The following is a 56558-nucleotide window of genomic DNA, read 5'->3' as shown; positions in this document are numbered from 1 at the left end:
GCGCATCATCGGCGCGGACGGCCGCGAGCTCAACACCTTGTTCGCGCGCGACTTCACCGACGCGGAAATCGAAGGACGGCTGCAGGCGCGCGAATACGCGCGATTCTTCCACGACAACCTGGTCGGCTGCGAAAATGCGTTCCTCAACGACACCGGCGTCCAGGTCGGCGTGCGGCAGACCCGGCAGGTCTCCGGCGTCACCCGGCTGATGAATGCCGACGTCGTGCAAGGCAGCAAATTCGCCGATGGCATCGCGGTGTCGCCGTGGCCGATCGAGCTGCACAGCGGCGCCAAGCCCAAGGTCGAATGGCTGCTCAATGATTACTACGAAGTGCCGTATGGCTGCTTCGTCCCCGAACGCGGCGAAGGGCTGCTGGTCGCCGGACGTTGTCTGTCCGCGGAGCACGAGGCGGTCGCTTCCGCCCGCGTCACCGCGCAGTGCTTCGCCTACGGCCACGCCATCGGCCACGCCGCCGTGATGGCGATCCGCAACAACCTCGCGCCTCGCCAGATCGACGGCCGCGACGTCCGCGCCGCGGTGAATGCCGACGGCGCGCGCATCGGCCAATAGGACGCCTCAGCATGATCAAGTACCAGTTACAGGACGCGGTGGCGGTGGTGACCATCGACCGGCCGCAACGCCGCAACGCGCTCGGCTCCGACCTGATCGCCGAACTCGGCGCCGCCCTGGCGTCGGCCGAACACGACGACGCAGTACGCGCGATCGTGTTGACCGGGGCCGCGCCGGCGTTCTGCGCCGGCAGCGACCTCAAGGAACTGGCCGGGCTGTCGATCGGCGAGATGTGCCATCACGAAGCGGTCACGGCTTCGTTCGCCCGCTCGATCGGCTACCGCGCAAAGCCGGTGATCGCCGCGGTGGAAGGCTACGCGCTCGGCGGCGGCTTCATCCTCGCTGCGTGCTGCGACATCGTGGTCAGCGCCTCCAACGCGCGCTGGCATCTGCCGGAAGCGCCGAACGGCTGGCTGCCGCCGTGGGGCCTTGCCGCGCTGGTGGCGCGGGTCGGGCCGGTGCGGGCGCGGCGGCTGACCTGGGGCGCCAAGCCGATCGACGCGGTCGAAGCCGAACGGATCGGCCTCGTCGACGATCTCGTCGAGCCCGGCGCGGCGCTGGCGCATGCGATGGAGGTCGCCAATCAGCTCGCGGCGGTGCCGCCGGAGGCGGTCGCGTCGACCAAGCGCTATTTCGAGCCCTTCATCATGGCCGACGCCGAACGTCTCGACGAAGCGGCCTCGCGCGAATTCGCATCGAACTGCGAGTCGCCTAGTTCGAAAACCACCTTCGCGCGTTTCACGGTGAAGTCATGAGCAAGATCGTCGATGCCGCAACCGCGGTGGCGTCCATTCGCAACGGCTCGACGCTCGGCTGCGTCGGCGTGATCGGCTGGGTGACGCCCGATGCGCTGTTGAAGGCGCTCGGCGATCGCTTCCGCAACGAGGCCGGCCCACGCGATCTCACCTTCTATTTTCCGGTCGGCACCGGCGATGCGCAAGGCATCAAGGGGATGGATCACGTCGCCCAGGAAGGGCTGATGAAGCGGATCGTCGGTGGCTCCTACATCAACCCGGTCGATCCGGTCACCGGCAAGCGTCCGGAGCTGATGCGGCTGATCCGCGAGAACAAGGTCGAAGCCTATTCCTGGCCGATCGGCGCGACGATGCATTGGCTGCGCGAAGTGGCGCGCCGCAGCCCGGGCTACATGACCCGCGTCGGGCTCGATACTTACATCGATCCGAAGAACGGCGGCGGCAAATTCACCGAGTGTGCCGAGGACGACCTGGTCAAGCGCATCGCGTTCGAAGGCGAGGACTATCTGTTCTATCCGGCCTGGAAGCTCGACACCGTGTTCATCTGCGCGTCGTCGTCCGACCAATACGGCAACCTGTCGTTCGAAAGCGACGCGCTGGTGTCCTCGAATATTGCGCTGGCGCTGGCGGCGAAGGGCAGCGGCGGACGGGTGATCGCGCAGGTTCGCCGCGAGGTGGCCCACGGCACGCGGCCGGCGAGCGAGGTGCGGATTCCCGGGATGTTCGTCGATGCCGTGGTGGTCGATCCGCAGATGATGATGACCACCGACGTGGCGTTTGATCCGGCGTATTTCAGCGGCGTGCGGCGGCCGTTGTCGCAGCTGCCGCCGGTGCCGATGTCGGCCGACAAGGTGGTGGCGATGCGCGCCGCGCAGGAAGTGCGGCAGCGCGAATTGTCGATCTTCGGCTTCGGCGCGGCCGCGGATATTCCGCTGGTGATGGCCGAGCAGGGCAAGTTCATCGACGGCGGGCTGCAGGACTACTGGTTCACTACCGAGCACGGCTCCTACGGCGGCATTGTAATGCCGGGCTGGCAGTTCTCCGCCAACCTCAACCCGGACGCGATCCTCGACGGCATCTATCAGTTCGACGCCATCGACGGCGGGCTGTGCGAATTCGCGGCACTCGCCTTTGCGCAATTCGATTCCCACTGCACGGTGAACGTCTCGAAATTCGGCGTCGCCAATCCGGGCGCCGGCGGCTTCATCGACATCGCCGAGAACGCCAAGCGGCTGGTGTTCACCGGGACGTTCACGACCGGCGGGCTGGAGGTCGAGTTTGACGACGGCAAGCTGCGCATCGTCAAAGAGGGCAAGGTGCGCAAGTTCGTTCCCAACGTCGAGCACATCACCTATTCGGTGGCATCCGGCATCGGCCGCGGCCAGACCGCCAAGGTGGTGACTGAGCGCGCGGTGTTCGAGGTTGCCGCCGAGGGGCTGATCCTCACCGAAGTGGCGCCCGGCATCGATGTGCGGCGCGACGTGCTCGGCCAGATGGAATTCGCGCCGTTGCGGATTGCCGATCAGTTGCGGGAGATGGACGCGGCGTTGTTCGCAAGCCCGGAGCTGCAGGCGAAAGCCGGCTGAGCCGCGCTCAGCGTCGGCGCCCGGTCAGCGGGCGCCGACGCTGAGATTGAAGATGTTGCGGGTGTACTTCTCGATCTGATCCAGCAGCGCGTTGGCTTTGTCGACTGCGAGATCTTCGTCCTGTTCGACCACGGCGCGGGCGCGATCGGCATGCAGTTTGCCCATCGCGCTGAGGTTCTGCAGATCCTTCTCGTAGCGGTAGTAGAACCGCCGCGACATCGCATGCAGCGGCGAGATCGCCTTGGCGGCGAACGGATTGCCCGCCGCCTTGGCGATCAGCCGGTTGGCGTTGAAGACTTCGCGCAGATACTTCTCCAGATTGCCCTTGACGCCGGCGCCGTCGATTTCGCGCGCCGCGGCGGCGAGCAGAACCTTGTCTGACGCGGTGATCCGCAGCGCGGCGCGTTTCGAGATGAACGCCTCGAGCTCGCGGCGAAACTCGATCACCAGCAACTGTTCGTGGACGTTGATTTCGGTGATCATCAGGCCGTGGCGCGGCAGGATGCTGACCAGATAGTCCGCCTGCAGTCGCTTCACGGCCTCGCGCACCGGCGTGCGGCCGATCCCGATGCGGTCGGCCAAACCCTCCTCGGACCAGTGGCTGCCGGGGGGCAATTGCAGGGTGACGATCATTTCCTCCAACTGCAAATGCGCCTGATCGGCCTGCGAGGCGGGGGGGAGGATGGGGCCGGATTTCTTCGCCATGCGCTGCTGATCGCCTTCAACGACTCACGCGCCGCGTCCCGACGCGTGCGCAGCAATATCATAATTCAACGGCCCGTCATTTAGCTCAAAGGCGCAAGCCGCATGGGTTGAGTGAATTTGCAGCGCCGCACAGAGAAATATTGACCGGCCATCTGTAGTATATTACTAGTACGTCACCTAAATAATACAAAAATCGCATCTGGGAGGAGCATATCGTGAAAATCTGGAAGAAGGCATGCGCAATTGCGGTTGTGGCCGGCGCCGCAGCGTTCGCCGGCCAGGCGGCCTCGGCGCAGGAGACGGTGAAAATCGGTCAGATCGAAGCGCTCACCGGCGCTACCGCGACCTATGGCTGGATGTCGGCGCAGGGCACCAAGGTCGCGGTCGAAGAGATCAACGCCAAGGGCGGCTTCAAGGTCGGCGACAAGACCTACAAGCTGCAATTGCTGCAGGTCGACACCCGCGGCGAGCCGCGCGAGGCGACCGTGCAGTTTCGCAAGATGATGGAAGAGAACGTCCACTTCGTGTTCGGGCCGTTTCTCACCAACGTGTTCAACGCCATCGAGCCGATCGCGAACCAGAACAACGGCAAGTTCCTGCTGTTCGCCGGCGCCACCTCGGCGCATCACGCGCTCGGCAAGCCGGACCACGACTACCTGATGCGCGCCTGGAACTGGGATGCCGGCCCGTCGGGCTTCGGCAAGCTGATGGTCGACTATCTGAAGAAGCTCAACACCAAGAAGGTGGCGATGCTGTTCCAGAACGACGCGTTCGGCAAGACCGCGGTGGACATCTACGCCGCGCTGTTCAAGGACGCCGGCATCGAGCTGCAGGTCGAATTGTTCGAGCCCGGCACCAAGGACTTCAGCGCGTCGTTGGCCAAGCTGGCCTCGGGCAAACCTGACTTCCTGTTCCCCGGCTATTCCGACGCGGTGCTGTACGACATCGTGCGGCAGTCCACCGAGTCGGGCTTCGGCAACCGCTTCTTCCTGGTGCGCGGCTCGATCGGCCCGGCGCTCAAGAACAAGGACTCGATCGTCGATTATATCGCCTATGTGCCGAAATATTTCGAGGATGCCGAGAAGAAGGAACCCAAGACCAAGGCGTTCGTCGAGAGCTACAAGGCGATCATGAAGCGCGACTTCCCCTACGATCAGGCGCCGCTGTGCTCGTCGGCCTGCTATGATCACGTCTACATGCTGGTCGAAGCGATGCAGAAGGCCGGCACCGTCAGCGACGTCGCCAAGATTCGCGCCACTCTGATGGACATGACCTACGACGGCATGTGGAAGATCAAATACGACAAGACCGGCGAAACGGTGTTCGGGTTCGACGTGGTTCATGTCCGCAAGGGCGGCGCGATCGAAGTCGTGCAGTTCGACCCGACCAAGTAGTCCGGTTCGGGCGGCGCTCCGGCTCGCCGGAGCGCCAGCTCGCGATCCATTCCCCTTTCGGCATTCATGCGCGGAGCGATCCCGCAACGGGTACATGCATCCATGCTACAGCTCATTCTCGGTCAGTTGCTCAACGGCATCATCGTTGGGTCGCTCTACGGCATCATCGCGTTGGGCGTGACGCTGACATTCGGCCTGACGGGCATCGTCAATTTCGCGCTCGGCGCGTTCATGATGCTCGGCGCCTACGGCACCTGGTATCTGTACGACGTCGCGCATCTGCCGTACCCGCTGGCGGTGGTCGGCGCGGTGCTCGGGGTCAGCGCGGTCGGCTATGTGTCCGACATGCTGCTGTTCCGCTTCACCCGCGGCAATCTGGTCAACGGCCTGTTGGTCTCGATCGGCCTGATCTCGGTGTTCGAAGCGCTGGTGCTGTCGGCCTTCACCACCACGCCGAAGGATCTGACTTACGTGCTGCCGGGCGCCTTTCAGGTCGCCGGGATGTTTCTGCCGAAGATCAAGCTGGTGGTCTGCGCGGTGTTCCTCGTCATCATCTTCGGCACCTATCTGGCGTTGACCCGCACCTGGCTCGGCCGCGCGGCGTTCGCCTATGCGCAGAACCCGGAAGCCGCGACGCTGATGGGAATTCGCACCGAGCGGCTGCAGACCATCGTGGTGGTGTATTCGACCGCGCTCGCCGGATTGGGCGGCGGGCTCTACGCCAGCATGTATTCGATCGAGCCGACCATCGGCACCGCCTACATCCTGAAGGCCGTCGAGGCCGCCATCTTGGCCGGCGTCGGCAGCGTGATCGGCGCGCTCGGCGGCGGCATCATCCTCGGCGTCAGCGAGAATATCGGCTCGGTGTTCTTCCCCTCCGCATTCCGCGACGCCTACGGGCTGGTGTTCCTGATCGGCATCCTTCTTGTGCGCCCGAGCGGGCTGTTTGGAGATCGGCTATGAGGTTCGCGATTCTCGGCGGTCTGTTGGTCGCGCTGGTGGCGCCGTGGTTCATCACCAGCGATTCGGTGCTGGCGATCGCGATCTACGGTTTCATGTCCGCAGCACTCGCCGTCAGCTTCAACCTGATCTTTGGCTTCACCGGGCAACTGTCGATGTTCCACGCCGCCTCGTTCGGGGTGTCGGCCTATGTGGTGACCATCCTGGTCACCAGCTACGGCTGGAATTTCTGGCTGGCGATTCCCTGCGCGCTGCTGCTGGTGGTGGTGCTCGCACTGTTCGTCGGCACCATCTGCTTCCGCTTCAAGCTGAAGGAGTTCTACTTCGCCGTCGTCACCATGGCGTTCTCCGAAGTGCTGCGGCTGATCACGCTGAACTGGAACAGCGTCACCAACGGCTCGCTCGGCATCACGGTGGTCGACAAGCCGTCGCTGTGGACGCCGTGGGGGTCGCTGACGTTCTCCAGCGGCATCTCCTGGTACTACGTCACGCTGGTGCTGCTGGTGGTGGTCTACATCGTGTGCCAGCGGGTGCTGGCGTCGTGGATCGGCCAATGCCTGGCGGCGATCCGGCTCAACGACCTGCTCGGCGAGACGCTCGGCATCGACGTCTTCAAGTACAAGCTGATCTCCTTTGCGATCGGCAGCGCGCTGGCGGGGCTGGTCGGCGCGTTCTATGGCTTCTATGCCGGCTTCGTGGAGCCGCATTACCTGTCGATCCCGCTCGGCCTCGACATCGTCGCGATGGTGCTGCTCGGCGGCGTCAATTCGCTGATCGGTCCGGTGATCGGCGCGCTGATGCTGACCGCATTGCCGCACGTCATCGAACTGAGCGCCGAATTCCGCATCGCGCTGTACGGCGCGATCCTCATCTTTGTGATCCTGGTCATGCCGAAGGGCATCATGGGTCTGATCACGAGCAGGAAAAATGCTGCTTAACATCAAGAACCTCACCAAGCGCTTCGGCGGGTTGACCGCCGTCTCCAAGGTCACGTTCGGCATCGAGCGCGGCGAGATCATCGGAATCTTCGGGCCGAACGGCTCCGGGAAGACGACGACGCTCAGCCTGATCGCCGGCATCCTGAAACCCAGCTCCGGCGAAATCATTTGGAAGGACCACGACATCTCGGCGCTGACCCCGTTCCAGGTGGCGCAGCAGGGGCTGGTGAAGACCTTCCAGAATCCGCAGCTGTTTCCGGAACTGACCGTCGCCGAGCACATGCGGATCGCCTGCCACCTGCACGTCAAGCGCGCGCTGGGCGTCGGGCGGCTGCGTACGCTGTTCGGCAAAAGCATGACCGGCGACCTGGAAAACACCCTGACCCGCAAGATCGACCAGATGCTGGAGCTGTGCCGGCTCTACAAGCACCGCAACGACGAGGCCGGCGCGCTGTCCTATGGCGGCGAGAAGATGCTCGGCGTGGCGATGGGGATGGTGTGCGACCCCGAACTGTTGCTGCTGGATGAGCCGGCGTCGGGTCTTGGCCACGACGAGATCAGCAATCTCGACGCGGTGCTACGCGATCTGCGAACCCACGGCGTCACGCTGTGCATCATCGATCACAAGGTCGGTTTCCTCGGGCGCTTGGCCGACCGCTCGATCGCGCTGCATCACGGCGCCATCATCGCCTCGGGAACCACCGCCGACGTGTTGGCCAACGACGCGGTGGTGACCGCCTATCTGGGCAAGAAGCATGCTTGATCTCGCAAATCTCAACGTCAGCTACGGCAAGCAGAAGGTGCTGCGCGACGTCACGCTCTCGCTGCAGGCCCGCGAAGTCGTGGCGCTGATCGGCTCCAACGCCGCCGGCAAGTCGACCGCGCTGCGAACCACCGCCGGCCTCAAGAAGGCGGAGTCCGGCACGATTAGCTTCGCCGGCAAGGACATCTCGGCGCTGTCCACGGTGGACCGCGTGCAGAGCGGCCTGGTGCTGGTGCCGGAGGGGCGGCAGATCTTCCCGCGGTTGAGCGTCGAGGAAAACCTGCTGATGGGCGCTTATCACCGCGCCGATCGCAACCATCTCGACGGCGACCTGGAACGGATCTTCGCGATGTTCGTCCGGCTCAAGGAGCGGCGCAATCAGCGCGCCGGCTCGATGTCCGGCGGCGAGCAGCAGATGCTGGCGATCGGCCGCGGCCTGATGTCACGACCCAAGGTGATGCTGCTCGACGAGCCGACGCTGGGACTGGCGCCGATCATCATCGAGGAGCTCGGCTCCATCGTCAGGGGCCTGGCACGCGAGGGGTTGGCGATCCTGCTCGCCGAACAGAACGCCATGATGGCGCTCGGCTGTGCCGACCGCGCCTACATCCTGCAATCCGGCGGCATCGTGATGTCGGGCGACGCCAAACAGCTCTCGGACACTCCCGAGGTCAAACAAATGTATCTGGGAACGTGAGGTCAAAAGCGATGCAAGCCGTCAAACACCAACGAACCGAAATGAACGGCGAACCGAACGTCGTCGGCGTCGAGATCCGCGACGGCGTCGCGGTGGTCACGCTGCTGCGCGCGGCGCGCCGCAACGCGATGGACCAGGCGTTGATCGACGGCGTCAAGGCTGCGCTGCTGCAGCTCGATCGCGATCCTGACGTTGGAGCGATCGTGCTGACCGGCGAAGCGCCGGGCTTCTGCGCGGGCAGCGACCTCAAATTCATCAGTCATCTCGATCTCGCGGCGATGGGGCGGTTCGAGCAGGAATGCGGCGATCTCGGGCGCCTGTTCGGCTTTCTCGATACCCCGGTGGTCGCGGCCGTCGAGACCTTTGCGGTGGGCGGCGGCTTCGCGCTGGCCGCTTGTTGCGACGTCGTAGTCGCCGGGCGCGGCTCGCAATGGAGCCTGCCGGAAGTGCCGCACGGCTGGCTGACGCCGTGGGGCGTCAAGGCGCTGGTGTCGCGGGTCGGCCCGGTCAAGGCGCGGCAGCTATGTTTTTGCCTCGAGACGCTCGACGGCGAAGCCGCCCGCCAGATCGGCGTGGTCGATCAGTGCTGCGACGACGGCATGGCGCTGGAAACCGCGCTCGGTATCGCCCGCAAGATCGCCGCCCTGCCACGGCCGGCGGTGAGCGCCACCAAGCGCTTCTTCTCGAGCTACCTGATGGCGGATGCCGAAGCGATGGATTTTGAAACCAACCGGCTGTTTCTCGACAATTGCCGCGAGCCCGCAGCCCAGCAAACCCTCGCCAAATATCGGCGCTGAAGCGCCGCAGAAGGATAGTCCAATGCTCCTCGACCTCAACGAAGACGAGACCATGCTGCGGGACGGACTGCAGAAGTTCGCCCAAGGCTCGTTGCGCCCGAAGATCAAGCCGTTCGCCGACGAGCACACATTCCCGACCGAACTGGTGAAGGAATTTCTCGCGCTGGGCTTCATGGGCACGGCTTACGATCCGGCCTATGGCGGAAGCGGCCTCGGCACGCGCGGGGCGGCGATCGTCGCCGAGCAACTGGCGCGGGTCGAGCCCGGCTTCGCCGCGATCTATCTGTGCAACAGCGCGCCGATGACGACGATCGCGCGCTACGGCTCGGACGAGATCAAGAGGAAGTGGCTGGAGCCGCTGTGCCGCGGCGACTTCATCGCCTCGTTCGGCGTCACCGAAACCAACGGCGGCTCCGACGTCGCCAGCGTCAAGATGCGCGCCATCGAGGATGGCGACAGCTACGTGCTGTCCGGCGCGAAAGTGTTCTCGACCAATGCCGGCACCCCGCTGCACGGCGTCTCCACCTTCGTCGCGGTGACCGATCCAGAGCTCGGACCGCGCGGGCTGTCGACCTTCGTGGTGCCGGTCGGCACGCCGGGCTTCACCGTCGGCAAGCCGGGGCGCAAGATCGGCTGGCGCATCGCCGACTCGGTCGAGCTGTTCCTCGACGACTGCCGCATTCCGAAGGCCAACATGATCGGCAACCGCGGCGATGGTCTGAAGCAGATCCTCACCACGCTCAGCATCGGACGTATCCTGGTGGCTGCGACGGCGCTAGGATTGGCGCGCAAGGCGATCGACCTGGCGAAATCCTATGGCGGCTCCCGCAAGGTGGGCGGCGTGCCGGTGTTCAATCATCAGGGACTGACCTTTCCGCTCGCCGACGCGCTGACCAACATTCACGCCGCCGAACTGATGGTGCGCAACGCGTCTTGCCTGGCGGATTCCGATCGTCCGTTCCGTCTGGAAACCTCGATGACCAAACTGTTCGCCACCGAGATGGCCGGCGAGGCTGCGGACATCGCGCTGCAGATCCACGGCGGCTATGGCGCGTTCGAAGAGTACGACGTCTCCAGCCTGCCGGGCGAAGCGCGGGTGCTGCGGATCCTCGAAGGCACCAGCGAAATCCAGCGTGTCGTGATCGGTCGCGAACTTTCCGCCTAGCGCGCTGCAGGCCCCGTCGGTACAGTCGGTTCCAACTGCAAATCAGCAATGGAGCACTGCACCGTTGGCAACGACGAAGGCGCCGAAACGCGTGAGCCGCGCAGCGGTCGACGACGCGGCGGGCGCGCCGCGCCGGCGCGAGGCGGTGAGGCGTGAGCACCCCGTCGAACTGACGCTGACCGACCGGGCCTATGCCGAGCTCGAGGAAATGATCGTCACGCTGAAGCTCGAGCCCGGCACCGTGCTGTCGGAAGCGGTGCTGGCGCAACGGCTGAAGATCGGCCGCACCCCGATCCGCGAGGCGCTGCAACGTCTGTCGCGCGACGGGCTGGTGAACATCCTGTCCCGCCGTGGCGTGCTGGTGTCGGAAATCAACCTGCATCGCCAGCTGCGGCTGCTCGAAGTGCGCCGCGAGCTCGAGCGGCTGATGGCGCGCGCCGCGGCCGAGCGCGCCAGCGACGACGAGCGCAAGCAGTTCGCCAAGATCGCCGAAGAGATGCAGCGTGCCGCGCTGCAGTCCGACGCCATGGCGTTCATGCGGCTCGATCAGGCGTTCAACGTGCTGGTGTCGTCGACCGCGCGTAACGAGTTCGCGACGCGTTCGATGGGACTGATGCACGGCCTGTCGCGCCGCTTCTGGTATCAGCATTATCGTGAGGCTGCCGATCTGCCGCTCGCGGCGCGGCTGCATGCGGAAGTCGCCGAAGCCATCGCCGACCGCGATAGGGATCGGGCGGCCGCGGCCTCCGACCGGCTGGTCGACTATATCGAGAGTTTTGCCCGCTCGACGCTTTGAAGCGTCGCTGCGCGCGCGCCGGGCGTTTCAGAACTCGATCACGGTGCGGATGGTCTTGCCGGCGCGCAGCAGATCGAAGCCGTCGTTAATGCGCTCCAGCGGCATGCGGTGGGTGATCAACTCGTCGAGCAGCAGGCGGCCGTCGAGATAGGCCTTGGCGAGCAGCGAAAAGTCCCGCCGCGGCCGCGCGCCGCCGTAGCTCGACCGCCGCAGACGCTTTTCGCCCATCAGCGATCCCCAACGGAAATGCACGTCGCGGGCGACGTCGATCTTGCCGAGCCAGATCACCTGGCCGCCGAGCCGCACCGCCTCGGTGGTCTGCTGGAACGCGGTGGGGTGGCCGGCGGATTCCAGCACCACGTCGACGCCGCGGCCGCGCGTCGCGGTGCGCGCTGTTTCGACCGGATCCGTGCTTGTTGCGTTGACGCATTGGGTGGCGCCGAGGCGCGCGGCGATCGCCAGCTTCGCATCATCGAGGTCGACCGCGATGATCTGTTCGGCGCCGGCGAGCCGTGCGCCCTGGACCGCCGCGAGGCCCACCGCGCCGCAGCCGAACACCATGACGGTGTCGCCGCGGCGGATATCGGCGACGTTCAGCGCGCCGCCGGCGCCGGTCATCACCCCGCATCCGATCAGGCAGGAGCGATCGAACGGAATCTGCTTCGGCACCACGATGGCCTGCTGCGCAGGAACCACGCAGCACTCGGCAAAGGCGCCGAGAAACATCAAATGGGTGAGGGGCGTGCCCGATGCCAGCGTCGCCTTCGAGGTGTTGTCGAAGTGCAGGCCGCGCGGCCCGGCGTCGAGATAGCCGTCGCACAGGATCGGCTGGTCGCGGTCGCATTGGAAGCAATGCCCGCAATGCGGATTCCAAGACAGCACGACGTGATCTCCGACCGCCAGGCCGGAAACGTCGGCGCCTTTTTCTTCGACGATCCCGGAGGCCTCGTGGCCGAGAATCATCGGCAACGGGTAGCGCAACGATCCGTCGATGACTTCCAGATCGGTGTGGCACAGGCTGGCGGCGCGGATCCGCACTCTGACGTCGTTGGGGCCGACCGCGGCGCCGACGACCTGTTCGATCGCCAACGGCGTGCCGACCCCGTGCAGCACCGCGGCGCGAAACTGTGGTCCCATCGATTGTTTCCAGTGCCGCCAAGCGGCGTCGGCTCAGGCGCCGAGCGCCTTGATCGAAGCGTCGATATCGTCGGAGGTGAGTTCCCAGACGTTGTCGAAATTGGCCACGATGTTCTTCATGAACGGGCGGTGCAGCGCCTTGGCCCGCTCGGCGTTGTGCAGATGGTCGTACAACAAGGCAAAGGCCAGCTGCGCCGGCTCCGGCCCCTCGTAGCTCCACTCGAAGCCGCGGTCGGTCAGCGCGAGCTGATCGTAATACGGCGACAGCGGCTTGCCGTCGGCCGCGACCGAAATTCCGTCGATGGTTCGATCGCCGATGTAATGCGTCATCTGCCGGCTCCCGATCACGACCGCGCCGGACGGTTGCGATCGCCCTTCTTCATCACCTCGGGGAACACCCACATGGCGATGGTGGCGAACACGCCCAGGAAGGCGACGGCGTAGCTCGGGCCGGTCTGCCCGGTGCGCGCCATGTAGACATAGGCGGCCGCCGCGGTCAGCAGACAGCCCAGCGAGAGAAGCAGCTTGATGTGATGCGGCATGGATGGTCTCCGGAATTTGAAGTTGTCAGCCGATGGATTGCAGAACGGATGCGACCGAGTTCGACGCGAAGCCGCCGAGCGCCAGCAGCGTCGCGGCGAGGACGAGCCCGGTGACGGCGAGCCCGGCCGGACTGTTCCGCCAGCGCGCCGGGATCGCCTGAAACGCCTCGGGCAGGAACAGACACAGCAGACCTCCGACAATGACGATGCTGCTCCAACGCAGTTCGGTGATGGCGTAGGCCAGCGCTGCGATCGACAGCGCCAGCCACAACACGGTGCTGCCGATCACCAGCGGCACGGGCACGTCCGCGGCCCGGGCCTTCAGCGGATACATCCCGGCGAGTTGCAGAAACCCGAGGCAGCACACGCTCCACGCCACAACGAACCAGAGCAGCGCGGCGACATGGGGCTCGAGCTGGCTCATTGCCGACCGTTCAGGCTTCGGATCGCTGCAGCGTCGTCGTCGCGACCCGCGGCGTGCGTGCGGTCCGCCGCATGTTGGTCTTCACGAAGCGGGTGTCGTAGCCGTTGAACAGATGCCCGAGCAGGCCGCGGTCGAGATCCGAGGTGCCGAACAGATAGTCCATCACCGGGAAGGTCAGGTTCATGTTCCGCTCCATCATGATCGACTGATTGTGATGCGCGGTATGGTGCCGGCGGATCGTGTTGACGAACGGCACGTTGCGGACGAACCAGTTGTCCTCGACGTGACAGCAGAAATGCATCATCTCGTAGATCAGATACATCGACGTTGTCGTGGTGATCAGCAGCCAGCCGACATTCGGCGAGACCACGTAGCCCGCCACGAGTGCCGCGGGGATCGACATGAAGGTGAATACCACGAGCGCATATGGCGGAAAGAACGTCACCCGCCAATCATGGTGGTCGCCGAACCGCATCTCTTCTTCGGTGAAGAACTGGTGATGCATCAAGGTGTGGCGGCTGTAGACCGCGCGCAGCACCGGGATGTTGGACGGCCGGTGCATCACGTAGCGATGCACCGCCCACTCGAAGAAATTCGCGATCAGGAACACCGCCGGCACGGTCAGCCATTCCCAGGCGCGCACCTGGTGAATGTTCGCCGTGTACACATAAAGCGCGGTGAAGCCGATGGTGTAGATCAGCACCACGTGCAGCCAGCCATTGTACCAGCCGGCGACGCGTTCCCGATAAGTCGCGCGGTAGTTGCGCTGTCGATCGGACATCACGGTCTGAACGAGTTCCATGCGGCGGCCTCCCGATTGATGAGTTTTTGGCAACTGACATATCAGTAACATATTAAGCGAGCGAGGCAAGCCGAAAGTCAGCGGCGGACGGCCGAGGGGGATGGGCGGAACGCCCAAGCAAAGCCGCGAGGGCAAATTCCGCCTTCAGCCTCAGTAGCTAGGACCGCCGCGGGAAGTTCAATTGCACGATTGCGTTCAGCGTGTTATGCAATCAGAGGTTCATTGGCCGGGTAACATGCCAAATATCGCCTGCTAATCACTTTTGTCGCCGTGCATCGGCGGCTTTCATGTGAGTTCTGCCTTCGGGTCCCGATCCGCCGAGATGTCGCTGATCCGTTCGAGACGACTGCAAAGTGCGGAGATCCGCGCATGGCAAAGTTCCGCGTCAAAGCTTTCTTCATGCACGAGGATGAAGAGACCGCCGCCCGCAACGCGGTCGCGGCGGCGACCCTTGCCGAGCCCGAATGGACCGCGGGCTATGTGGAGGGGGTGATTGACGAGGAGAACATCAAGACCTTGATCGACAAAGGCTTGGTCGTCACCCCGATCGAGCAGATCGCCGCATCCGTGACCTTGCCACGCGGCAGCGTCACGACGCGATCATCGCTGCGTGACTCCATCGGCGACGTTGCGGCCGCAGCGTTATTGCGGTCGGCGACCGCGGAGCGCCCGGGGGCGCTTGCCGTTTCGGTTGCCGACAAGAGTCCCGAGGCCAAGATTCTCTCGATCGATACCACCCGGTTTCAGTACTACGTGGTCCGGCTGCACGGCCCGCTCACCGAGCCGCGCCGCGCCGCTATTGCGGCGCAGGGCATTGCGCTGATCGAGCGACTTAAGAACAGCACCTATACGGCGCGCCTGAACGAAACAGGTGTGCGGGCTTGCGCGACGCTGGCCTTTGTCGACACCATCCGCCTCTACACCGACGACGAAACGATCAGCGCAGCCACCCGCGCGGTGCGAGGCAGCGCCCAGCCCGGCGCCGCGCTGCATGTGCTGCTGCACGCGGTGCGGCTGCATCGTGCCGAGGATCTCAGGACCGTCGTAAAATGGCTGCGCGGCCTCGGCCGCAAGCCGATCTCCGCGGAGGGAGATCTGATCCGGGTCGCCTTGGCGCAAGGAGGTGCGGACGTTCTGGAGCTCGCTAAGCTGCCTGAAGTCGCTGCGATCGACGAAATTCTTCCGGCCCGTCCGCTCGATCGCATCGCTTGCGAACTGCTGCGGATCGAGCGGCAGGAGGGGCCGGGGCTCGACCTCGAAGGCGAGGGGCAGCTGATCGGCATCGCCGATACCGGAATCGACGATCGCCATCCGGATTTCGCCGGTCGTATCGTCGGGATCTCGGCGCTGGGACGCCCGGGCGATCACAGCGATCCCGAAGGCCACGGCACCCACGTCGCCGGCTGCGCGCTCGGTGACGGACGACAGTCGAACGGCGAGATTCGCGGCGCCGCGCCGAAGGCCAAGCTGTTCTTCCAGTCGATCCTCGATGCCAAGGGACGCCTCGGCGGCTTGCCGAGCGATCTCAAGCGACTTTTTCAGGAGGCCTATGACCGAGGCGTCCGCATCCACAATAATAGCTGGGGGGCTTTCGGCTACGCTCGCTATGCGCCGACGTCGCGCGACGTCGACCGTTTCGTCTACGACAATCCCGACATGCTGATCGTCATCGCGGCCGGCAACGACGGCATCGGGGTGCCGCGGATCTCCGGCGCACAGATCAACGCCGACCCCGGCTTTGTCGATTGGCCCAGCGTGGCATCGCCGGCAACCGCCAAGAATGCCCTGACGGTCGGCGCCAGTCGCAGCACCCGCAAGAAGGGCGGCTACTCGAACCTGACCTGGGGCGAGGCCTGGGCGGATCGCTATCCGCATGATCCGCTGGCGAGTCAGCCGGTCTCGGGCGACGAGAACTGCCTGGCCGCCTTCAGCAGCCGTGGGCCGACCGAAGCCACTCAGATCAAGCCGGATGTCGTGGCGCCCGGCACCGACATCGCGGCAGCGCGATCGAGCCGGGCGCCTCTCTTCAAGTTCTGGGGCGCCTGGCCCAACAACGAGCACTATGCCTTCATGGGCGGCACCAGCATGGCGGCGCCCTTTGTGGCGGGTTGCGCCGCGTTGGCGCGCGAGTATTACGTCACCCGGGCGAATTGGCCGACACCGAGCGCTGCGTTGCTCAAGGCGACGCTGATCAACGGGACGCGGCACCTCACCGGCGCCGATGCCACAGCGAAGCTGAAGGGAGATCCGAATTTCCATCAGGGATTCGGCCGGGTCGACATGGCCGCGAGCATTCCCAGCGCCATGTCGCCAGAGCTGAAATTGGCGTTCGACGACACCTGGAAGAAGCCGGAGCGGACGTTCAAGGGGACCGAGAGATTCCGCTATCAGATCGAGGTCGGCGACCGGCTGCCGCTGCGCGTCTGCCTGGCCTGGACCGACGTCGGCTACAAGTCGGTGCAAAACCTGCTGTTGCTGCTGGTCGACAATCCGGCCAGAAAGAAATACGTCGGCAACTCGGATGCGGCGGCCACCTACAATGTCGCCGGCATGATCGGCGATCCCAAGAACAACGTTCAGATCGTCCGGATCGAGCCGCCGCCTCCCGGCCTCTACACCATCGCGGTAACCGCGATCGATCTCGTGCAACCGCCGCAGACGTTTGCGCTGGTCGTTACCGGCGATCTGCGAGGCGAGCTCACGGCGATGCCCTGAAGAGGCCCTGCGCATGTTCAAGCTGCACGTCGTCCAGGCCCGGTTCGGCGATTGCCTGGTTCTCGAGGCCGGCTCGAAGCAGGTGCCGCACTTCGTCCTGATCGACGGCGGACCGCCGGGCAATTACGCCGCCGACTTGGCGCCGGCGCTGCAGGACATCGTCGGCGACGGCGGCAAGCTCGACCTCGTGGTGATCAGCCATATCGACACCGATCATATCGTCGGGGTGCTCGAGCTGTTGGCGGCGATCGAGAGCGACACGGTGAGCGAGCGCGAACCGCGGCAGCGCATCGGTGGGCTGTGGCATAATTCCTTCGATCGCACGCTCGACCCGACCGGGGACTTGGCGCAGCGCATGCAGTCGCTGATGATGACGGCCGACATGGCCGAGGTGGCGATGCCGCTGTCGGCGGATGCGTTCTATGGATTGAAAGAAGGCAACTGGCTGCGTCGGATGGGCCGCAAGCTCGCGATCCCGATCAATGCGGGATTCCCGGACGACCTCATCATGGTCGAAACCGCTGCGGTTGTGACACTGGCGCCGCTCGAATTGAGGATCGCCGGCCCCGATCGGGACAACCTCGGCAAACTTCGTGCCGAGTGGTTGGCCTGGCTGGAAAAAGCCGCGGAGCAAATGACCTCGGATCCGGCCGCCGCAGCCACCGCGGACAGCAGCATCCCGAACCTGAGCAGCATCGTTGTGCTCGCCAGTTGTGACGGCAGAACCGTGTTGCTCACCGGCGATGCGCGCGGGGATCATATCATCGACGGCCTGCGCGCCGCAAAACTCAGCGACAGCGGCAAGCTGCACGTCGACGTCTTGAAGGTCCAGCACCACGGCAGCGACCGAAATGCCACGCGCGCCTTCTTCGAGGCGATCACCGCCGACACCTACGTGCTCTCCGCCGACGGCAGGGACGGCAATCCAGATTATGAAACGCTCAAGGGGATCGTCGAGACCGCGCACCAGCAGGGGCGGCGTATCACCTTGCTGTTCACCAATGAAAGTGCCGCCTCGAAGAAGCTGAAGAGAACGCTCAAACCGTCCGACTACAACTATCAGGTCATGATGCTCGACGGTGCCCGGCACCATGTCACACTGACATTGAGCGAATGACCCGCCGGCCACGGTGCTCGATGTCCAAGGCCCCGATGTCCAAGGCCCCGGGATGACTGCCGCGACGGCTCACGCGCCTCGACCGCCGTGCTCGGCGGGCCGGCGAGACCAAGTCGTGGTGCGGCGCTCGTGGAGCACCGAGAAGCGCTAAATCATCGTCGAACCTGCCGCCGGAGGCGGCTCCTTGCCCGCAGCCTGCGCTTTCCGGCGACGGGCGATCGGCGCCGCGAGCAGAGGTGATTTCCGCAACGGAAGGCGCAGCATGCCTTCGACATGAGCGCAACTCTGCGGCTGGGCGACCAGAACCGGCGAGGCCCAGATCGGATCGCCATTGGCATATTGATTGAGCAGCCGGCGTCGGGCCGATGCAAAGGCCTTGCAGACATTCAGCCGACTATCGCTCAGCAACTCGGTATAGAACCGTTGGGTGAAGTCGACGGCCTTTTGGTCATCCAGATCCCAGGTGAAGCCGATCGTCATGGCGATGCCGTTCTGGGCAAATTCCATCGCCGTGCGCGCCGCGGCGCTGCGGCAGCAACTCAAATGCACGAGTTGCACGCCGGCTTTCTTCAGCCATTCGGCGACCACCGCGATCGGCACCGCCTTCGGGGCAGGGTGGCCGGAAAACACCAAGTAACCGCGTTGGTCGCCGCCGGGGCGGCCGGGGGCAAACAGCGCATGACCTGCGAACAGCACCACGTCATAGCTTCCAGGCGTGGCGAGTTCGCGTTCCATATCGTCGGCCAGCGATCCCTTCTTTCGCGAGTCGAGTCTGCGGGTGATCGTTTTGATCGATAGCGTCTTGGGTTTGTTTCCATCCGACCTCGGCATCTGAGCAAGGGAGTCCCTCACCGCCTCGAGCGCCTCCAGCTCTTCATCCAGATGCTTAAGACGTGGCAGCTTTGGACCGATGTCGGTGATATATTCGCGCCACAGCGCGTCGTTCGGCCCGTCCGGACGAGAATTGTCCGTCACCTGCGATTTGACGAACAGGATGCGAAGCTCCTCGCCACCGGGCTTCGTCATCGGAACCCCCTCCCATGCACCTAATGCGAGCCGTCGCGCGACGGTGTTCTTCGAGACCAGGTAATACCTCCCGTCTTCGTTGAACGCCGCTTCCCACAGCCCCTCCATCAACTCCGGCGCGAGACCGAACCTGATCCGGACGTTGTCGGCACCGACCTTTCCTATGGCGAAAGAATACGTGCTGTCGAACGGCTTCTTCCAGAGCATTCGATAGATACGGTCGCCCAAATCACGGTATTGCGTTTCCCACTCGCCGCGGATTTCTTGACCCGAGGCCAGCGCCTTAGACAGGTAATCGGTCAAGTCGCGGGATCGGTTCATGACATCATCGATGTCGGCGCGGAGAAAATCCACCGGCGTGGTGCGCGATAGCGGCTCGGCGGGATCAACGATTTGCAATCCGATGGTGCCATGGAGCGACTGCGGTACGGCGATGTCGATCCATGCACAACGAGCGGCGGGCTGGAGCATCTCCGGCGCAGCGGCGTCCGTGGCATTGCGGTTCGCGACGTCCGGGGCCAGAGTGGGATCGTCCTGGCTCGTGCCGACGCCGAGCTTGCGCGCCAGGTTCTTGCATTGCTTGACGTAGTTGGTCCCGACTTGGAGCGGCAGCATCTCACACCGCGGCATCTCCTGGACGTTCTGCAGATGATCGATTTCCTGCGAGATCAGGATGCAGGCCGCCGGGGACGGGGAGGCCTGCAAGCCCGCGATATGGGTAAGGCCGGGATGCGGATCAGGCGCCGCCTGGGGCCTGTCGTCGATCAGCGGTGCGGTGACAATCAGCAGCGCGAGGCTGTGATCGCGGACACGACCGTATTGCCTCACCAAGGCGGCGATCGACTCGGCCTCACGAATCGTAGCTCCTTCTGCCAGATCGACGCTGATCGCGGAGGCCACATTGTTCAACAGCTCGAGCTGTGCGGGGTCGCTACTGGCGATAATGATCGTCCAAGCCATGGCCATCACGCCTTCATTGCACGGGGTTGGGGTGCGACCTGGGGTAACTGGAGCCGAAGCCGGACGTGCCCTTGCGGCAGGTCCTCCCGCTGGAATGATCCGCCATAGGTTTCGGCGACGCGCTTGAGGACGTCCTCGCCCAGCGCAATCTGCGAACGCGCCGACTCGACGAGATCGCGCAGCGCCTCGTCCTCCGCCAGCGCGCGCACCGCGCCGGTCATCTCGACCGCGACGTCGTGGCCCAGCTCGTGCAGCGTGATGGCTATCGGTGCGGTGCTGGACCGCGCTCGCAGAAGATAGGCCAGCATCGACGCCAGGACGAAATGTACCCGGTGGGCGTCCGCAACAACCACCGGCGCGGTCCTGCCGCTTTGCAGCTTTGCCGCTGGAACCTTCGACTTCGGAAGGTCGGCGAGGATGAGTTGCAGCATGTCGCGGATATTCACCGCGCCGGGCTTCTCCGCCGACAGACGATTGAGATCCGCGGCCGCCATCACCCGATCGTAGGTCAGCTCGATCCGGCTGAGCTGCCGAGAGGCTTTTTCGACGAGGTCGGCGCGCTCGACCTCGGACGTGCAATGTTCCAGCTGCTGCACGAAGGTCGAAGCCAGCGACAACGGCACCCGAACCTGCGTCGCGGCCTCGGCCAGCGACACCCGCAACGCCTGAAAGTCCCGCCGCCACTCCAGCTCGTCGAGCCGTTCGATCACCACAACGACGTGATCGTACTCTTCCGACAAGGTGAAGCTCGACAGCAATACGGAGGTCTTGCCGCCGCGGGTCCCGTTCACCACGGCCGCGACGCGTGTGCCGCCGGGCGGCTTCAGCTGCTCGAAAGCCTCCGGCGCGAGAAATTCGGCGATATTGTCGGTGTTCGACACCGAGTCCCGCTCGAACATCGAACGCGCCTCGGCGCTGCAGGCCAGAATTCGCCCGGTCAGCTCGATCAGCACGGCGCCCTGCGGGAACCGCTCGAACACCTGCACCAAGACCAGGCGCTGAAACAAAAGCTCGATGGTCGGCAGCATCTGGTCGACGATATTGCGGATCAGTTCGACTTCCGGGCTGGTGAAGGCGTGGGTGCGGCCGTCCTCGAGATTCAGCATCCACAGCACGCTGCCGCGAATCACCAGCGGGACGCACAATTCCGACTTTGTCCGATAGGGTTCGACCGACGTGAAGGCCTTGGCTTCGTCGCTGCCGTCGTCCGGATCGTTGAGAAGCGCATAGGCCTTTCGTGCGTAAGCGAGCCCCAAGATGCCTTGATCGAGCGGCCAGCGAAAATCGTCCGGCACATCGAACTTGCTGTCGGGGCTCGCGCTTTGCGCCAGCATGGTAAAATGGCCGCGGATGGCGTTGACCTTGAAGATCGAGGCGTATTGGTAGCCGAAGAACGAGACCAGACCCGTGACCACGGTCTTGGCCAGTTGCTGGCGGTCGGTCGATCGCGAAATGTCCTGGATCAGTTCCATCACGAACGCGCGTTCGTCGCGTTCATAGCCATTGAATACGGCGCCGAGCACCTGATGCACGGCGAGCCGGCGAAGGTCGTCTTCCGTTTCGTCGTTGTAGATGCCACGCTGCTTCGACAGCAGGTTCAACGCCCCGATGAGCCTGCCGTCTTTGCGCACCGCGACGCCGACGAAGCTTCGTATCTGCTGATTGAGGACGCGTTGCGTGTCGGGGTGCTGGCTCACCTTCAGGCCAACCTCGCTCTCGGCAAGATACTCGGCGATGTCGTCGAGCCAGGTGTGCGGGCGGTCCCACCAGTTGCGAAACGCCTCCGGGATTGGAAACCAGCGCGCGAAGCTGGTGTCGGTTTCCTTCGGGTAACAGCAGATCGGCCGTGAATACGTGTTGCCCGGGGTATAGATTCGGAGCTCGGCGCGGTCGAAGGGAACGAAACGCTCGACCACCGCCATGATCTTGTCGAACAGCACCGCGTAGTTCTGCTCGGTTGCGACCAATTCGGCAATCTGCTTTCGGCCGAGTTGGTGATCGATCCGCTCCAGCGTCACCAGCTTTCCGACCACGGCGCCCGTGGTGTCGAATGACGGCACGCTCGTGACCAGTACGGTGAACGACACTCCGGGGCGCGGCTGCATGACGATACGTCGCTTGTATGCCGAAGCCTCGCCCGGCACGGGGGTATCGCCGCCCGCGAAATCCGAGACGTTCTTTCCGACGACGCCGGCGAGTTCCTGCCCGAGGAATTCGAGAGCCTTGTGGTTGGCGTAGAGGATCTTCTGACTGGCATCGATTCTCAGCATGCCGAGCGGAGCGGCTTCCATCGCCCGGCGCTCCGCATCGACCAGTTTCGATAGATCCACCAGCAGCGCATAACCGTTGCCGTCGACGCCGGGATGGATCCGGCCGAACTCCGCCAGAACCGGCCGATGCCCATGCGGGGTTTTCAGTTCCAACTCTCGCAGCTCGCGTGGTCCGGGATTGAACATCAATCTGCTGACATCGTCGGCCATTGCGCCGAACAACGTTGCAAGCTGACGTCCCAAACAATCGGGGACGGCGGCAAGCATCTTGGCGTTGCCGTAAATGATAGTGCCGTTGCGGTCGAATTCGCAGAAGGCATGCAAGGTGTTTTCGATGAAGCGTTCGTGGGAAACCGACGTTCGCAGCAGGCACTGAGCCACGGCGTCGTCCAATCGCTTCCAGCCATCGAGCACGCGGTCCGAAGCCGTCGCGCCGGAGGTCAGTCGATGCTTCAACTCACCGGCATCGCGGATCAGATCGGCGATGGCGTAGCTGCTGAACTGCAGACGTGACACCAGCGAGCCGACGGCGGCCTCCGGCTTGTCGCCGCTGACGACTTTCTGCAGAAGCCCCAAGGCATCGGAGCCCGCGGCGGCTTCATTGTCGTTATCAATTCCGCGCGGGCTGACTTTTCCGGATCGGTTTGCCATTTGCGACGCTCCCCTGACTGAGGATCGGTTGCGAACGCCCTTCACGTCTGTCGCGCTGGTTGTGGAAAGGTTCACCCACTATCTCAGAGAGGTGTTTTGGCGCGGGGTGCTCGCGATGCCGCGTTGCACCATGCGAACTGGCAGATCGTCGAGCTTTGCACTCGCTCGCAGCCAGCCCTCTCGCGCCGCCCCGTCCGCTTAGTCCTGCGCCGCGATGGTCTTGGCGAACCGCACCCGGCAGATCGCGAGCGTGGTCAGGCCGATCGCCGCCATCGCTACAAGCTGGAACCAGACCAGCTCGATTCCGGCGCCGCGGTAAAGCACCGCCTGCGCGAAGGCGACGAACTGCGCGTTCGGCGTGAACTGCATGACGAATTGCAGCCAGGCCGGCATGGTTTCCAGCGGCGTGGTGCTGCCGGACAACAGATACAGCATGACGATCACCGGCAGCGCCAGCAGGCCGAATTGCGGCATGGTGCGCGCATAGGTCGCCAGCAGCAGGCCGAGCGCGGTGACGGAAAACATGAACAGCACCACGCCGAAGGTGAACAGCGGCAGCGAGCCCGCGATCGGCACGCCGAGGATGCCGCGCACCACGGTCTGCAGCGACACCAGCGCCGCGCCGACGATCACCGCGCCGTTGGCGATGATCTTCGCCAGCATGATCTCCAGCGGCGTCACCGGCATCACCAACAGATGCTCGATGGTGCCGCGCTCGCGCTCGCGGATCAGCGCGGTGCCGGTCAGGATAATCGACAGGATCGCGATGTTGTTGATCACCTGCATCACCGAGGTGAACCACATCGAATTGAGGTTGGGATTGAATTTGGCGCGCACCACCACGTCGACCGGCGGTTTGCTGCTGCCGGAATCCTTGCGCAGATAGCTCGCGGTCTCGCGCAGCACGATGCTCTGGATGTCGACCGCGCCGTTGCCGGCGATCGCCATCGCGGTGGCGTCGACGTTGATCTGCACCGTGGGCGACTTGCCGGACAACGCGTCGGATTCGAACTGCGGCGGGATCTCGACCACGAAGACGTAGCGGCCGGCGTCCATCGCCTGGTCGATCTCGGCCGGGCTGATGGCGTCCGCCGTCCTGAACAATGGCGGCAGCAGCGCGGCGCTGATCCGCCGCGACAGTTCGGAATGATCCTCGTCGACGACGGCGACCCGCGCCGCTTCGACCTCGAACTTCGCGCCGGTCGCGATGGTGTAGACCGCGAAGCTGAACACGTAGAAGATGAAGGCGAGCAGGATCGGATCGGCCCACAGGCTGCGCAGCTCCTTGCCGGTGAGACGCCCGATATGCCGCAGCATCGATCGCATGCTCAGGCCTCCTGCTTGCGCAGCGCGAGGATCGCGCAAGCCAGATAAGCCACGCCGAAACCGAACAGCACGGCGAGGTTCGGCGCCAGCGTTGCAAGGCTGAGGCCCTTGGTGAAGGCGCCGATGCTGATCTCCTGAAACCAGCCGCAGGGGAACGCCAGGCCGAAGATCCGGCCGAGTTGCGACAGCGACGACACCGGCACCAGCAGCCCGGAGAAGTTGACCGCCGGAATGATCGACACCACCGCGACGACGAAGATCGCCGATACCTGTGTGCGCAGGAACGACGAGAACAGGATGCCCATCGCGGTGGTGGCGAACACGTAGAGCAGCGCGCCGCCGATCAGCCCGACCGCCGAGCCCCGCACCGGCAGGCCGAACAGCAGCTGCGCGCCGGCGAGCAGCAGGCCGAAGCTGAAGAACGACAACAGCGCGTAGGGCACCTGCTTGCCGAGCAGGAATTCCGCCGCGGTGACCGGGGTCGAGCGGAAATTGGCGATCGAGCCGACTTCCTTCTCGCGCACCACGCCGACCGCGGTCAGCATCGCCGGGATCAGCATCAGGATCAGCATGATCACGCCGGGGATGATCGAGTAGACGCTCTGGAACGCCTGATTGTAGCGAAACCGGGTCTCGATCTGGATCGGCGCGGGCTGCGACGCGAGGCTGTGCCGCCGATATTGCTCGGCGAGATAGCTCTGCGTCAGGCCGGTGACGTAGGAGCGGATGGTTTCGGCGCGGAACGGCATCGCGCCGTCGATCCATATCGCGATCTCGGGCGTCTTGCCGGCTTCGAGGTCGCGACCGAAATCGTGCGGGATCTCGATGGTGAGCTTGAGTTCGCCGGAAGCCAGCCGGCGGTCGCCATCGGCCGTGGAGACGATGTCGCGGGCCTGGCGGAAATAGCGCGAGCCGGAAAAGCTTTCGAGGAATTCGCGGCTCTCCAGCGAATTGTCCTGGTCGTACACCGCGTAGGTCAGGTTCTCGACGTCGAACGAAATGCCGTAGCCGAAGGTCAGCATCAGCACCAATGGGCCGAGCAGCGCGAAGGCGAGCCGCAGCCGGTCGCGCAGGATCTCCATGGCCTCGCGCCGCGCATAGGCCCACAGCCGCGCCGGATCGAACCGGCGTCGCGTCGCGCCGCTCGCCGTGGTCGGGCGCGGCGCCGCGAAGCCCGTCGGCTCGGCGGCGGCCGGCGGTTCGGCGCTGGCCTCTTCGAGATAGCCGATGAAGGTCTGTTCGAGATCGGCTGCGTGGCGGCGGGCGACCAGGTCTTGCGGCGCGCCGATCGCCAGCACCTTGCCGGCATGCATCAGCGAGATGCGGTCGCAGCGCTCCGCCTCGTTCATGAAATGCGTGGAGATGAAGATGGTGACGCCGTCCTCGCGCGACAGCCGGATCAGCATCCGCCAGAACGAATCCCGCGCCACCGGATCGACGCCGGAGGTCGGCTCGTCGAGGATCAGCACCTCGGGGCGATGGATCACCGCGACCGCGAGTTGCAGCCGCTGGCGCAGGCCGAGCGGCAGGCTGTCAGGGCGGGCGTCCGCCGCCTCGCCGAGGTCGAAGCGCTCCAGCATCTCGGCGACCCGGCCGGGGATCTCGGCGCTCGGCAGTTCGAACAATTGCGCGTGCAGCAACAGGTTCTGCCGCACCGTCAATTCGGCATAGAGCGAGAAGCTCTGCGACATGTAGCCGACCCGCCGCCGCGTCGCCATGTCGGAGGCGTCGAGCCTTTCGCCGAACAGCCGCGCTTCGCCCTCGCTCGGCGTCAACAGCCCGGTCAGCATCTTCATGGTGGTGGATTTGCCGCAGCCGTTGGAGCCGAGGAAGCCGAAGATCTCGCCACGCCGGATCTGGAAGCTGACGTGATCGACCGCGGTGAAATCGCCGAACCGGCAAGTCAGGTTCTCGGCCTCGATCGCATAGCCGTCGCCGCCATCCGGCAGCGGCGGCAACACCACCGGCGTGTGGTCGGCGCGCGCCTCCGGCGGCAACAGCGCGATGAAGACCGCATCGAGCGTCGACTGCTGCGTCTGCGCGCGCAGCTCTGCCGGCGAACCGGAGCCGATCAGCTTGCCGTCGTTGAGTACGGCGAGCCAGTCGAAGCGGTCGGCCTCCTCCATATAGGCGGTGGCGACGACGACGCTCATCTGCGGACGGCGGGCCCGGATCCGGTCGATCAGTTCCCAGAACTGGCGGCGCGACAACGGATCGACGCCGGTGGTCGGCTCGTCGAGGATCAGCAGATCGGGATCGTGGATCAGCGCGCAGCACAGCGACAGCTTCTGCTTCATGCCGCCCGACAGCTTGCCGGCCGGGCGCTCGGCGAATGGCGACAGCCCGGTCGCGCGCAACAGGTCCGCGATGCGGGCGTTGCGTTCGGCGGCGCCCTGGCCGAACAGCCGGCCGAAGAAGTCGAGATTTTCGAACACCGACAGCGTCGGGTAGAGATTGCGGCCGAGCCCCTGCGGCATGTAGGCGATCCGCGCCGCGCAGGCGGCGCGATGCCGCGGATCGCGCATGTCGCCGCCGAGCGCTGCGACCTCGCCGGTCTGCATCCGCCGGACGCCTGCGATCAGCGCCAGCAGCGTCGACTTGCCGACGCCGTCCGGCCCGATCAGCCCGACCATCCGGCCGGCAGGAAGGCTCAGCGTGACGTCGTCGAGCGCGTGCGTCGCGCCGTAGACATGAGTCACATGCGTCAGTTCGGCGGCGCAGCCGGTCATTGCGGCAGCTTCACCGTCAGCTTGTCGGGCCAGGCTTTGTCGGTTGCGGTCCGCAAGTAAGCCATGCCGCGCACCCCGGTCTTCACTTCGCGCTCGTATTTGCGCAACAGGTCGGGCGGCAGCGTCAGCTTGACGCGGAACATCAGTTTCTCGCGCTCTTCCTTGGTCTCCACCGCCTTCGGCGTGAACTGCGCGTCGCTGGCGACGAACGAGACCTTCGCCGGCACGACGTATTGCGCAATGGCGTCGATGATCAGCCGCGCGTCGTCGCCATAGGCGAGATGCGCCGCGACGTTGGCGGGCACGAACACCGTCATGTAGACGTCGGTGAGATCGACCAGCGTCAGCACCCGGGCGCCGGCGCCGAGCACCTCGCCGGCCTGCGCCAGCTTGTATTGAATGCGGCCGCGGCGCGGCGCCTTCAGCTCCATGTCGGCGAGCACGGTCTTGATCCGCGCGACCTCGGCACGGGCGGCATCGATCGCGGCAGCGGCGTCGTTCAGGCTGGCCTTCGCCGCCAGCAATGCGGCCTCGGTGACGTTCTGTGCGGCGCGGCGCTGGTCGAGGATTTCCGCGGTCGAAAAGCCTTTCTCGAACAGCGCCTCGGCGCGGCCGAGCTGCTGCGCCGCCAGCTTCTGCTCGCTCTCGCGCTGCGCGATCACCGCCTCGGCGACCGCCTTGCTCTGCTCGGCGCGGCGCGCCTGGGCCTGCGCGGCCTGCAGCTGCGCCTGGATGTCGGCGACGTCCATCCGCACCAGCAACTGACCGTTCTCGACCTGGTCGCCTTCCTTGACCAACACCTCGGCGATCCGGCCGGGCAGTTTGGTGGCGATCTCGACCTGTTCGGATTCCAGCCGGCCGTTGGCGCCGACGAAACCATCGGGCAGCCGGTCCGGCCGCAGCTTGCTGATCAGGGCGTCGAGCTTGTCGTTGGCGAAGCTGGGGCCGGGCATCGCGGCAAGCCCGACGCCGACGCAGAGGGCGGTGACAACTAACAACCGGCTGCGCCGGCGCATCGCGTAGCAAAAGGTCGTCATCGTCCGACACCGCTTCCGTTGCTGATGGCCCGTCCCGCCTGCCGCTTCCCTTCCTATTGGCTTGTTTGATGTATTGCGCTTGACAGCGATCAAAGTCGGTGGCTGATTTGAACACCAATGTTCAAATGAGATCAAGGTTGTTTATTCGGCAATGGCGAGTCTCGCCCAACGACAGATCTATCGGGCGGCGATGCAGTTGTTCGCCGAGCGCGGGCTGACCCAGATCAGCGTCACCGATCTGGCGCAGGCGGCCGGTGTCGCTCGCGGCACCATCTACAACAATCTCGACGATCTGACCGGGCTGTTCGACCTGGTGGCAACGCATCTGGCGGCTGAGCTGAACGGGAAGATCATCCGGGCGCTGCAGGGCTGCGACGATCCTATCCTGCGGCTGGCCAATGGGATGCGGCTGTTGATCCGCCATGCCCATGTCGAGCCGCAGCTCGGCCGCTTCATCTGCCGGTTCGGTCTCAGTTCGGCGACCTTGCGGGTGATCTGGACCGGACAACCGCTCGCCGACCTGCGGGCCGGTTTGGCCGCCGGCCGCTACGGCTTCGGCGAATCGCAATTGCCGTCGGCGGTGAATTTCATCTCCGGGGCGACGCTGGGCGCGATGGTAATCACGCTCGACGGCGCCCAGACCTGGTCGGAGGCCGCCGCGGAAACCGTCGAGTGGGTCCTGATCGCGCTCGGCGTCGGCAAAGCCGAAGCCCGTGCGCTTTCGACCGGCGATCTGCCGCCGTTGCCGGAGTGAGGCGCAGGTACGGAAGCCTACGCTCGCTTCTCGTCTTTCAACGGCGCGACAATCGTGTCACCTTAAGGAACCGCGCCGGTCGAGGAACATTGGCCCGCAACGTCCATCGTCTCGCGTCGCGAGCCTCAAGGACACTTTCAGACCGCGTCTCTTGATTGAACGAGGGGCCTCATGACCGATCTTCTGCAGCGACGCATCGACCGCCGAACCACCGAACTGTGGGAGGTGCGCTCCCGTCGCCAAGGCAACAGGGCCGACTACCGGGCCCAGGCCGAACGCGAGGTGCGGGACGAAGCCGACGCGCGTGCGACGTCGAATATCGCCGAGCCGTTCAAACCGATGAGGTGGGTGGCAGCGCGGATCGCGGGGCTTTTCGGCAAGTCGCCAGGCAAGCCGTAGCGCGCAGCTGTCCCCGCGGGCGTCATGAAGACACCCGCATCTGTGTTGGAACCATTGCCGCAAGCCGCGGTTTCAAAACGATGATGGATGATAGTAGCGTTACACTTCACGGCTCGCGGATTGCAGCGGAACGCCTGCCGACCCGCGGTCCTATTGGCATCAGAGACTTCGGAGCGAGGGGACGCGGCATCGTCGCGCTTGCGGATATTCCAGCCGGGCAATTGATCGAACGCTCCCCGGTGCTGGTGATTCCCTCCGCCGAGCGTCCGATCGTCGACGGCACGATCGTCTTCACCTACGTGTTCATGTGGGAGCACGGCACCACCGAAGAAGACCTCTATCAGCACCGCGGCCGCGCCGCGATCGCGCTCGGTCACACCAGCCTGCTCAGCCACTCCTATCAGCCGAACTGCAGCTTCATCCGCAATATCGACGAGCTGACGATCGATATTCTGGCGTCGCGCGCGATCAAGGCCGGCGAAGAACTGACCATCGATTACCAGATGACGCTGTGGTTCGATCCGCAGCCGATCTGAGGCCGGTGCACTCTCACGGCATCACCGCAGTGTCTGACCGAAACAGCAGCGAGCAAAATCAGGCATTTTTGTCATTGCGAGCCGAGGGCGGCGCGCAGCGCCGCCCGAACAGCGACGCAATCCAGGGGCCTCGCGCGTAGCCCGGGATTGCTTCGTCGCAAGAGCTCCTCGCAATGACGCGTTCAATGCCCGATTTCATTGATCGCTTTTTGAGTCAGGCTCTCAGGATTTTGGGCCACCCGGACCGGCGCTTCGTCGAGCAGCCCGAGGCGCGCCACCTCGGCGTATTGCGTGCGCAACACGCGGTCGCCGATGTCATAGCGATAGCGCAGGTTGGGCACGATCACCCGCCCGGCGAGCGCCAGCGCGCCGCTCTGGGCCTCCGCGATGGTCGCGCCGACGCCGGTCGCCACCATGGTCCAACCATAGATCCCCGAGGTCACCAGTTGCCCGCCGGCGAGCCCGACTTCGCCGTAATAAAGCCGCTCCTGCTCGTCGGCGCTGAGCGCGCCGTCGAAGCACACCGGCAATCCGACGACCTCGTCGATCACGCTGCGATCATAAGGAAACGGCGGTGTGGTCAATACGATCGCGACCGAGAACCCCGGCCGCATGGTGACCCGGCCGCGCCGCGTCACCATCGCCGAGAACAGCTCCGCCCAGCCGGTTTGCTGCAGCGGGCTGAGCACCGCAAAGCCGGGGTAGCCGAACCGGCAGGTGAACTCCAAGGGCCAGATGCCCTCTTCGTTGACGATGGTGTTGAGGTTGATATAGCCGCAATAGCCGCCCTGACGCAGCATCGGCGCCATCCGGGCCAGGGTGCGCGCGAAGAAGGCGTCGGAGCGGTCAAAGGTCGCGACCGTGCCCATCTCGCCGGTCAGTTCGCCGATGTCGCCGGCGAAGAAGCGCTTGTGCTCCCAGTCGAGGCAGGCGCGGCCGACAAAGCGCTCGCCGTCGAAGTAAGCGCCGACCCCCATCTCGACGCCGTCGACGTGGCTCATCAGGATGAAGCTCGCGGTCGGGTCATCGAGCAGGCTGCCTCGGGCCCGCAGCATCGCGCGGATATCGGCGCCGTCGGGCAACCGGCCGACATAATTCTCGTTCGATCCGAAGCCGGTGCCGTTGAATTTCAGCACGTAGCGGCCGGGGTTGCGATCGAGGAAGTTCTCCGCCGCGGCGACATCGCTGAACTGACTGACCCGGCAGGTCTGCAGGCCGATCCCGGCCAGCACGCTTTGGGCGTAGGCGCGGTCGTTTTCCAGCCGATCGCCATAGGCGCTGCCGCCGATCACGTTGAAGCCGTCGCGGCGCAATCGATCCTGCAGATGGCCGCGGGATTCCGCGACGTTCTCGAACAGGATGATGCCGTCGTCGCCGGCGCCGCGTACCCAGTCGAGCTCATTCTCCCAGTTTGAGGTTTGCTCGACCAGCCCGGCCATCGTGCCCTGCGCCATCGGGTCGGCGATGGCGACGCGGACCTCATGGCCGTCTCCCAGCAGTCGTTGATACAATGCGCCGAGGTCGCAAGTATCTCCGATGCCGAGGAAGCGCATCAGAGGCCCAATTCGCTTCGATAACGGCGGAAGCAGGCGGCGCCGCAGCTGAGCCGCATCAACGCGCCTTCGGCGATCGCGGTGGCGATCCGCCGATCGGACTCCACCAGCGGCCGGATCGCCTCGGCATTCCAAGCCAGCGAATGCTTGACGTCGAGGATGGCATGCAGCGCGAAGTAGTGCCGGTTGCGCGCCCGCACGCCGAGGCGCTTAAGGCCCGCCGAGGTCGCCGCCGAGCGGCCGGGCGCGGTCATCTCGATCACGCCCAAGGCGCCGACCGACTGATACGCATAGCGGCGGTTGGCGGCGAGCCCGGCCATGGTGTTGCCGAGCGTCAGCGCTTCGGTCACGGTGCCCTCGACGCTGGGCCTGAGTTCGAGAAACTCCGCCAGCGATTCCAGCAGCGGGCCGTGCATCGCCTTCGGATTGCCGCGGCCCATTTCGTCCCAGTAGTTGCGCGCCAGTTCGAGTTTCGGCCGCACCGGCAATTTCACCTGGGTCAGCGCGGTGAGATCGTCGAAGCCGGCTTCGCCCGCGACCTCCTGGGTGAGAAACCACTTCATCTCCTGCATCGAGGCGCGATGCTGCAGCCAGTCGAACAACGGGTCGCCTTGTCCCGGGCCGCTATGCTTGAGCTGTTCAAACCAGGCGATGAAGCCGTCGGGATCGGTCGGCGCGGCGGCGGCCTGCTCGGCCACCGCGGCGCGGGCGCGCTCCAAAAACTCGCCTTCTTCGAGGCTGAGTTCGGCGATGGTGGCGACATGCTTCTGCCAGCCGGGCTGCGGCAGCGTCGGGCTGAGGCGCAGGTTGTTCAAGTCGCACAGCCGTAATTGCAGCTCGCGCCCGGGATCGGTGACTTGCTGTGTCTGTACGCGATCCAACATTATCGTCCTCCAGGCCGCTGAGCGGTCAATACAACGGCCGCGATGCGATCCGCTTTGCTATAGGCGTCGGTTTCCAATTCTTCTCCGAACACGTCGGGATCGAGCTCGTCGTAGCTCCAGGCCAGATCGGAGGGCGCCAGCACCTCGGCGATCGCGTCCCTCAGCGGATCGGCGCCCTGCACGATGGCGGCGCCGGTGTAGAGCAGCAGCGAGCCGCCCGGCGCCAAACGCGAGATCGCGCAGCGGGCTATAGCGAGCGACAGCGAACCGCCGAACTCACCGCCGCCGTGGCGATAGGTGCGGCCGAGCGCGTCGTTGAGATACGGCGGATTGGCGATGATGAGGTCGAACGTGCCGTCGACGTCATCGAGCAGATTGCTCTTGCGCGTCGCAATGTTGTTAAGACCCGCGAAACCGACATTGGTGCGGGCGTAGTCCAGCGCCCGATCGTTGATATCGACCAACACCACGTCTCGGCAGTCGGCATTTCGCGCCAAGACGATTCCGCCGACGCCGGAGCCAGCCCCGATATCGACGGCGCGTTCGATCGGCCCGCCGCGGCTTTGCAGATGGTCGCGGACAACGCGCGCGAAGCGATAAGTATCCGGGCCGAAGAACACGGAATCGGCATCGACGGTGGGAAACCCGGAATGCAGGAACAGATCGCCCTGCAGGCTGGACACCCGCACCCGGCTTTTCCAAAGCAGACCCTCGGCGGCCAGCAGGCCGGCCGCGTGAAGCGCGTCGAACAGCGCGCCGGGCAACAGAGAAGCTTCGAACGGCTTGTTCCAGCCGAACACGTCGCGCAGATCACGAGCGATGTCCGACCGCCGCAACACGCGCTGATGCGACGACGGCGTGATCGTCGTGAACGCGTAGCCATGCCGGCTGAGATGGGCCAGCAACGCGCCCTCCACCTGCTGTGGGGCGTCGATCTCGAACGTGTGCTGAGAACTCGAAAAAGCCATGACCGCCTAACCCAGGCCGACATCATAGGTTCCTCGCGAAAGGCAGCCTCGCGGCGTTGGATAACGGCGATCGGGAGTTTCTTGCGCCGCAGCAGCGCCGCGGCGGATCAGACCGGATCAGGCTTCGCCGTCAACCGCTGCTCTGCACGGTAACGGCTCACACCGGCGCGATGGCCGGCGCCTCCCAGCGCTGCGGTCCGAGGCTGCTTCGCATCGTCAGCCGGCCGAGTTCGAGGGTCCTGAAGGCGTCCGGGCGCAGCCGCTCCGCCGGCTCGCAGACCAGCACCCAGCCGTTGTCCTCGATCTGCATCACCGCCTCGATATCCTCATCCCAACTGCACAGCACCAGTTCCAGCTTGGAGAAGCCGCCGCAGTCCGCCGCGAAGGCCTCGGCGATGGCCTCTACCGCGCCGGGCAGCTGCGCCGCGTCGCGGCCGAGCACGTGGCGCAGCGCGACGGTGATCGCGCCGCGCGCGCCGTCGATACCCTTCATGATCAAATGCGGCTCCGGCGCCTGCGGGCGGCCGAACCGGCGGGCGGCGAGCAGATGGCGGGTCGGGAGCTGGTCGCGGCCGCGCGCGAACCCGCCGCGGTCGATCGTAATCGTCGAGCTGTCGCGCAGCGCCGGGTCGCTCTGGCAGTAATCCTCCGGCAGCCACGCGACTTCGATCTCGCGCTGCGCCGCGGTGAGGATCAGCGCCTGATCGAGCAGGAAGGCCTCGGGAAGATCGGGATAGCCGAGGGCGAGGTCGCGCCAAGCCTGCAGCAAGGCGCGGGCCGGTGCGGTCGGACGAAAGAACAGCGCGGCCGGGTCGATGTCGCCGCCGCGACGCCGATGCAGCGCGACGTCGCAGCCCAGCGATTGCGGCAACACCGGATGGCGGCGGATCTCGGCAGCCGGATCGAGCCAGAACACCGGCCGCTGCGCAGTCTCCAATTGCCGCAAGATGAAGTCGATCTTCGCGGTGCCGCGCGAGCGATGCTCGTCGGGCAACCGCTCGATCACGCAGTCCAGCCCGCTGAGGTCGACGTAGCTGCGGAAGCGCATCAGCTGCGGCTCGGCGATGCTGCCGCTGCGATACGACGACAGAAACAACGTCCCGGCCTTGCTGTACATCCCGGTCCGAACCGACAGCGGCGCGACGCCGCCCCACCAGAGCTGATGCGGCGCGGCGGCGGCTTCGGCGCCGATCGTGCCGTGGATCACCAGTTTGGATTTCAACGTGTCGAACGCCGGGTGCTCGCCGAACGGCAGGATGACGATCGCATCCTGGTCGAGCGAGCCGACCAGCGTCGCGAGCCGCGCGGGAGAGGCGGGGTCGAGTACGATCACCGCGACGCCCGGCGCCGCCGCGCTGCAGCCGTCCCACACAACGGCGTCGCGATATTGCGCGACGAGCGCGGCGACGCGCTGGCGCTGCGCGTGACCCAGCGTCGGCGACGCAAGGCGAGGGGCAATCTGGATCTCGTCGGCGACGTTCATGCGGCTGCGACCTATCGGACTGATCATGCTGATACGGTCGCCGCGCCGAATTCAGGCGGCCGCAATCTCGCGCCAACTACATGTCGCGATATTTCAACGGCGGTCGCGATGGTTCGGAACGTGTCGGGATGTTGCCGAGCCCTCATTCCGCGCAGAGCAGCCGTCGCAAATACGCGCGTAGCAGCGGTTTCGCGCCGTCAACAGCAGCGGCGCATGGTCTCACGCTTCGTAAAAACCGATAGCATCGGAGGGTGATTCGGAAATTCTTGCCGGGTGGAGTGCGCGTGATGATCACGCCGTCGCAATCATCGAGCGGACAGTGCGGCAAGCGCGGGATGTCGCGGGATCGCCGCGCTGACAGGGCGTTTTGTCGATTCCGCGCGGGCGGGTGCGCGCGCTTGCGGCGATCGATGCGCCGCGCGCGGACGCTCGCGCGCAGCCGCAAAGCGCCCGCCGAAGGCCGGCAAAATTTGCCGCCAGACCGGCAGTTTTTGCCCGTAAGTCACTGTAAAATAATCGAAAAATCTCCGCCAGGTTTTTCCCGGCCGCGCGTTCAACACTTCGAAGCCGCTCGAACCACGCGTTCGTCGGCGCAGCGGGTCGGGAGATAGTGATGGCGGTCGCGCTCGATATCAGGGCTTCGGTTGAAGTCGCGCCGGCGGTGATTGCGACGTCGACGACGGTCGCAACGGCGCCGCTCCTCGGTTGCGAGCAGGACGCGCCGCAGCCTGTGTTGGACGAGGACGAACAGCTTCTCAACCGGCTCGCCGAAAACGACGAGGCCGCGTTCCGGCTGCTGGTCGAGCGCCACATCGATCGCGCGTTCGGCGTGGCGCTTCGCATCGTCGGCAATCGCGCCGACGCCGAGGACGTGGTGCAGGACACCATGCTCAAGGTGTGGACGCATCGCGGGCAATGGCAGCATGGCCGCGCCAAATTCTCGACCTGGCTGTATCGCGTCGTCACCAACCGCTGCATCGATCTGCACCGCCAGCCGCGCACCGACAATGTTGACGCGGTGCCGGAGCCCGCGGATGCCCGGCCGGACGTCGTCAGCACCATGCAGCGCGACGAGGTCACGCATCTATTGGAAGACGCGATGCGGCGGCTGCCCGAGCAGCAGCGCATCGCGGTGATTTTCTCCTATCACGAGAACATGAGCAACGGCGAGATCGCCGAGGTGATGGAGACCACGGTGGCGGCGGTGGAGTCGCTGCTGAAGCGCGGTCGTCAGCAGCTGCGCGAGTTGCTGCGCCGGCACGAGCGCGATATCCGTCACGTGTTTACCGACTGCTAACCACGTCACCGCGCCGCGCAGTAATAGCCCGCCTGATTTCGACCGGCCGATCCGTTCTACGCAGCGGACGGGGGCTGGCCTGCGTCCGGGATTCCGCCCCCGCGGCCGACGTCGCCGCATCATCCGAAGGAGCAAGCATATGCCCGTCATTTCCACCAACACCGCAGCCAACACCGCGGTTCGCTATCTGAACGTCAACTCGGCGCAGGAGTCGAGTTCGTTGGCGAAACTGTCCAGCGGATCGAAGATCAACAAGGCTTCCGACGACGCCGCCGGGCTCGCGATCTCGACGCGCATTTCGTCCGACATCACCACGCTGCAGCAGGCCGCGACCAACGCCTCGCAGGCGAGCTCGATCCTGCAGACCGCCGACGGCGGCGCTTCGAACATCAGCGACATCCTGGCGCGCATGAAATCGCTGGCGACGCAGTCGTCGTCCGGCACCGTGACCGACGACAGCCGCGCCTATATCGACTCGGAATTCACCCAGTTGGTCGAAGAAATCGACAGCATCGCCAGCGGCACCCGCTACAGCAGCACCAGCCTGCTGAACGGCGACTTCACCGATACCAAGATCATGGTCGGCACCGATTCGACCGACACCATTACGATGTCGCTGGCGAACCTGACCTCGACCAGTCTCGGCTTCTCGGCGACCTCGACGATCGGCACCCAGGCCGATGCGACCACCATGCTGACGACGATCGACGCGGCGATCGACACCGTCTCCGGCGCCCGCGCCGACATCGGCGCGCTGGAATCCCGGTTCAACTTCAGCGCCGATTCGATCTCCACCCAGACCGAAAATCTCGAAGCCGCCAACTCGGCGATCACCGACGTCGACATCGCCTCCGAACAGGCCAAACTGTCGGCCTCCGAGGTCAAGGTGCAGGCCGCGGTGTCGGCGGAATCCGCGGCCAACCAGATGCCGCAGTATCTCTTGAAGCTGCTCGGCTAAACGCGCGTTGCCTGGATTGGCGGTGGGCCGGACCGAGCGCCGGCCCACCGCCCCGTGACCGGAGCACCTCATGACGTCCGTCAGCAGCACCAGCAGCAGTACCGCAACGACCGCCAGCACCAGCGCCGCCAGCACCAGCAGCTCGGCGAACGTCACCACCACGGGAACGACGAATTCCACCAGCATCAACTGGGATACGTTGATCGAGTCGCAGGTCGCCGCCAAGACCGCGCAGGCCACCAGCATCGAAACCAAGATCACCGCCAACCAAACCAAGATTGCGGCCTACGAAGACCTGCAATCGCTGCTCGACGACATAGCCACCAGCGCCAAGTCGCTCAGCAGTTCGATCATCAATTCACTGTCGGGCAGCGCGTTCGCGGTCCGCGCCGCCACCATCAGCTCGACCGGCGACGTCAGCGCCAGCTCGGCGCTGTCGATGTCGATCAGCGACGCCGCCGCGACCGGCGACCACACGCTGACGATCAGCCAGATCGCGACCGCGCATAGCGTGATCGGAACGACGGTGACCGACAAGACCGCGGAGCTCGGCTACGACGGTACGTTCTCGCTCGGAGTGTCGGGCGGCAGCAGCGTCGATATCGAGGTCAGCAGCGACATGTCGCTCGAGGACCTGGTGTCCTCGATCAATGCCCAGACCAAGACCACCAACGTGCAGGCCTCGATCATCCAGGTGTCCAGCAGCAGTTACGAACTGGTGTTGACCGCCAGCGTCGATAACGCCGATATCGTCACCGCCAACGTCAGTGGCGACGACGTGATGAACGGGCTCGGCGTCACCGACAGCTCGGGCGATTTCGCCGACGTGCTGCAAACCGCGCGGGCCGCGATCTTCACCCTCGACGGCGTCGAACTGACCCGCGACAGCAACGACATCAGCGACGTGCTGACCGGGGTGACGTTCAGCCTGCTGCAAACCACGCCGAGCGGCTCGTCGATCTCCTTCGACGTCGAGACCGACGCCGACTCGATCGTCGATGCGGTCGACGCTCTGGTCACCGCTTACAACTCGTTCCGCGACTACGTCTATAGTCAGCAGACCGTCACCTCGAGCGGGACGGCTGACGAGGATGCGGTGCTGTTCGGCGACTCGACGATGCGGGATATCATGTCGCAGGTGGCCGCCGCGCTGAACAGCTCGATCGGCGGGCTGTCGATCGCAGATCTCGGACTGTCGTTCGACGAGACCAACAATTTGGAATTCGATTCCAGCGTGCTGGAAGCCACGCTCAGCAGCGATCTCGACGGCGTGATCGACCTGTTGGCGACGACGGTGCAGACCTCGTCGAGCAGCCTGTCGGTGATCAACACCAGCAGCTCGCCGCCGGGCTCTTTCACCATCGATCTGGCGGTCGATGCCAGCGGCAATCTGACCTCGGCGTCGGTCGGCGGCGACAGTTCGTTGTTTACGATCAACGGCGACACCATCGTCGGGGCGTCGGGCTCGATCTATGCCGGCATGGCCTTCAACTACCGGGGGTCGACGTCGCAGTCGATCACGGTCACATCGACATCCGGAATCGCGGCGCAGATCTATTCGCTGGCGAAGGATGTCTCCAACACCAGCACCGGCTCGCTGCAGGTTCTGATCACCAATCTGAAAACCCAGGACGACACCTTGCAGCAACGGGCCGATACCATCAATTCCGCGGCCGCCACTTACGAAGCCAATCTGAAGCTCAGATACGCCAACTATCAGTCCGCCATCCAGTCGGCGAATTCGATGCTGGACTATCTGACCGCCCTCCTGAACTCCGACAGTGACTCCTGATGCAATATGCGAGCAATCAACACGCCGCCCAAGCCTATCGCAGCGCCGCGATCGCGGTTCCGCCGCTGCAGGCGGTGGTGATGCTGTACGACGGCGCCATCCTGTTCCTGCGCAAGTCGCTCAGCGCCGCCGAGGAGCGCCGCTTCGAGGACAGCCACGCCGCGATGATCCGCGCCACCGCGATCCTGCGCGGGCTCAGCCACCATCTCGACTACGACCGCGGCGGCGCGGTCGCGGAGCGGCTGCACGGCACCTACAACGCGCTGATCATGGCCTGCCTGCGCTCCTACGGCCGCCCCGACGCCGCGGCGCGGTTCGGCCGGATTATCGCCAGCCTCGGCGAATTGCGCGACGCCTGGGCGTTCGTCGCCGCCGCGGCCCCGGTCCGGACGGCGCAGCGGGCGTAACGGCTCGCGCCCGGCTTGTCGGCGCCGCCCGGGCGGCGCCGCCGCTGTGTCCCGCGATGTCGGCGCGTTACGAAATGTGAAAAGCCGTATCCCGGCACGGCGCCGGCATGCTAGTCTTGGCGAGTCGGCGCCTCGTAAATATACGAGCTACATCAGCGCCATAGCACGCTGGACGAAGCTTCGCATGATCACTGCCGCGGATTTCCAGGATCTGCTCGACCGGCTCGGCGAGGACCTCGAGAGCTGGCCGGTGCCGCAGCGGCAGGCTGCGGCGGAGCTGTTGCGGCAGTCGGGCGAGGCCCGCGCGATGCTCGACCAGGCAGGCCTGCTGCGACGGGCGCTGGCGTCCGAGCCGGTGCGCGCCGGCGCCGCATTGACCGAGCGGATCATGCGGGGGATTCAGCCCGACCCCGCGCCGGCCGCCGAGCCACCGCAGTCGCTGCGCAGCCGCGTCTGAATCGGTCGGGCACCGCCGCCTATCAGGTGCACTTCATTCAGAAGTTAGATGTGGGTCCGTGAAGGCAGAGTCGTAAGCTCCGAGCGTCATTGCGAGGAGCTCTTGCGACGAAGCAATCCAGGGTTGCGCGTGCGGCCTCTCGACTGTTTCGCTCATCGGGCAGTGCTGCGCACCGCCCCCAGCTCGCAATGACGGAATATTCGGCTCTGTCAATCGTGCGTGGGACGTCGATCGCGAAGTTAATCGACGTCGATGCCAGACAAACGTTTCCGCGACGAATTGCGTAGTTCGGTTCCATCTGTGTAGCTGATGGAGCGTCGCATCGACGCGCGCCGCGATGCATCGCGCCGCGCCGCATTTTCATACGCCGTGTTGCGCAGAAACCCTGCCTGAATCCGCGGCGCCGTCCGTTTCACTACAGAACGGCAATCACGTCACCACAGCCAATCGGAACAAGCCGTCCGGCGCTCGCGCGTCCGGGCGCGGCTGGAGCCCGCCATGAGCGTCACCGCAACCACCGCCGCCACCACCACGACCGCAACGACCTCGACGTCGACGTCGACGGCATCGTCCTCGCTGACCTCGAGCGATTTCCTGACGCTGCTCGTCACCGAGCTGCAGAACCAGAACCCGCTCGACCCCACCAGCACCACCGATTTCATGACTCAGCTGACGTCGTATGCGAATTTCGATCAGCAGCAGACGCTGAACAGCAATCTGAGCTCGCTGGCGACGTCGTTCAACAGCCTGCTGACGCTGAACTCTTCCAACTACATCGGCCAGACCGTGACCGCCAAGGCGGACTCCGCGACGCTGGAAGACGGCCAGATCGCGTTCGGCTACTCGCTGAATTCGGCGGCCTCCAAGGTTACGCTGACGGTCGCGGATTCCTCCGGCAACACCGTGTGGACCGGCAGCGGCACCACGACAGCGGGCAAGAACAGCTTCACCTGGGACGGCAAGACCACCGACGGCACGCAGCTCGCCGACGGCGGCGACTACACGCTGTCGGTCAGCGCCACCGATTCCAGCGGCAACTCGGTCTACGGCTACACCACCATCAGCGGAAAGGTGACCGGCGTCGACAGTTCGAGCGGCACCACGATGCTCACCATCGGCGACACCTCGGTGGCCGCGAGCAGCATCGTCGGCGTCACATCCTGATCCAGTTGGAGTAACACCATGAGTCTTTCAGGCGCACTCTCTTCCGCGATCTCCGCACTCAGCGCGCAGAGCTCGGCGATGGCGATGATTTCCGATAACATCGCCAATTCGTCGACCGTCGGCTACAAGACCACCTCGGCGTCGTTTCAGTCGCTGGTCACCAGCGCTTCGAGTGCCACGACCTATTCGTCGGGCGGCGTCACCACGCTGTCGAAATCCAACATTTCCGAACAAGGCCTGCTGACCACCACCACCAGCGCCACCGATATCGGCATTTCCGGCAACGGCTTCTTTCCGGTGACCACGGCGCTGACCGGCGGATCGACGCTGTACACCCGGGCCGGCTCCTTCACCATCGATGACTCCGGCTACCTGGTCAGCAGCGGCGGCGCCTATCTGCTCGGCTGGCGCACCGACGCCGACGGCAACGTGGTCGGCAGCGCCGACAGCAACAACCTCGAGCCGATCAACACCACGGTCGCCACCACCAGCGGCAGCGCCAGCACCGAGACCGACTTCGCCTTGAACCTGCCGTCGGATGCCGCAACCAACGCCACCTTCACCAGCTCGATGTCGGTGTACGATTCGCTCGGCACCGCAAGCTCGATCCAGGTGACTTGGACCAAGACCGGAACCAACACCTGGAGCGCCGCCTTTGGCAATCCGACGCTGTCGTCAGATTCCACCAAGAGCACCGGCACCAGGACGGGGTCGGCCACTATCACCTTCAACGAAGACGGTTCGCTGGCCTCGCAAAGCGCCACCACCATTACGGTCGACTGGACCACCGGCGCCGCCGCCAGCACCATCGCGTTGAATTTTGGAACCGTCGGCGGCACCGACGGCCTCACCCAGAAGGCGTCCGGCGAAACCACGCCCACCATCGATCTCACCTCGATCGAATCCAACGGGCTGGCCTACGGCAAGCTGAGCAGCATCGCGGTCGGCGACGACGGCAAGGTCAACGCCACCTATTCGAACGGCGAGACCATCGCGATCTACAAGATTCCGGTCGCGACCTTCACCGCGCCGGACGAATTGCAGGCGCAGAGCAACGGGCTCTATGCGGCCACCGCGGCCTCCGGAACCGCGGTCGTGCAGGCCTCCGGGACCAACGGCGCCGGCACCATCGAGGGCGGCGAGCTGGAAGCGTCGACCTCCGATACCAATTCGGAGTTCAGTAATATGATCTCGGCGCAGCAGGCCTATTCGGCGGCGTCCCAGGTGATCACCGCGGTGAACAAGATGTACGACACGCTGATGTCGGCGATGCGCTAGGTGCGGCGATGACCGGGCAGGCGGACGACGATTCACTGCTGCTGCGGCTGCGTCGTGTGGCGTCCGCGGTGCGCACGGCCACCCGCCGCGACGACCGCCGCCGGCTGCTGGCGCTGGAAGCCGAGTTGCGAGCAGTGCGCGGCGAGCTTGCGACGCGCTGCCGGCAGATGGTCGAGCGGATGAATGCCGCCGGCGCCCAGCTCGGCGCCATCAATGCGTATGCACGTTGCGCGTCGCTCGGACGCGGATCGTCGCACAGTCGAACCAATGGCAAGGGGAATTGAGATGCTGGACAGGCCATCGCGACAGGCGCCGCAAGTCGGTGGCGCGGGATCGATCGAGGAACTGGTCACGCTGATCGACGCGCTGATCGATGTGGTGCGCGAGGAAAATGCCGCGCTGGCGCTCGGCCTGCCGGCGTCGCAATCACGCCACACCGAACTGAAGACCAGGCTGGCGCGGCATTTCGAGATCTGGGTCGCCGAGGTCGCGGCGCGGCGGCTGCGTCTGCATAGCCCCGACAAGGCGCTGCAGGCGCGCTTCATGAGCCGGATGGAATGCCTGCGGCTGTCGATGGACGAGAACGTGATCCGGCTGCGCGCCGCGATCGAGGCCAGCCAGCGCCGCATCGACGCGGTGATGGCGGCGATCCGCGAACAGATTTCCGACGTCTCGCCCTACAGCGCCAACGGCCGCGTCAGAGGCCGCGCGGCGTCCTGCAGCACCGGCGTGCGGGCGTAGCAACTCGACCTGGCGTGAGGTCATGCCCTAGCCGACAAGTGAGGCCAACGTGTCACTCGACATCGCACGGAGCATCGCCGTCAGCAGCCTGATGAACACGCAGGTGCAGATCAGCGTCACGTCGTCGAACATCTCCAATGCCGACACCACCGGCTATTCGGTCAAGACCGCCAACCAGGCCTCGGTGGCCAATGCCGGCACCGGCGCCGGCACGGTGATCACCGGCATCACCAGCACGGTCGACAAGCTGCTGATGAAATCGCTGATCCAGGCGGACTCCGCGCTTGGCGCCGCCGACACCAGCAATAACTATCTCGACCAGCTGCAGGCATTGCATGGCTCGACCTCCGACGCCGACAGCAGCGGCACCTCGCTTGCCAACACCATCGCCGCGCTGGAGACCGCGATCACCTCGCTGTCGGCGACCTCGAGCAGTGCGGCGCTGCAGGCCAACGCAGTCAGCGCGCTCGACGACGTCGCCACGCAACTGCGCGACACGTCGAGCGGCATCCAGGAGCTGCGCGGCAACGCCGACCAGGCGATCGCCAGCTCGGTCAGCGACGTCAACGATCAGCTGCAGACCATCGCCGACCTCAACGCGCAGATCAAACTCGCGGCGGCGGCGGGTCAGTCAACCGCCGATCTGGAGGACAAGCGCAACACCGCCGCGCAGGAAATCGCCGGCAACATGAACATCAGCTATTTCATTTCGTCCAGCGGCGACATGCAGGTCTACACCGCGTCGGGCCAGGCGCTGGTCGATTCGACCGTGCATGAGTTGAGTTTTACGGCGTCCTCGGCGGTGACGGCGAGTTCGAGCTACAGCGCGACGTCGAGTTCCACCTTGAGCGGGATCACCGTCAACGGCGTTGACGTCACCGCGCAGATCACCTCCGGCGAGATCGGCGCGCTGCTCGAGCTGCGCGACAGCGAACTGCCGGCGGCGCAAGCCCAGCTCGATCAATTGGCGACGCAGCTCGCCGACAGTCTCAACACCGTGTCCAACACCGGCACCTCGCTGCCGCCGCCGTCGAGCCTGACCGGCTCGACCGCGGTGACGGCTGACACCGCGCTGGATGCCAGCGGCACGGTGCGCATCGCGCTGGCGGATCAGAGCGGCAAGCTGGTGTCCTCGACCGATCTCGATTTGTCGAGCTACGCCACGGTCGGCGATCTGGTCACCGCGCTCAACGGCATTTCCGGGCTGTCGGCTTCGATCGACGCCAATGGCCATCTGACGATCGCCAGCACCAGCAGCGCGAACGGCGTCGCCATCAACGAGATGACCAGTTCGGTCGGCGCCGACAGCCAGGGCCTGTCGAACTGGCTCGGGCTGAACGACCTCGTGACCGCGACGGGGGCTTCGGACTTCGCCGTGCGCAGCGATATCCTTTCGAATTCCGGCCTGTTGCAGGTGGCGACGCTGGACTCGTCCGCCAGCCTCACCGCCGGCAGCCAGGTGCTGAGCTCGGGCTCCACCACGGTGGTCAACGCGCTCTATGCGGCGCTCACCGACGACATCAGTTTCGACGCGGTCGGCGGGCTCGGCTCCAGCACCGGATCGTTCGCCGATTATGCCAGCACCATCGTCTCCGCGGTGGCCGCCAAGGCGTCGGCGGCCGAAGACACCTACACCGCCAAGCAGACCGCGCAGTCGACCTTTGCCAGCGCGCTGGCGTCGCAATCCGGCGTCAATCTCGATGAAGAGACCGCGCGGCTCAGTACGCTGCAGAATCAATATTCGGCGGCTTCGCAGCTGATCCAGGCGATCAACGAAATGTTCTCGTCGCTGCTGGACGCCGTGCAAAGCGTCGGTTGATAGGGGGATCGATCATGGCCATGCGCGTCGCCACCTTCGGAATCAGCGAGCAGATGATCGCCGCGGCCTTGCGCACCCAGAGCACCATGGCCGACATGCAGATCCAGGAAGCCTCCGGCGTCACCTCGTCGGATTTCGGCGGCTACGGATCGTCGTCGCAGCAGATCCTCAATCTGCAAGTCTCGGTGACGCGGGCGCAGTCCTATGTCGACGCCGCCACCCAAGCCTCCAGCAAAGTCGAGGTGATGTATTCGGCGATGAGCTCGATCGCCGACGTCATCACCCAGTTCCGATCGGTGCTCACCGCCGCCACCAGCGCGACCACCACCGACGCCACCACCGTCAGCCAGTCGGCCAGCGACATGCTGGCGCAGCTGGCGTCGTTGCTCAACACCCAGTATGGCGGCGACTATGTGTTCGGCGGCGCCCGCACCGACCAAGCGCCGGTCGACACCTCGGCCTATCCGGCGATGACCTCGCCGTCCTCGGCCGACACCAGCTATTATCAGGGTGACGACGAGCTGGCCTCGGTCCGCGTCTCGGAGAGCCAGACCGTCTCCTATGGCGTCACCGCCGACAATTCCGCGTTCGAACAGGCGATGCGGGCGATGAACCTGATCGCCAATGCGACCACGCTGTCGACCGACACCTTGAACGAGGCGCTGGATCTTGCGGAAAGCGCGGTCGACGCGGTCGGCAATGTGCAGAGCAAGATCTCCAACGCGGCGTCGGCGATCGAGCGGGCCTCTGGCTTCCAGACCGAATATCTGACCTATGCGTCGACGCTGGCGAGCGATCTCACCAGCGTCGACGTCGCCGCGGTGACCGCGCAATTGTCGACCTATCAGGCGCAGCTGACGGCGTCCTATGCGGCGATCTCCAAAGTGCAAAGCCTCAATCTGGCGAGCTATTTGAGTTAATTCAAAAAATACCCAGCGACTTCATAGGCATAGTGGGTTCGCAGGCGAGCCGGCCCGGCGTGCCCGACGGGGCTGCGGCGGCGGTTTTCGGCTGCACGCCAGCAATGATTGGCGCTTTGCGCCATCTTGGCTTAAAGGAGGGCACCTCACCCATTCCGTCGGGCCTGCCGGCTGCGCATTTAAAGGCGCGCCGGATCGAGCTGTTCGGTACGGGCTCATTCGACGCCGCGGCGTCGCCGCCAAGCAGGACCACCCATCTCGTGACATTCTTGACCACCAGCCCGCCGCTCGCCCGAGCCCTGGCGGAGCGCAATTACAATGACCCGACGCCGGTGCAGACCGCGGTGCTCGCCGAGCAGGCCGCCGGGCGCGACCTTTTGGTGTCGGCGCAGACCGGATCGGGCAAGACCGTCGCCTATGGGCTGGCGATCGCCAAGAACCTGCTCGGCGACGCCGAACGCTTCGAACAGGCAGCGGCGCCGTTGGCGCTGATCGTGGCGCCGACCCGGGAACTCGCTCTCCAAGTGCACCGCGAACTGGCGTGGCTCTATGCCTACGCCGACGCCCGCGTCGTCTCTTGCGTCGGCGGCATGGACCCGCGGCAGGAGCAACGCGAGCTGGCGCGCGGCGCCCATATCGTGGTCGGCACGCCGGGACGGCTGTGCGACCATCTGCGGCGCGGCCGGCTCGATGTCTCGCAGCTGAAAGCCGTGGTGCTCGACGAAGCCGACGAGATGCTCGATCTCGGCTTTCGTGAGGACATGGAATTCATCCTGAAAACCACGCCGGCAGAGCGCCGCACTTTATTGTTCTCGGCGACGCTGCCGCGCGGCATCGTCGCCTTGGCCAAGCAGTATCAGCAGCAGGCGTTCCGCGTCGAAGTCGCGGGCGGCGAGGGCGGCCACGCCGACATCGAATATCAGGCGATCCGCATCGCGCCCGGCGACGTCGAGCACGCCGTGGTCAACGTGCTGCGCTATCACGAGTCTCCCAGCACCATCGTGTTCTGCAACACCCGCAACGCGGTCAAGCACCTGCAGACCGCGCTGCTGGAGCGCGGCTTCTCGGTGGTGGCGCTGTCCGGCGAATTGACCCAGAACGAACGCACCATGGCGCTGCAGTCGCTGCGCGACGGCCGCGCCAGGGTCTGCGTCGCCACCGACGTCGCGGCGCGCGGTATCGATCTGCCGAATCTGGCGCTGGTGATCCACGCCGATCTGCCGAACGACGCCGAGGTGATGCAGCATCGCTCCGGCCGCACCGGCCGGGCCGGCAAGAAGGGCGTCAGCGTTCTCTTGGTGCCGCCGGCGCGTCGTCGCCGCGCCGAGCTGTTGCTCAATCTGGCCGGCATCGACGCGGTGTGGGGCGTAGCGCCCAGCGCCGACGAGATCCGCAAGCTCGATCAGGAACGCATGTTCCAGGACGCGCTGTTCGCCGAGGAACCCTCGGCCGACGATCTGGTGCTGGCGCAGGCGCTGCTTGCCGAGCGCTCGCCGGAATATATCGCCGCGGCGTTGGCGCGGCTGTATCGCGCCAGGCTGCCGTCGCCGGAAGACATCTTGGATCCGGGCGACCGTGGCGCCCGCGCGCGCGACCCGCGCGCGACGACGCGGGACGCCCGGCCGCGCGCCGAAGACCGCGACTACAGCCCGAAAGCGCGGCCCGGCAAAGCCTCGACGCGCCATGCGATGGAAGGCGGCGTGTGGTTTCGCGCCGCGATCGGCCGCAAGAAGAACGCCGAAGCGCGCTGGTTGCTGCCGATGATCTGCCGCCGTGGCGGCATCGACAAGCAGGACATCGGCGCGATCCGTATTCACGACACCACCACCGAGTTCGAGATTTCCGGCGCCGCGGCGGACTCTTTCGCGGCGATGATCCGGCGGCCCGACAAGGAAGACAACATCCGCATCGAGGCGATGGGCGAAGCTCCGGCGGCTCAGCAGGCCCCGGAGCGGCGTCCGCCTTCCGGAAAACCCTATGAGCGCAAGCCGGCGGGCGACAAGTCGTATGATCGCAAGCCCGCAGGCAAGCCTTACGATCACAAGCAAGCCGACGGTGCGCCGCGCGAGCCCGGCTTCAAGAAGAAAAAGTCGTTCGATAAGCCGGCTTACGACAATCCGGGCTACGACAAGCCGGCTTATGATCCGCTGGCTAACGACAAGCCGATGTACGCCGAAGTCTCGCCGAGCGGCGGCAGCTTCGAACTGAAGCCCGCCTTCGACAAGAAACCGAAAAAGCCGAAGAAGAAATTTCGCGAGTAAGCAGCCCCCGAATGAGGCACGTGTCCCGGACGCCGAGCAGCGCTGTTGCGCTGCGACGCGAGCCGGGACCGTTTCAAGCGCTGCCGTCGTAACGGCCCCGGATCTGCGGCGCACCACGCCGCAAGTGCGGCGCGTTGCACCGCGTCCGGGGCACGCGACCATTATCGCCCAGCGATCGCCAATAGCTTCGGCACCTGGTCGCGGATTGTCGCGCTGATCTTCGGATCGAGCCTCGCCAGCCATCGCTCGGGGATCGCCGCCATCCCATAGGTGGCGCCGGCCAGCATCGCGGCGATGGCGCCGGTGGTGTCGGCGTCGCCACCCTGGTTCACCGTCTGGGTCACGCAGTCCGCAAACGAACTCGTGTTGAAATAGTAATGCAGCACGGTGTGCATGGTGTCGACGACGTAGGCCGAGGACTGGCCGTGATACGGCTCGAACTTCAGCGCGCGGTGCTGCGCGATCACGCCGTCGGCCACATTTCGCGCGGCATCCTTATCCTCGCCGCGCAATAGCGCGTGCAGCATCCCGACCAGCATCAGGCTGGAAGCATCCGACAGCGGATGATGATGGGTGATGCGGGATTGCGCCAGCGTCCAGGCCTGCGCGTCGTCCGGCCGGCCGAGCGTGGCGAGCGCGACCGGCAGCACCCGCATCGCCGCGCCGTTGCCGGCGTCGCCCTCGAAGTAATTGCCCTGCACCGTGCCCTCGGTGATGTAGCGGCGGATGCCGCGGCGGCAGGTCGAGCCCACGTCGATCGGCCGGCTCTTCAGCCAGGCGGCGAATTGCTCGCAGACGTCGGCGACGTCGAACTGCCCCAGCCTGGTTAGTGACGCGCTGAGCGCCAGCGCCATCTGGGTGTCGTCGGTGATCTGCCCCGGGGCGAGGCGTAGCCAGCCGCCGCCGATGATCTCGCGATGCACGCCGTATTTCGCGGCGATCTCCGAGCGGGTCATGAATTCCACGGTGGCGCCGAGCGCGTCGCCGATCGCAAAGCCGAGAAACGCCGCCAGCGCGCGGTCCTGCAAGTCGGGTGCGGTCATCGCGCGGGCCGCCTCATCGCGGGGTGTCTAGAAATAGCTGGCATTGACCCGATACTCGCCGCCGATCACCAGATATTCGCGCTCGCCCTTGAACGGGTAGGCGGCGAGCAGCGTGTTGAAGAACACCACCTTTGAGAGCGGCACCCGCACGGTGAGGATGGTGTCGCCGAAGCATTCGGCGATCTCGCGGTCGGAGGAAAACGACGACAGATTGTTCAGCCGCATCATCACCGTGGTCTTGTCGATCCGCTCGACCACCTGCTGCTCGTTGAAATCGTTGACGCCGCGGTACAGCGTCACATGGCTCTGGCCCGGCGCCACCAGATTGGCCAGCGCCCATTGGCAGAATTCGAACAACAGGTCGAGCTGCACGTAGATCGCGTTGTTGTGGAAGCGGCTCGACATCTTCTCTTCGACATAGGTGGTCCAGGTGCCGCTGGAGATCCGGTCGATGAACGCCTTGTGAAAGGTCGGGAAAATCCCGAACCGGCTTTCAACCCAGCCCTTCAGCACCGCGCCTTCGGCGCCGTTGCTGTCGCAGCCCCAGCCGGTGATCAGCCGCAGGAACGAGGAGCGATAGCGCCGCGGCTTGTCCGGGCCGGCGGGAGTCTCCTGCTGCTCGGCGTCGATCCCGAACATCGCCATCATATAACACAAGAAGGCGCCGCCGGCGTCGGCGAGGTCGCCGGCCTGCGCCAGCATCTCGAACAATTCGGGGTTCATCTCGCGGACGCCGGCGATGTGCAGCGGCACCGGATGATCGTTGAAGCGGGCGTGGGCGAGAAAATCCATCGGCACCCCGACCAGATTGGTCGAATGGCCGATCCCGCTCTGCCCGGATGTCTCCAATTGCACGCTCACTGCCCCGTCCGCTATCCAACACCCGAAATCGGCGCCGCGTCCTGCGCGCGCGGAACTCCGATGGCTGCAATCCCCGGTGCCGTCAACCCTGGTGCACCGTTTGCGATCTGGCGCGGAGCTTGCAAAGCTGACGCCACGCCCGCCACTTCGAGGAACACCATGCGCTTTCTGATCTTTCAGCACATTGATATCGAGCACCCCGGGATTTTCCGCGAGTTCTGGCGGGACGCCGGCATCGCCTGGGACGCCGTCGAGCTCGACGCCGGCGAGGCGATCCCCGACCTCGAGTCCTATGACGCACTGGTGGTGATGGGCGGGCCGATGGACGTCTGGCAGGAGGCCGAGCACCCCTGGCTGGTGCCGGAAAAGGCCGCGATCCGCCGCTTCGTCCGCGAGCTGAACCGGCCGTATCTCGGCATCTGCCTCGGCCACCAGCTGCTGGCCGATGCGTTGGGCGGCAGCGTCGGGCGCGGCAAGACCCCGGAGGTCGGGCTCGGACGCGTGGAACTGACCGCGGCCGGCTTCGCCGATCCGCTGTTCGGCAGTTTCTCCAACCCGGTGGAGACCTTCCAGTGGCACGCCGCCGAGGTCAGCCGGCTGCCGGAAGGGGGCGAGCTGTTGGCGCGCAACGACGCCTGCGCGGTGCAAGCGTTTCGCGTCGGGTTGGCTTACGGGCTGCAATATCACGTCGAGATCACCGAGCAGACCGTGCCGCAATGGCGGAGGTTGCCGGCCTATGCGGCGTCGCTCGACACCGCATTGGGGCCGCAGCGCGCCGCCTCGCTCGCTCAAGAGACCGCGGCGCGGCTGCCGGCCTTTGCCCGCGCGGCGCGACGCATCAATGATAACTTTCTCGGCCTGGTGACCGCGGCGCGCGCCGCCCGCGTCGGGTAGTCGTTGTCGCCGCGCTGATAGCGGCGTGAGCTCATCAAGTTCCTAAGAAGCCACGATCGGAACTTGATGTGCAGTGCGATATCAAGCGATTACTTCGCACTGCAACGGGCGATCTTCACGCCGTTGTTTGCCGAGCTTTCCCTTGCGCTCATGCGGAGCCGGCTCTATCTTTTAAAGACCGCGGCACCGACCGCGCAAATTGGGAGGATGAACGATGGCCTGGAAGACTCCGAAAATCGTCGAAGTTGCCGTTGGCATGGAAATCAACATGTATGCCTGCGCGGCCCGCAAGTAACAGGCTGCGATAGCTTGGCGCTTTGGCGAAGGCGGCCGATACGCGCGGCGATCGGCTCAGGATGAGTCATCGCCGCGTTGGCCGGCGCCAGGTGCGCAAGTCCCGGGGACGGGTCTCATGTTGCGCGTTGTCGTTCTGGGAGCCGCCGCGGGCGGAGGGGTGCCGCAATGGAATTGCGGATGCCCGGGCTGTCAGGCGGCGAGGAGTGATGATCCGGCGCTTCGGCGCACTCAAGCCTCGGTCGCGATCAGCGCCGACGGCGAGCACTGGTTTTTGATCAACGCATCGCCTGATCTGCGCCAGCAGTTGATCCAGACGCCGCAACTGCATCCTAAGCACGGCCAGTTGCGACACAGCCCGATCGCCGGCGTGATCCTGACCAATGGCGAAATCGATGCGGTGGCCGGCTTGCTGTCGATGCGCGAAGGCTCGCCGTTCACGCTCTATGCGCATCGCCGGGTGCTGGCGATCCTGAAGGCCAACAGCATTTTCAACGTGCTGAGCGAGCACAACGTCAAGCGTCGCGAGATCGCGATCGATCAGCCGTTCGAATTGGCTTTGCCGGACGGCACGCCGGCCGGCATCGAAGTGCTGCCGTTCGCGGTCGCCGGCAAGGGCGCCTGGTATCTCGAAGGCGCAGCGCATCCGAACGGCGAAGCGCAAAACGACGTCGGCGATACGCTGGGATTGCGCATCACCGACCAGGCGACCGGCAAGAGTTTCTACTTCATCGCGGCCTGCGCCGAAGTCGGCCCCGAACTCAAGCAGCGGCTCAACGGCGCCTCATTGGCGTTTTTCGACGGCACGGTGTGGCGCGACGACGAATTGATCGCGGCGGGCCTCGGCTACAAGACCGGGCAGGCGATGGGTCACATCGCGATGTCGGGAGAGCGCGGCGCGCTGGCGGCTTTGGCCGATCTCGACATCACGCAGAAGATCTTTCTGCATATCAACAATTCCAACCCGGCGCTGCTGCCGGGCTCCGAAGAACGCAAGGCGGTCGATCGCGCCGGCTGGCAGATCCCCGCCGATGGCATGGAGGTGGTGTTGTGAACGCTCCGTTGTACGGCATGTCGGCGTTTTCGCTGGCGACAACGACACGACTTCAGGACGCCGATCAGCTCGAGGCGGCGTTGCGCCAGATCGGCGCCACGCGCTATCACAATCTGCATCCGTTCCATCGGCTGCTGCACGGCGGCAAGCTCAACAAAGGCCAGGTGCAGGCCTGGGCGCTGAACCGTTACTACTATCAGTGCTCGATCCCGATCAAGGACGCGGTGGTGATCTCGCGGTTTTCCGACCGCGCCACGCGTGTGGAGTGGCGGCATCGGCTGGAGGATCACGACGGCGATCTCGGCGCGGAAGGCGGCATCGAGCGCTGGCTGAAGCTGACCGACGGGCTCGGCCTCGACAGCGCTTACGTGGAATCCACGCAAGGCATTCTGCCGGCGACGCGTTTTGCGGTGGATGCTTACGTGCATTTCGTCCGCGACAAGTCTCCGCTGGAAGCGATCGCGTCGTCGCTGACCGAATTGTTCGCGCCCAATCTGCACGAAGAGCGGATCGCCGGGATGCTGGAGCATTATGATTTCGTCAATCCGCAGATCATGAGCTACTTCAAGCGCAGGCTGACGCAGGCGCCGCGCGACGCGCAATTTGCGCTTACTTACGTCAAGCGCCACGCCGGCACCCCGGCGGAGCGCGAGGCGGTCTGCAACGCGTTGATTTTCAAGACCAATGTGCTGTGGGCGCAGCTCGACGCGCTGCACCACGCCTATGTCGACGGGCATATCCCGCCCGGCGCGTTCGTTCCTGAGGCAAACTGAAGGCAGGGCATGACAGGCTCGCGCAGCCGCAATCTCACCGTCGAGGAGACCAGCCGGCCGGTGCTGCCGCGCCACGCCAAGCTGCGCTTCGACGCCACCCGGCAGCTCTGGGTGATTTTGGCGCCGGAGCGGGTGCTGGCGCCGGACGAAATCGCGGTGGAGATTTTGCAGCTGTGCGACGGCGTGCGCAGCGTCGGCGAGATCATCGATCGGCTGGCCGCCAAATATTCCGCGGCGCGCGAACTGATCGGCGCCGACGTGATCGCGATGCTGCAGGATCTCGCCGACAAGGGATTCCTCGCCGAAGCGCGGGAGAACACCGCATGAGCCCGACCCTGACCGATGCCAGTCCGATTGCGCGCGAACCCGCCGATGGCCTCGCCGTGCTGGAGCGGCGCGGCTCGGTCGCCGAACAGTTCGGTATTCCGCTGGCGGTGCTGGCGGAATTGACGCATCGCTGCCCGCTGCAATGCCCGTATTGCTCCAACCCTGTCGAGCTTGAGCGATCCCGCGGCGAACTCACCACGCCAGAGTGGAAGGCGGTGCTGAGCGAGCTCGCCGAAATCGGTGTGCTGCAGATTCACTTTTCCGGCGGCGAGCCGACCGCGCGTAAGGATCTGGTCGAGCTGGTGCGGCACGCCACCGATGTCGGCCTCTACTCCAACCTGATCACCTCGGCGGTGCTGCTCAGCCGCGACAAGCTGAAAGCCCTGGCGGATGCCGGGCTGTGCCACGTGCAGATCAGCTTCCAGGGCAACGAGCCTAAGGTCGCCGACCGCGTCGCCGGTTTCAGCAATGCCCATGCCAAGAAGCTCGAGGTCGCGCGCTGGACCCGCGAGCTCGACCTGCCGCTGACGGTCAACGCGGTGATGCACCGGCAAAACCTCGATCAGCTCGCTGATATCATCGCCATGGCGGTCGAGCTCGACGCCGACCGGCTCGAAGTCGCCAACGTGCAATATTACGGCTGGGCGCTGAAAAACCGCGCCGCCTTGATGCCGACGCTGCAGCAGCTCGAGGATACCACGCGGATCGTCGAAGACGCCCGCTCGCGGCTGAAGGGCACTCTTGAAATCGACTATGTGATGCCGGATTACTACGCGCTGCGGCCGAAGAAATGCATGGGCGGCTGGGGCCGGCAGTTCTTCAACATCTCGCCGACCGGCAAGGTGCTGCCGTGCCACGCCGCCGAAACCATCACCGGGCTCGATTTCGAATCGGTGCGCGGCAATCATTCGATCGCCTGGATCTGGCAGAACTCCGAAGCCTTCAACCGCTATCGCGGCACCGGCTGGATGCAGGAGCCGTGCGCCAGCTGCGCCTTCAAGGAGATCGATTTCGGCGGCTGCCGCTGCCAGGCCTTTGCGCTGACCGGCGACGCCGCCGCCACCGACCCGGCCTGCGCGCTGTCGCCGCGGCACCAGGAGATCTTCCAGCTCGCCGCCACCGAGGCCGACGAGGCGCAAAGCCGCTTCATCTATCGCAACTTCGCCGGCGGCACGCCGGAGCCGGAGCGCGACTGAGCGCACTTGCCCTGCAAACTCCTCCTATCCGCCACAACGGCTGATTGCCGAATTAGCAGTGTGCCTACGGTTTCGACAGGTCTGCCGCTCACATGATCATGCCATCCGTTATATACGATGCTATATAAGGGATGACCGCTGGCGGCGGTGCCTGGTGCCGTTGGTCTGCGGCGGGCCGGTTCGCGGCCGCCGAAAAATTCGGACACCAATGTAAAGACGGAAGCTGAATTGTACCGATCTGAACCAAACCGCCTCAACCCGCCGGCGCCTTTCGCCGCGACGCCATCGTCCGCGACGCCTTGGCGCCGCGCCGAAGCAACCGGCTCGGCCGGCGCGGGGCAGGGCGCTGACCCGGCAACCCAACCGCAGCCGAGGCCGTGACCATGGGGATGACTGCGAGCAATGCTGTGGCTGTCGAGACCGAACAGCCGGTCGAGGAGTTCACCCACTGTTTCACCGGCGAATGCCGGATCAACGTGCTGCCGCTGTTGTTTCAGATCGCGAAAATCATCGCCGACAGCGAGGATCTCGCCAAGACGCTGACCATCATCCTGTCGGTGATGCAGAAGCAGCTGCGAATCCAGCGCGGCATGGTGACGCTGTACGATCGCGGCTCGGAGACCATCTTCATCCACGACAGCTTCGGGCTGTCCGAGGAAGAGAAGGCGCGCGGCATCTACGCCTCCGGCGAGGGCATCACCGGCAAGGTGGTGGAGACCGGCCGCGCCATCGTGGTGCCGCATCTGCGCGACGATCCGCGGTTTCTCGACCGCACCCGGTCGCACGGCAACAGCAACGCCTCGTTCTTCTGCGTGCCGATCATTCACGGCCAGAAGGTGATCGGCACCATCAGCGCCGAGCGCGCCTATCGCAACCCGCGGCTGTTGAAGCAGGACGTCGAAGTGCTCTCGACCGTCGCGCTGATGGTGGGGCCGGCGGCCGAACTCTATCTGATCGAGAATGTCGAGAAGGTCCGGCTGGAAAACGAGAACCGCCGGCTGCAGAGCGCGCTGAAGGAGCGCTTCAAGCCCTCCAACATCATCGGCAATTCCAAGCCGATGCAGCAGGTCTACGAGCTGATCCACAAGGTCGCCGGCACCAAGGCCACCGTGCTGGTGCTCGGCGAAAGCGGCGTCGGCAAGGAACTGGTCGCCAACGCGATCCACTACAACAGTGCCACCGCCGACGGCCCGTTCATCAAGTTCAACTGCGCGGCACTGCCGGAGAGCATCGTCGAGAGCGAATTGTTCGGCCACGAGAAGGGCGCCTTCACCGGCGCGGTCGGGCTGCGCAAGGGCCGCTTCGAGCTGGCCGACGGCGGCACCATCTTTCTCGACGAGGTCGGCGAATTGAGCCTGCCGATGCAGGCGAAGCTGCTGCGGGTGTTGCAGGAGAAGACTTTCGAGCGGGTCGGCGGGTCGAAGCCGGTCAAGGTCGACCTGCGGATCATCGCCGCCACCAACCGCGACCTGTTGGAGATGGTGGCGAAAGGCACGTTCCGCGAGGATCTGTACTACCGGCTCTATGTGTTCCCGATCACCATCCCGCCGCTGCGCGAGCGCGGCAGCGACGTGATCCTGCTCGCCGACCATTTCGCCGCGCGCAACGCCGCGGATAGCGGCCGCGAGGTGAAGCGGATCTCGACGCCGGCGCTGAACATGCTGATGGCGTATCACTGGCCCGGCAACGTCCGCGAACTCGAGAACGTCATCGAGCGCTCGGTGATTCTCTCAGAGGACGGCGTGATCCACGGCTACAATCTGCCGCCGTCGCTGCAGACCTCGGCGGAGACCGGCACCAATTTCGGCTGCAGCCTCGGCGGCAAGGTGCAGGCGGTGGAATACGAGATGATCGTCGAGGCGTTGAAGAGCCACCGCGGCAACGTCACCGACGCCGCCCAAGAGCTCGGCCTGACGCGGCGCATTCTCGGCCTGCGGATGGACAAATACGGCATCAACTACAAGACCTTTCGCCGCGGCGGGGGCGCGCGGGGGTAGTCGCTTCTCCCCTCCCCCTTGCGGGGCAGGGCTATCGCATGTGTTGGATGAGTTCGAAGAGGAACGTATCGTTCCATCCTGCACGTTTCAGTTTTCCGCGCAGCGATGTGGTGTTGTCTGGATGTGCCCTTGCGACGTTGAGGGCCAGGCGTCTGAGCACGGCGAGGTTGGCGGGGGCGTTGTCCTTGCGATTGCGCGCCAAGTCCTCGTCGAGCACGACGTCGAGCGGCCAATGCAGGCTGTTTTCGATGCTCCAGTGGGTCCGGACGATGCGCAGCACGTCTTTGGGAGAATAGGCTTGGCTCATCAGAAAGTAACGCTCGACGGTCTTGTCGGTGCCGCGCTTGCTGGTGATCCTGGCCACCGCTTTGAGCCCGGCAAAGTCGTGGTCTTGCGCCATCTGCGGGACAGCGGCGACGACAGCACGGCGCTTTTCCTTGCGTCCATGACCGGCATCGACGGTGATCGTCGATGGCTTGCCCTGGCGCGCGGCGGCGCGGATTGCCGCCTTCGCATCCCGCATCAGCGCAGGCTGGTTGTCCTTCACGGCCAGCACATAATCGCCGCCCCGAGCCTTGATCGCTT

52 protein-coding genes and 1 pseudogene (1 of these 53 running past the window's edge) are annotated in these 56558 nt (G+C 65.2%); 35 read left to right on the top strand and 18 right to left on the bottom strand.

The annotated features are described in order from the left end of the window. The 3 genes in view from HNR60_RS19530 to HNR60_RS19520 are tightly spaced (at most 11 nt apart) and all read left to right on the top strand, a layout consistent with a single transcriptional unit that may run on beyond the window. Positions 1-571: the 3' end of an FAD-dependent oxidoreductase gene (locus HNR60_RS19530; protein ID WP_184261078.1), read on the top strand. It extends 719 nt beyond the left edge of the window; 571 of the gene's 1290 nt are visible here — the last part of the coding sequence; its start codon lies beyond the left edge, outside the window; the stop codon is at positions 569-571. 11 nt (positions 572-582) lie between these two features. After that, the gene (locus HNR60_RS19525) at positions 583-1326 is read left to right on the top strand and encodes an enoyl-CoA hydratase/isomerase family protein (protein WP_184261075.1); all 744 of its coding nucleotides are present in this window, start codon (positions 583-585) and stop codon (positions 1324-1326) included. Continuing rightward, a complete protein-coding gene (locus HNR60_RS19520) occupies positions 1323-2912 on the top strand; it encodes an acyl CoA:acetate/3-ketoacid CoA transferase (RefSeq protein ID WP_184261072.1) in 1590 nt (529 codons plus the stop codon). The genes HNR60_RS19525 and HNR60_RS19520 overlap by 4 nt, the downstream gene beginning before the upstream one ends. A gap of 24 nt (positions 2913-2936) precedes the next feature. On the opposite strand, the gene HNR60_RS19515 is transcribed toward HNR60_RS19520, so the two are convergent. Continuing rightward, positions 2937-3617: a GntR family transcriptional regulator gene (locus HNR60_RS19515; RefSeq protein WP_184261069.1), complete on the bottom strand. Its 681-nt coding sequence runs from the start codon at positions 3615-3617 to the stop codon at positions 2937-2939. A gap of 215 nt (positions 3618-3832) precedes the next feature. On the opposite strand from HNR60_RS19515, the gene HNR60_RS19510 reads away from it, so the two are divergent. The 8 genes from HNR60_RS19510 (at position 3833) to HNR60_RS19475 (ending at position 11127) form a co-directional block, all read left to right on the top strand. Next, the gene (locus HNR60_RS19510) at positions 3833-5011 is read left to right on the top strand and encodes an ABC transporter substrate-binding protein (RefSeq protein ID WP_347339360.1); all 1179 of its coding nucleotides are present in this window, start codon (positions 3833-3835) and stop codon (positions 5009-5011) included. A 102-nt stretch (positions 5012-5113) separates the two neighbouring features. Continuing rightward, positions 5114-5974, top strand: a complete 861-nt coding sequence (locus HNR60_RS19505; protein WP_184261066.1) for a branched-chain amino acid ABC transporter permease — start codon at positions 5114-5116, stop codon at positions 5972-5974. Further along, positions 5971-6909 (top strand): branched-chain amino acid ABC transporter permease, encoded by a 939-nt coding sequence (locus tag HNR60_RS19500; protein ID WP_184261063.1) that lies wholly within the window; start codon positions 5971-5973, stop codon positions 6907-6909. Before HNR60_RS19505 ends, HNR60_RS19500 begins: the two co-directional genes overlap by 4 nt. Further along, entirely contained in the window at positions 6899-7672 is a 774-nt protein-coding gene (locus HNR60_RS19495; protein ID WP_184261060.1) for an ABC transporter ATP-binding protein, read from the top strand. The genes HNR60_RS19500 and HNR60_RS19495 overlap by 11 nt, the downstream gene beginning before the upstream one ends. Then, on the top strand, positions 7665-8369 hold the full coding sequence (locus HNR60_RS19490; RefSeq protein WP_184261057.1) for an ABC transporter ATP-binding protein: 705 nt from the start codon (positions 7665-7667) through the stop codon (positions 8367-8369). The genes HNR60_RS19495 and HNR60_RS19490 overlap by 8 nt, the downstream gene beginning before the upstream one ends. 41 nt (positions 8370-8410) lie before the next feature. Further along, positions 8411-9166, top strand: a complete 756-nt coding sequence (locus HNR60_RS19485) for an enoyl-CoA hydratase/isomerase family protein (RefSeq protein ID WP_184261054.1) — start codon at positions 8411-8413, stop codon at positions 9164-9166. A gap of 22 nt (positions 9167-9188) precedes the next feature. Next, entirely contained in the window at positions 9189-10331 is a 1143-nt protein-coding gene (locus tag HNR60_RS19480) for an acyl-CoA dehydrogenase family protein (RefSeq protein ID WP_184261052.1), read from the top strand. Between the two features lie 91 nt (positions 10332-10422). Next, positions 10423-11127 carry a GntR family transcriptional regulator gene (locus HNR60_RS19475; RefSeq protein ID WP_430694999.1) on the top strand — a complete coding sequence of 235 codons (705 nt, stop codon included), beginning with the start codon at positions 10423-10425 and terminating at the stop codon, positions 11125-11127. Between the two features lie 27 nt (positions 11128-11154). Here HNR60_RS19475 and HNR60_RS19470 read toward each other — a convergent pair whose 3' ends face one another. From HNR60_RS19470 to HNR60_RS19450, 5 genes are read right to left on the bottom strand one after another with little or no spacing between them, the layout of a single operon-like run. Next, complete coding sequence (locus HNR60_RS19470) at positions 11155-12264, bottom strand: Zn-dependent alcohol dehydrogenase (RefSeq protein ID WP_184261045.1); 1110 nt, start codon at positions 12262-12264, stop codon at positions 11155-11157. 33 nt (positions 12265-12297) lie between these two features. Further along, on the bottom strand, positions 12298-12594 hold the full coding sequence (locus tag HNR60_RS19465) for a DUF6166 domain-containing protein (protein ID WP_184261042.1): 297 nt from the start codon (positions 12592-12594) through the stop codon (positions 12298-12300). 14 nt (positions 12595-12608) lie between these two features. Further along, positions 12609-12806, bottom strand: coding sequence for a hypothetical protein (locus tag HNR60_RS19460; RefSeq protein WP_184261040.1), 198 nt, complete (start codon positions 12804-12806; stop codon positions 12609-12611). 25 nt (positions 12807-12831) lie between these two features. After that, positions 12832-13230 carry a hypothetical protein gene (locus HNR60_RS19455; protein ID WP_184261037.1) on the bottom strand — a complete coding sequence of 133 codons (399 nt, stop codon included), beginning with the start codon at positions 13228-13230 and terminating at the stop codon, positions 12832-12834. Positions 13231-13240: 10 nt separating this feature from the next. After that, positions 13241-14032, bottom strand: a complete 792-nt coding sequence (locus tag HNR60_RS19450; RefSeq protein WP_184261034.1) for a sterol desaturase family protein — start codon at positions 14030-14032, stop codon at positions 13241-13243. 369 nt (positions 14033-14401) lie between these two features. Here HNR60_RS19450 and HNR60_RS19445 point away from each other — a divergent pair, with 369 nt between their 5' ends. Together HNR60_RS19445 and HNR60_RS19440 are read left to right on the top strand one after the other, a co-directional pair. Next, a complete protein-coding gene (locus tag HNR60_RS19445; RefSeq protein WP_184261031.1) occupies positions 14402-16747 on the top strand; it encodes a S8 family serine peptidase in 2346 nt (781 codons plus the stop codon). 13 nt (positions 16748-16760) lie between these two features. Continuing rightward, the gene (locus tag HNR60_RS19440; protein ID WP_184261029.1) at positions 16761-17864 is read left to right on the top strand and encodes an MBL fold metallo-hydrolase; all 1104 of its coding nucleotides are present in this window, start codon (positions 16761-16763) and stop codon (positions 17862-17864) included. A gap of 147 nt (positions 17865-18011) precedes the next feature. Here the strand turns inward: HNR60_RS19440 and HNR60_RS19435 are convergent, their stop codons facing one another. The 5 genes from HNR60_RS19435 to HNR60_RS19415 form a co-directional block, all read right to left on the bottom strand. After that, on the bottom strand, positions 18012-19856 hold the full coding sequence (locus tag HNR60_RS19435; RefSeq protein ID WP_184261024.1) for a CHAT domain-containing protein: 1845 nt from the start codon (positions 19854-19856) through the stop codon (positions 18012-18014). After that, positions 19856-22771 (bottom strand): GAF domain-containing protein, encoded by a 2916-nt coding sequence (locus HNR60_RS19430; RefSeq protein ID WP_184261021.1) that lies wholly within the window; start codon positions 22769-22771, stop codon positions 19856-19858. Before HNR60_RS19430 ends, HNR60_RS19435 begins: the two co-directional genes overlap by 1 nt. 198 nt (positions 22772-22969) lie before the next feature. Then, positions 22970-24097, bottom strand: a complete 1128-nt coding sequence (locus tag HNR60_RS19425; RefSeq protein ID WP_184261018.1) for an ABC transporter permease — start codon at positions 24095-24097, stop codon at positions 22970-22972. Positions 24098-24099: 2 nt separating this feature from the next. Then, on the bottom strand, positions 24100-26826 hold the full coding sequence (gene rbbA, locus HNR60_RS19420; RefSeq protein ID WP_184261015.1) for a ribosome-associated ATPase/putative transporter RbbA: 2727 nt from the start codon (positions 26824-26826) through the stop codon (positions 24100-24102). Next, a complete protein-coding gene (locus HNR60_RS19415; protein WP_184261011.1) occupies positions 26823-27863 on the bottom strand; it encodes an HlyD family secretion protein in 1041 nt (346 codons plus the stop codon). The genes rbbA and HNR60_RS19415 overlap by 4 nt, the downstream gene beginning before the upstream one ends. Before the next feature lie 151 nt (positions 27864-28014). On the opposite strand from HNR60_RS19415, the gene HNR60_RS19410 reads away from it, so the two are divergent. From HNR60_RS19410 to HNR60_RS19400, 3 genes are all read left to right on the top strand, one after another. After that, positions 28015-28617 carry a TetR/AcrR family transcriptional regulator gene (locus tag HNR60_RS19410; protein ID WP_246433022.1) on the top strand — a complete coding sequence of 201 codons (603 nt, stop codon included), beginning with the start codon at positions 28015-28017 and terminating at the stop codon, positions 28615-28617. A 171-nt stretch (positions 28618-28788) separates the two neighbouring features. Continuing rightward, complete coding sequence (locus tag HNR60_RS19405; RefSeq protein WP_184261008.1) at positions 28789-29016, top strand: DUF2934 domain-containing protein; 228 nt, start codon at positions 28789-28791, stop codon at positions 29014-29016. 80 nt (positions 29017-29096) lie between these two features. Beyond that, positions 29097-29552 (top strand): SET domain-containing protein-lysine N-methyltransferase, encoded by a 456-nt coding sequence (locus HNR60_RS19400; protein ID WP_184261005.1) that lies wholly within the window; start codon positions 29097-29099, stop codon positions 29550-29552. 182 nt (positions 29553-29734) lie between these two features. On the opposite strand, the gene HNR60_RS19395 is transcribed toward HNR60_RS19400, so the two are convergent. From HNR60_RS19395 to HNR60_RS19380, 4 genes are all read right to left on the bottom strand, one after another. Beyond that, entirely contained in the window at positions 29735-31105 is a 1371-nt protein-coding gene (locus HNR60_RS19395) for a phosphoribosylamine--glycine ligase (protein WP_184260992.1), read from the bottom strand. Beyond that, the gene (locus tag HNR60_RS19390) at positions 31105-31989 is read right to left on the bottom strand and encodes an iron-containing redox enzyme family protein (protein WP_184260990.1); all 885 of its coding nucleotides are present in this window, start codon (positions 31987-31989) and stop codon (positions 31105-31107) included. Before HNR60_RS19390 ends, HNR60_RS19395 begins: the two co-directional genes overlap by 1 nt. Then, positions 31989-32957: a methyltransferase gene (locus HNR60_RS19385; RefSeq protein ID WP_184260988.1), complete on the bottom strand. Its 969-nt coding sequence runs from the start codon at positions 32955-32957 to the stop codon at positions 31989-31991. The genes HNR60_RS19390 and HNR60_RS19385 overlap by 1 nt, the downstream gene beginning before the upstream one ends. Positions 32958-33114: 157 nt before the next feature. After that, entirely contained in the window at positions 33115-34440 is a 1326-nt protein-coding gene (locus HNR60_RS19380) for a hypothetical protein (protein ID WP_184260984.1), read from the bottom strand. A 613-nt stretch (positions 34441-35053) separates the two neighbouring features. Here HNR60_RS19380 and HNR60_RS19375 point away from each other — a divergent pair. From HNR60_RS19375 to HNR60_RS19320, 12 genes are all read left to right on the top strand, one after another. Further along, a complete protein-coding gene (locus HNR60_RS19375) occupies positions 35054-35737 on the top strand; it encodes an RNA polymerase sigma factor (RefSeq protein ID WP_184260981.1) in 684 nt (227 codons plus the stop codon). A gap of 139 nt (positions 35738-35876) precedes the next feature. Continuing rightward, positions 35877-36695 carry a flagellin gene (locus HNR60_RS19370; RefSeq protein ID WP_184260978.1) on the top strand — a complete coding sequence of 273 codons (819 nt, stop codon included), beginning with the start codon at positions 35877-35879 and terminating at the stop codon, positions 36693-36695. Between the two features lie 70 nt (positions 36696-36765). Then, positions 36766-38487 (top strand): flagellar filament capping protein FliD, encoded by a 1722-nt coding sequence (fliD, locus tag HNR60_RS19365; protein ID WP_184260975.1) that lies wholly within the window; start codon positions 36766-36768, stop codon positions 38485-38487. Further along, a complete protein-coding gene (locus HNR60_RS19360; RefSeq protein ID WP_184260972.1) occupies positions 38487-38894 on the top strand; it encodes a flagellar export chaperone FliS in 408 nt (135 codons plus the stop codon). The genes fliD and HNR60_RS19360 overlap by 1 nt, the downstream gene beginning before the upstream one ends. Positions 38895-39078: 184 nt before the next feature. After that, positions 39079-39351, top strand: a complete 273-nt coding sequence (locus HNR60_RS19355) for a hypothetical protein (protein ID WP_184260969.1) — start codon at positions 39079-39081, stop codon at positions 39349-39351. A gap of 498 nt (positions 39352-39849) precedes the next feature. Next, a complete protein-coding gene (locus HNR60_RS19350; RefSeq protein WP_184260966.1) occupies positions 39850-40515 on the top strand; it encodes a flagellar hook assembly protein FlgD in 666 nt (221 codons plus the stop codon). An 18-nt stretch (positions 40516-40533) separates the two neighbouring features. After that, complete coding sequence (gene flgE, locus HNR60_RS19345) at positions 40534-41793, top strand: flagellar hook protein FlgE (protein ID WP_184260963.1); 1260 nt, start codon at positions 40534-40536, stop codon at positions 41791-41793. Between the two features lie 8 nt (positions 41794-41801). Beyond that, positions 41802-42077, top strand: a complete 276-nt coding sequence (locus HNR60_RS19340) for a hypothetical protein (RefSeq protein ID WP_184260960.1) — start codon at positions 41802-41804, stop codon at positions 42075-42077. Between the two features lies 1 nt (position 42078). Further along, positions 42079-42534, top strand: a complete 456-nt coding sequence (locus tag HNR60_RS19335; RefSeq protein ID WP_184260956.1) for a flagellar protein FlgN — start codon at positions 42079-42081, stop codon at positions 42532-42534. Positions 42535-42583: 49 nt separating this feature from the next. Further along, the gene (gene flgK, locus HNR60_RS19330) at positions 42584-44353 is read left to right on the top strand and encodes a flagellar hook-associated protein FlgK (protein WP_184260953.1); all 1770 of its coding nucleotides are present in this window, start codon (positions 42584-42586) and stop codon (positions 44351-44353) included. Positions 44354-44367: 14 nt separating this feature from the next. Beyond that, complete coding sequence (locus tag HNR60_RS19325) at positions 44368-45273, top strand: flagellin (protein ID WP_184260951.1); 906 nt, start codon at positions 44368-44370, stop codon at positions 45271-45273. A gap of 260 nt (positions 45274-45533) precedes the next feature. Next, the gene (locus tag HNR60_RS19320) at positions 45534-47534 is read left to right on the top strand and encodes a DEAD/DEAH box helicase (RefSeq protein WP_184260949.1); all 2001 of its coding nucleotides are present in this window, start codon (positions 45534-45536) and stop codon (positions 47532-47534) included. A 161-nt stretch (positions 47535-47695) separates the two neighbouring features. Here the strand turns inward: HNR60_RS19320 and draG are convergent, their stop codons facing one another. Both draG and HNR60_RS19310 read right to left on the bottom strand, forming a co-directional pair. Next, positions 47696-48577: an ADP-ribosyl-[dinitrogen reductase] hydrolase gene (gene draG, locus HNR60_RS19315; protein WP_184260947.1), complete on the bottom strand. Its 882-nt coding sequence runs from the start codon at positions 48575-48577 to the stop codon at positions 47696-47698. Positions 48578-48604: 27 nt separating this feature from the next. After that, positions 48605-49438 (bottom strand): NAD(+)--dinitrogen-reductase ADP-D-ribosyltransferase, encoded by an 834-nt coding sequence (locus HNR60_RS19310; protein WP_184260945.1) that lies wholly within the window; start codon positions 49436-49438, stop codon positions 48605-48607. A gap of 159 nt (positions 49439-49597) precedes the next feature. Between HNR60_RS19310 and HNR60_RS19305 the strand changes: the two genes are divergently transcribed. The 7 genes from HNR60_RS19305 (at position 49598) to HNR60_RS19275 (ending at position 55973) form a co-directional block, all read left to right on the top strand. After that, positions 49598-50332: a type 1 glutamine amidotransferase gene (locus HNR60_RS19305; protein WP_184260943.1), complete on the top strand. Its 735-nt coding sequence runs from the start codon at positions 49598-49600 to the stop codon at positions 50330-50332. Between the two features lie 214 nt (positions 50333-50546). Next, positions 50547-50627 (top strand): pyrroloquinoline quinone precursor peptide PqqA, encoded by an 81-nt coding sequence (gene pqqA / locus HNR60_RS19300; RefSeq protein ID WP_041801384.1) that lies wholly within the window; start codon positions 50547-50549, stop codon positions 50625-50627. A gap of 117 nt (positions 50628-50744) precedes the next feature. After that, entirely contained in the window at positions 50745-51680 is a 936-nt protein-coding gene (pqqB, locus tag HNR60_RS19295; protein ID WP_184260940.1) for a pyrroloquinoline quinone biosynthesis protein PqqB, read from the top strand. Between the two features lie 17 nt (positions 51681-51697). Beyond that, positions 51698-52453 (top strand): pyrroloquinoline-quinone synthase PqqC, encoded by a 756-nt coding sequence (gene pqqC / locus HNR60_RS19290; RefSeq protein ID WP_184261099.1) that lies wholly within the window; start codon positions 51698-51700, stop codon positions 52451-52453. Between the two features lie 9 nt (positions 52454-52462). Further along, complete coding sequence (pqqD, locus tag HNR60_RS19285; protein WP_184260937.1) at positions 52463-52780, top strand: pyrroloquinoline quinone biosynthesis peptide chaperone PqqD; 318 nt, start codon at positions 52463-52465, stop codon at positions 52778-52780. Beyond that, positions 52777-53976, top strand: a complete 1200-nt coding sequence (pqqE, locus tag HNR60_RS19280) for a pyrroloquinoline quinone biosynthesis protein PqqE (RefSeq protein ID WP_184260934.1) — start codon at positions 52777-52779, stop codon at positions 53974-53976. The genes pqqD and pqqE overlap by 4 nt, the downstream gene beginning before the upstream one ends. A 383-nt stretch (positions 53977-54359) precedes the next feature. Next, entirely contained in the window at positions 54360-55973 is a 1614-nt protein-coding gene (locus HNR60_RS19275; protein ID WP_184260931.1) for a sigma-54 interaction domain-containing protein, read from the top strand. A 31-nt stretch (positions 55974-56004) separates the two neighbouring features. On the opposite strand, the pseudogene HNR60_RS19270 reads toward HNR60_RS19275, so the two are convergent. After that, positions 56005-56558, bottom strand: a pseudogene (locus tag HNR60_RS19270) (ISAs1-like element ISRpa5 family transposase); the annotation flags it as partial.

The organism is Rhodopseudomonas rhenobacensis, from assembly GCF_014203125.1.
Classification (GTDB): domain Bacteria; phylum Pseudomonadota; class Alphaproteobacteria; order Rhizobiales; family Xanthobacteraceae; genus Rhodopseudomonas_A; species Rhodopseudomonas_A rhenobacensis.
This window is presented reverse-complemented; position numbering and strand designations above follow the sequence as displayed.

Bases quoted from the DNA above. Each gene is read 5' to 3' on its own strand.
- HNR60_RS19525 (WP_184261075.1), top strand. From the start codon at position 583: ATGATCAAGTACCAGTTACAGGACGCGGTGGCGGTGGTGACCATCGAC.
- HNR60_RS19520 (WP_184261072.1), top strand. From the start codon at position 1,323: ATGAGCAAGATCGTCGATGCCGCAACCGCGGTGGCGTCCATTCGCAAC.
- HNR60_RS19515 (WP_184261069.1), bottom strand. From the start codon at position 3,617: ATGGCGAAGAAATCCGGCCCCATCCTCCCCCCCGCCTCGCAGGCCGAT.
- HNR60_RS19505 (WP_184261066.1), top strand. From the start codon at position 5,114: ATGCTACAGCTCATTCTCGGTCAGTTGCTCAACGGCATCATCGTTGGG.
- HNR60_RS19500 (WP_184261063.1), top strand. From the start codon at position 5,971: ATGAGGTTCGCGATTCTCGGCGGTCTGTTGGTCGCGCTGGTGGCGCCG.
- HNR60_RS19495 (WP_184261060.1), top strand. From the start codon at position 6,899: ATGCTGCTTAACATCAAGAACCTCACCAAGCGCTTCGGCGGGTTGACC.
- HNR60_RS19490 (WP_184261057.1), top strand. From the start codon at position 7,665: ATGCTTGATCTCGCAAATCTCAACGTCAGCTACGGCAAGCAGAAGGTG.
- HNR60_RS19485 (WP_184261054.1), top strand. From the start codon at position 8,411: ATGAACGGCGAACCGAACGTCGTCGGCGTCGAGATCCGCGACGGCGTC.
- HNR60_RS19480 (WP_184261052.1), top strand. From the start codon at position 9,189: ATGCTCCTCGACCTCAACGAAGACGAGACCATGCTGCGGGACGGACTG.
- HNR60_RS19470 (WP_184261045.1), bottom strand. From the start codon at position 12,264: ATGGGACCACAGTTTCGCGCCGCGGTGCTGCACGGGGTCGGCACGCCG.
- HNR60_RS19465 (WP_184261042.1), bottom strand. From the start codon at position 12,594: ATGACGCATTACATCGGCGATCGAACCATCGACGGAATTTCGGTCGCG.
- HNR60_RS19460 (WP_184261040.1), bottom strand. From the start codon at position 12,806: ATGCCGCATCACATCAAGCTGCTTCTCTCGCTGGGCTGTCTGCTGACC.
- HNR60_RS19455 (WP_184261037.1), bottom strand. From the start codon at position 13,230: ATGAGCCAGCTCGAGCCCCATGTCGCCGCGCTGCTCTGGTTCGTTGTG.
- HNR60_RS19450 (WP_184261034.1), bottom strand. From the start codon at position 14,032: ATGGAACTCGTTCAGACCGTGATGTCCGATCGACAGCGCAACTACCGC.
- HNR60_RS19445 (WP_184261031.1), top strand. From the start codon at position 14,402: ATGGCAAAGTTCCGCGTCAAAGCTTTCTTCATGCACGAGGATGAAGAG.
- HNR60_RS19440 (WP_184261029.1), top strand. From the start codon at position 16,761: ATGTTCAAGCTGCACGTCGTCCAGGCCCGGTTCGGCGATTGCCTGGTT.
- HNR60_RS19435 (WP_184261024.1), bottom strand. From the start codon at position 19,856: ATGGCCATGGCTTGGACGATCATTATCGCCAGTAGCGACCCCGCACAG.
- HNR60_RS19430 (WP_184261021.1), bottom strand. From the start codon at position 22,771: ATGGCAAACCGATCCGGAAAAGTCAGCCCGCGCGGAATTGATAACGAC.
- HNR60_RS19425 (WP_184261018.1), bottom strand. From the start codon at position 24,097: ATGCGATCGATGCTGCGGCATATCGGGCGTCTCACCGGCAAGGAGCTG.
- rbbA (WP_184261015.1), bottom strand. From the start codon at position 26,826: ATGACCGGCTGCGCCGCCGAACTGACGCATGTGACTCATGTCTACGGC.
- HNR60_RS19415 (WP_184261011.1), bottom strand. From the start codon at position 27,863: ATGACGACCTTTTGCTACGCGATGCGCCGGCGCAGCCGGTTGTTAGTT.
- HNR60_RS19410 (WP_246433022.1), top strand. From the start codon at position 28,015: ATGGCGAGTCTCGCCCAACGACAGATCTATCGGGCGGCGATGCAGTTG.
- HNR60_RS19405 (WP_184261008.1), top strand. From the start codon at position 28,789: ATGACCGATCTTCTGCAGCGACGCATCGACCGCCGAACCACCGAACTG.
- HNR60_RS19400 (WP_184261005.1), top strand. From the start codon at position 29,097: ATGATGGATGATAGTAGCGTTACACTTCACGGCTCGCGGATTGCAGCG.
- HNR60_RS19395 (WP_184260992.1), bottom strand. From the start codon at position 31,105: ATGCGCTTCCTCGGCATCGGAGATACTTGCGACCTCGGCGCATTGTAT.
- HNR60_RS19390 (WP_184260990.1), bottom strand. From the start codon at position 31,989: ATGTTGGATCGCGTACAGACACAGCAAGTCACCGATCCCGGGCGCGAG.
- HNR60_RS19385 (WP_184260988.1), bottom strand. From the start codon at position 32,957: ATGGCTTTTTCGAGTTCTCAGCACACGTTCGAGATCGACGCCCCACAG.
- HNR60_RS19380 (WP_184260984.1), bottom strand. From the start codon at position 34,440: ATGAACGTCGCCGACGAGATCCAGATTGCCCCTCGCCTTGCGTCGCCG.
- HNR60_RS19375 (WP_184260981.1), top strand. From the start codon at position 35,054: ATGGCGGTCGCGCTCGATATCAGGGCTTCGGTTGAAGTCGCGCCGGCG.
- HNR60_RS19370 (WP_184260978.1), top strand. From the start codon at position 35,877: ATGCCCGTCATTTCCACCAACACCGCAGCCAACACCGCGGTTCGCTAT.
- fliD (WP_184260975.1), top strand. From the start codon at position 36,766: ATGACGTCCGTCAGCAGCACCAGCAGCAGTACCGCAACGACCGCCAGC.
- HNR60_RS19360 (WP_184260972.1), top strand. From the start codon at position 38,487: ATGCAATATGCGAGCAATCAACACGCCGCCCAAGCCTATCGCAGCGCC.
- HNR60_RS19355 (WP_184260969.1), top strand. From the start codon at position 39,079: ATGATCACTGCCGCGGATTTCCAGGATCTGCTCGACCGGCTCGGCGAG.
- HNR60_RS19350 (WP_184260966.1), top strand. From the start codon at position 39,850: ATGAGCGTCACCGCAACCACCGCCGCCACCACCACGACCGCAACGACC.
- flgE (WP_184260963.1), top strand. From the start codon at position 40,534: ATGAGTCTTTCAGGCGCACTCTCTTCCGCGATCTCCGCACTCAGCGCG.
- HNR60_RS19340 (WP_184260960.1), top strand. From the start codon at position 41,802: ATGACCGGGCAGGCGGACGACGATTCACTGCTGCTGCGGCTGCGTCGT.
- HNR60_RS19335 (WP_184260956.1), top strand. From the start codon at position 42,079: ATGCTGGACAGGCCATCGCGACAGGCGCCGCAAGTCGGTGGCGCGGGA.
- HNR60_RS19325 (WP_184260951.1), top strand. From the start codon at position 44,368: ATGGCCATGCGCGTCGCCACCTTCGGAATCAGCGAGCAGATGATCGCC.
- draG (WP_184260947.1), bottom strand. From the start codon at position 48,577: ATGACCGCACCCGACTTGCAGGACCGCGCGCTGGCGGCGTTTCTCGGC.
- HNR60_RS19305 (WP_184260943.1), top strand. From the start codon at position 49,598: ATGCGCTTTCTGATCTTTCAGCACATTGATATCGAGCACCCCGGGATT.
- pqqA (WP_041801384.1), top strand. From the start codon at position 50,547: ATGGCCTGGAAGACTCCGAAAATCGTCGAAGTTGCCGTTGGCATGGAA.
- pqqB (WP_184260940.1), top strand. From the start codon at position 50,745: ATGTTGCGCGTTGTCGTTCTGGGAGCCGCCGCGGGCGGAGGGGTGCCG.
- pqqC (WP_184261099.1), top strand. From the start codon at position 51,698: ATGTCGGCGTTTTCGCTGGCGACAACGACACGACTTCAGGACGCCGAT.
- pqqD (WP_184260937.1), top strand. From the start codon at position 52,463: ATGACAGGCTCGCGCAGCCGCAATCTCACCGTCGAGGAGACCAGCCGG.
- pqqE (WP_184260934.1), top strand. From the start codon at position 52,777: ATGAGCCCGACCCTGACCGATGCCAGTCCGATTGCGCGCGAACCCGCC.
- HNR60_RS19275 (WP_184260931.1), top strand. From the start codon at position 54,360: ATGGGGATGACTGCGAGCAATGCTGTGGCTGTCGAGACCGAACAGCCG.